The organism is Arthrobacter sp. STN4 (assembly GCF_024539665.1).
Taxonomy (GTDB): Bacteria; Actinomycetota; Actinomycetes; order Actinomycetales; family Micrococcaceae; genus Specibacter.
In genome coordinates this window covers 57672-112727 of record NZ_JAKZGX010000011.1, presented here as the reverse complement: position 1 = coordinate 112727, position 55056 = coordinate 57672, and the positions used below count along the sequence as shown (strand labels likewise).

At 67.4% G+C, this 55056-nt stretch carries 49 protein-coding genes (1 of these 49 cut by a window edge); 20 read left to right on the top strand and 29 right to left on the bottom strand.

Annotated elements, in window-relative coordinates; genetic code table 11:
- The first annotated feature begins 138 nt into the window (after positions 1 to 138).
- Both MMF96_RS10340 and MMF96_RS10335 read left to right on the top strand, forming a co-directional pair.
- A complete protein-coding gene (locus tag MMF96_RS10340) occupies positions 139 to 531 on the top strand; it encodes a DUF3054 domain-containing protein (protein WP_256883488.1) in 393 nt (130 codons plus the stop codon).
- 73 nt (positions 532 to 604) lie between these two features.
- Positions 605 to 886 (top strand): Lrp/AsnC ligand binding domain-containing protein, encoded by a 282-nt coding sequence (locus MMF96_RS10335; protein ID WP_176615937.1) that lies wholly within the window; start codon positions 605 to 607, stop codon positions 884 to 886.
- Between the two features lie 55 nt (positions 887 to 941).
- On the opposite strand, the gene trpD is transcribed toward MMF96_RS10335, so the two are convergent.
- A complete protein-coding gene (gene trpD / locus MMF96_RS10330) occupies positions 942 to 2006 on the bottom strand; it encodes an anthranilate phosphoribosyltransferase (protein WP_256883487.1) in 1065 nt (354 codons plus the stop codon).
- A gap of 186 nt (positions 2007 to 2192) precedes the next feature.
- Here trpD and MMF96_RS10325 point away from each other — a divergent pair, with 186 nt between their 5' ends.
- From MMF96_RS10325 to MMF96_RS10310, 4 genes are all read left to right on the top strand, one after another.
- The gene (locus MMF96_RS10325) at positions 2193 to 2831 is read left to right on the top strand and encodes a heme-copper oxidase subunit III (RefSeq protein WP_256883486.1); all 639 of its coding nucleotides are present in this window, start codon (positions 2193 to 2195) and stop codon (positions 2829 to 2831) included.
- A 90-nt stretch (positions 2832 to 2921) separates the two neighbouring features.
- Positions 2922 to 3710 (top strand): cytochrome c, encoded by a 789-nt coding sequence (locus MMF96_RS10320; protein WP_176615936.1) that lies wholly within the window; start codon positions 2922 to 2924, stop codon positions 3708 to 3710.
- A 96-nt stretch (positions 3711 to 3806) separates the two neighbouring features.
- Complete coding sequence (locus MMF96_RS10315) at positions 3807 to 4835, top strand: ubiquinol-cytochrome c reductase iron-sulfur subunit (protein ID WP_256883485.1); 1029 nt, start codon at positions 3807 to 3809, stop codon at positions 4833 to 4835.
- A 2-nt stretch (positions 4836 to 4837) separates the two neighbouring features.
- Positions 4838 to 6514 carry a cytochrome bc complex cytochrome b subunit gene (locus MMF96_RS10310; RefSeq protein ID WP_176615934.1) on the top strand — a complete coding sequence of 559 codons (1677 nt, stop codon included), beginning with the start codon at positions 4838 to 4840 and terminating at the stop codon, positions 6512 to 6514.
- Between the two features lie 147 nt (positions 6515 to 6661).
- Here the strand turns inward: MMF96_RS10310 and MMF96_RS10305 are convergent, their stop codons facing one another.
- Positions 6662 to 7441 carry a GntR family transcriptional regulator gene (locus MMF96_RS10305; RefSeq protein ID WP_176615933.1) on the bottom strand — a complete coding sequence of 260 codons (780 nt, stop codon included), beginning with the start codon at positions 7439 to 7441 and terminating at the stop codon, positions 6662 to 6664.
- A gap of 80 nt (positions 7442 to 7521) precedes the next feature.
- On the opposite strand from MMF96_RS10305, the gene MMF96_RS10300 reads away from it, so the two are divergent.
- Positions 7522 to 7824, top strand: a complete 303-nt coding sequence (locus MMF96_RS10300) for an HPr family phosphocarrier protein (RefSeq protein WP_176615932.1) — start codon at positions 7522 to 7524, stop codon at positions 7822 to 7824.
- Between the two features lie 177 nt (positions 7825 to 8001).
- On the opposite strand, the gene MMF96_RS10295 is transcribed toward MMF96_RS10300, so the two are convergent.
- From MMF96_RS10295 to MMF96_RS10275, 5 genes are all read right to left on the bottom strand, one after another.
- Positions 8002 to 8403 (bottom strand): cytochrome c oxidase subunit 4, encoded by a 402-nt coding sequence (locus tag MMF96_RS10295; RefSeq protein ID WP_176615931.1) that lies wholly within the window; start codon positions 8401 to 8403, stop codon positions 8002 to 8004.
- Positions 8400 to 10055, bottom strand: a complete 1656-nt coding sequence (ctaD, locus tag MMF96_RS10290; RefSeq protein WP_371130853.1) for a cytochrome c oxidase subunit I — start codon at positions 10053 to 10055, stop codon at positions 8400 to 8402. The genes MMF96_RS10295 and ctaD overlap by 4 nt, the downstream gene beginning before the upstream one ends.
- Positions 10056 to 10120: 65 nt before the next feature.
- The gene (gene coxB / locus MMF96_RS10285) at positions 10121 to 10990 is read right to left on the bottom strand and encodes a cytochrome c oxidase subunit II (protein WP_176615929.1); all 870 of its coding nucleotides are present in this window, start codon (positions 10988 to 10990) and stop codon (positions 10121 to 10123) included.
- 182 nt (positions 10991 to 11172) lie between these two features.
- Positions 11173 to 11556, bottom strand: coding sequence for an iron-sulfur cluster assembly accessory protein (locus MMF96_RS10280; RefSeq protein ID WP_176615928.1), 384 nt, complete (start codon positions 11554 to 11556; stop codon positions 11173 to 11175).
- 122 nt (positions 11557 to 11678) lie between these two features.
- On the bottom strand, positions 11679 to 13103 hold the full coding sequence (locus MMF96_RS10275) for a dipeptidase (protein ID WP_256883484.1): 1425 nt from the start codon (positions 13101 to 13103) through the stop codon (positions 11679 to 11681).
- Positions 13104 to 13175: 72 nt separating this feature from the next.
- Here MMF96_RS10275 and MMF96_RS10270 point away from each other — a divergent pair, with 72 nt between their 5' ends.
- Both MMF96_RS10270 and MMF96_RS10265 read left to right on the top strand, forming a co-directional pair.
- Positions 13176 to 13778 (top strand): DUF3043 domain-containing protein, encoded by a 603-nt coding sequence (locus MMF96_RS10270; RefSeq protein ID WP_256883483.1) that lies wholly within the window; start codon positions 13176 to 13178, stop codon positions 13776 to 13778.
- A gap of 140 nt (positions 13779 to 13918) precedes the next feature.
- Positions 13919 to 14923, top strand: a complete 1005-nt coding sequence (locus MMF96_RS10265; protein WP_256883482.1) for an aldo/keto reductase family protein — start codon at positions 13919 to 13921, stop codon at positions 14921 to 14923.
- Positions 14924 to 15005: 82 nt separating this feature from the next.
- On the opposite strand, the gene MMF96_RS10260 is transcribed toward MMF96_RS10265, so the two are convergent.
- Positions 15006 to 16073, bottom strand: a complete 1068-nt coding sequence (locus MMF96_RS10260) for a quinone-dependent dihydroorotate dehydrogenase (RefSeq protein ID WP_256883481.1) — start codon at positions 16071 to 16073, stop codon at positions 15006 to 15008.
- 86 nt (positions 16074 to 16159) lie between these two features.
- On the opposite strand from MMF96_RS10260, the gene MMF96_RS10255 reads away from it, so the two are divergent.
- Positions 16160 to 17833 carry an FAD-binding dehydrogenase gene (locus MMF96_RS10255; RefSeq protein WP_256883480.1) on the top strand — a complete coding sequence of 558 codons (1674 nt, stop codon included), beginning with the start codon at positions 16160 to 16162 and terminating at the stop codon, positions 17831 to 17833.
- Positions 17830 to 18846: an alpha/beta hydrolase gene (locus MMF96_RS10250; RefSeq protein ID WP_256883479.1), complete on the top strand. Its 1017-nt coding sequence runs from the start codon at positions 17830 to 17832 to the stop codon at positions 18844 to 18846. Before MMF96_RS10255 ends, MMF96_RS10250 begins: the two co-directional genes overlap by 4 nt.
- A 24-nt stretch (positions 18847 to 18870) precedes the next feature.
- Here MMF96_RS10250 and MMF96_RS10245 read toward each other — a convergent pair whose 3' ends face one another.
- The 3 genes from MMF96_RS10245 to leuA form a co-directional block, all read right to left on the bottom strand.
- The gene (locus MMF96_RS10245; protein ID WP_256883478.1) at positions 18871 to 19692 is read right to left on the bottom strand and encodes an isoprenyl transferase; all 822 of its coding nucleotides are present in this window, start codon (positions 19690 to 19692) and stop codon (positions 18871 to 18873) included.
- Positions 19693 to 20445 (bottom strand): DNA repair protein RecO, encoded by a 753-nt coding sequence (recO, locus tag MMF96_RS10240; protein ID WP_176615921.1) that lies wholly within the window; start codon positions 20443 to 20445, stop codon positions 19693 to 19695.
- Between the two features lie 84 nt (positions 20446 to 20529).
- Positions 20530 to 22269, bottom strand: coding sequence for a 2-isopropylmalate synthase (gene leuA, locus MMF96_RS10235; protein ID WP_176615920.1), 1740 nt, complete (start codon positions 22267 to 22269; stop codon positions 20530 to 20532).
- A gap of 279 nt (positions 22270 to 22548) precedes the next feature.
- On the opposite strand from leuA, the gene MMF96_RS10230 reads away from it, so the two are divergent.
- Positions 22549 to 24507, top strand: a complete 1959-nt coding sequence (locus MMF96_RS10230) for a M13-type metalloendopeptidase (RefSeq protein WP_309145228.1) — start codon at positions 22549 to 22551, stop codon at positions 24505 to 24507.
- 60 nt (positions 24508 to 24567) lie between these two features.
- Here the strand turns inward: MMF96_RS10230 and MMF96_RS10225 are convergent, their stop codons facing one another.
- The 5 genes from MMF96_RS10225 to MMF96_RS10205 form a co-directional block, all read right to left on the bottom strand.
- Positions 24568 to 26169 (bottom strand): LCP family protein, encoded by a 1602-nt coding sequence (locus tag MMF96_RS10225; protein WP_256883477.1) that lies wholly within the window; start codon positions 26167 to 26169, stop codon positions 24568 to 24570.
- Positions 26170 to 26276: 107 nt separating this feature from the next.
- Positions 26277 to 27242 carry a GTPase Era gene (era, locus tag MMF96_RS10220; protein ID WP_176615918.1) on the bottom strand — a complete coding sequence of 322 codons (966 nt, stop codon included), beginning with the start codon at positions 27240 to 27242 and terminating at the stop codon, positions 26277 to 26279.
- On the bottom strand, positions 27235 to 28608 hold the full coding sequence (locus tag MMF96_RS10215; RefSeq protein WP_256883476.1) for a hemolysin family protein: 1374 nt from the start codon (positions 28606 to 28608) through the stop codon (positions 27235 to 27237). The genes era and MMF96_RS10215 overlap by 8 nt, the downstream gene beginning before the upstream one ends.
- Positions 28605 to 29078: an rRNA maturation RNase YbeY gene (gene ybeY, locus MMF96_RS10210; protein ID WP_176615916.1), complete on the bottom strand. Its 474-nt coding sequence runs from the start codon at positions 29076 to 29078 to the stop codon at positions 28605 to 28607. Before ybeY ends, MMF96_RS10215 begins: the two co-directional genes overlap by 4 nt.
- Entirely contained in the window at positions 29075 to 30220 is a 1146-nt protein-coding gene (locus MMF96_RS10205; protein ID WP_256883475.1) for a PhoH family protein, read from the bottom strand. The genes ybeY and MMF96_RS10205 overlap by 4 nt, the downstream gene beginning before the upstream one ends.
- A gap of 365 nt (positions 30221 to 30585) precedes the next feature.
- On the opposite strand from MMF96_RS10205, the gene MMF96_RS10200 reads away from it, so the two are divergent.
- Positions 30586 to 31596, top strand: coding sequence for a GerMN domain-containing protein (locus tag MMF96_RS10200; RefSeq protein ID WP_256883474.1), 1011 nt, complete (start codon positions 30586 to 30588; stop codon positions 31594 to 31596).
- A 33-nt stretch (positions 31597 to 31629) separates the two neighbouring features.
- Here the strand turns inward: MMF96_RS10200 and MMF96_RS10195 are convergent, their stop codons facing one another.
- The 3 genes from MMF96_RS10195 to hrcA are packed head-to-tail and all read right to left on the bottom strand — an operon-like array spanning position 31630 to position 34600.
- Positions 31630 to 32400 (bottom strand): 16S rRNA (uracil(1498)-N(3))-methyltransferase, encoded by a 771-nt coding sequence (locus MMF96_RS10195; RefSeq protein WP_256883473.1) that lies wholly within the window; start codon positions 32398 to 32400, stop codon positions 31630 to 31632.
- Between the two features lie 6 nt (positions 32401 to 32406).
- Positions 32407 to 33534 carry a molecular chaperone DnaJ gene (gene dnaJ, locus MMF96_RS10190; protein WP_256883472.1) on the bottom strand — a complete coding sequence of 376 codons (1128 nt, stop codon included), beginning with the start codon at positions 33532 to 33534 and terminating at the stop codon, positions 32407 to 32409.
- A 52-nt stretch (positions 33535 to 33586) separates the two neighbouring features.
- Entirely contained in the window at positions 33587 to 34600 is a 1014-nt protein-coding gene (gene hrcA / locus MMF96_RS10185) for a heat-inducible transcriptional repressor HrcA (RefSeq protein ID WP_176615911.1), read from the bottom strand.
- A 182-nt stretch (positions 34601 to 34782) separates the two neighbouring features.
- On the opposite strand from hrcA, the gene MMF96_RS10180 reads away from it, so the two are divergent.
- Together MMF96_RS10180 and MMF96_RS10175 are read left to right on the top strand one after the other, a co-directional pair.
- Positions 34783 to 35634 (top strand): DUF3097 domain-containing protein, encoded by an 852-nt coding sequence (locus tag MMF96_RS10180; protein ID WP_256883498.1) that lies wholly within the window; start codon positions 34783 to 34785, stop codon positions 35632 to 35634.
- Positions 35635 to 35694: 60 nt separating this feature from the next.
- Positions 35695 to 36087 (top strand): DUF4870 domain-containing protein, encoded by a 393-nt coding sequence (locus MMF96_RS10175; protein WP_256883471.1) that lies wholly within the window; start codon positions 35695 to 35697, stop codon positions 36085 to 36087.
- Between the two features lie 33 nt (positions 36088 to 36120).
- Here the strand turns inward: MMF96_RS10175 and hemW are convergent, their stop codons facing one another.
- Entirely contained in the window at positions 36121 to 37350 is a 1230-nt protein-coding gene (gene hemW / locus MMF96_RS10170; RefSeq protein WP_256883470.1) for a radical SAM family heme chaperone HemW, read from the bottom strand.
- Positions 37347 to 39203 carry a translation elongation factor 4 gene (lepA, locus tag MMF96_RS10165; protein ID WP_176615909.1) on the bottom strand — a complete coding sequence of 619 codons (1857 nt, stop codon included), beginning with the start codon at positions 39201 to 39203 and terminating at the stop codon, positions 37347 to 37349. Before lepA ends, hemW begins: the two co-directional genes overlap by 4 nt.
- A gap of 208 nt (positions 39204 to 39411) precedes the next feature.
- Here lepA and MMF96_RS10160 point away from each other — a divergent pair, with 208 nt between their 5' ends.
- Both MMF96_RS10160 and rpsT read left to right on the top strand, forming a co-directional pair.
- Positions 39412 to 39978, top strand: a complete 567-nt coding sequence (locus MMF96_RS10160; RefSeq protein ID WP_256883469.1) for a type II toxin-antitoxin system PemK/MazF family toxin — start codon at positions 39412 to 39414, stop codon at positions 39976 to 39978.
- A 175-nt stretch (positions 39979 to 40153) separates the two neighbouring features.
- Entirely contained in the window at positions 40154 to 40414 is a 261-nt protein-coding gene (gene rpsT / locus MMF96_RS10155; RefSeq protein ID WP_176615907.1) for a 30S ribosomal protein S20, read from the top strand.
- Positions 40415 to 40528: 114 nt separating this feature from the next.
- Here rpsT and holA read toward each other — a convergent pair whose 3' ends face one another.
- The 8 genes from holA to MMF96_RS10115 all read right to left on the bottom strand — a co-directional run bounded on the left by holA (position 40529) and on the right by MMF96_RS10115 (position 52666).
- A complete protein-coding gene (gene holA / locus MMF96_RS10150; protein ID WP_176615906.1) occupies positions 40529 to 41524 on the bottom strand; it encodes a DNA polymerase III subunit delta in 996 nt (331 codons plus the stop codon).
- A gap of 70 nt (positions 41525 to 41594) precedes the next feature.
- The gene (locus MMF96_RS10145) at positions 41595 to 43670 is read right to left on the bottom strand and encodes a ComEC/Rec2 family competence protein (RefSeq protein ID WP_176615905.1); all 2076 of its coding nucleotides are present in this window, start codon (positions 43668 to 43670) and stop codon (positions 41595 to 41597) included.
- Positions 43667 to 44512 (bottom strand): ComEA family DNA-binding protein, encoded by an 846-nt coding sequence (locus MMF96_RS10140; RefSeq protein WP_256883468.1) that lies wholly within the window; start codon positions 44510 to 44512, stop codon positions 43667 to 43669. The genes MMF96_RS10145 and MMF96_RS10140 overlap by 4 nt, the downstream gene beginning before the upstream one ends.
- Before the next feature lie 60 nt (positions 44513 to 44572).
- On the bottom strand, positions 44573 to 45556 hold the full coding sequence (locus MMF96_RS10135; protein ID WP_256883467.1) for a DegV family protein: 984 nt from the start codon (positions 45554 to 45556) through the stop codon (positions 44573 to 44575).
- Positions 45557 to 45629: 73 nt separating this feature from the next.
- Complete coding sequence (gene leuS / locus MMF96_RS10130; RefSeq protein WP_371130852.1) at positions 45630 to 48134, bottom strand: leucine--tRNA ligase; 2505 nt, start codon at positions 48132 to 48134, stop codon at positions 45630 to 45632.
- 333 nt (positions 48135 to 48467) lie between these two features.
- On the bottom strand, positions 48468 to 49982 hold the full coding sequence (gene glpK / locus MMF96_RS10125; RefSeq protein ID WP_176615901.1) for a glycerol kinase GlpK: 1515 nt from the start codon (positions 49980 to 49982) through the stop codon (positions 48468 to 48470).
- A 94-nt stretch (positions 49983 to 50076) separates the two neighbouring features.
- Complete coding sequence (locus tag MMF96_RS10120; protein WP_176615900.1) at positions 50077 to 50817, bottom strand: MIP/aquaporin family protein; 741 nt, start codon at positions 50815 to 50817, stop codon at positions 50077 to 50079.
- Between the two features lie 85 nt (positions 50818 to 50902).
- Positions 50903 to 52666 (bottom strand): glycerol-3-phosphate dehydrogenase/oxidase, encoded by a 1764-nt coding sequence (locus MMF96_RS10115; protein ID WP_176615999.1) that lies wholly within the window; start codon positions 52664 to 52666, stop codon positions 50903 to 50905.
- 173 nt (positions 52667 to 52839) lie between these two features.
- On the opposite strand from MMF96_RS10115, the gene MMF96_RS10110 reads away from it, so the two are divergent.
- The 3 genes in view from MMF96_RS10110 to MMF96_RS10100 are tightly spaced (at most 57 nt apart) and all read left to right on the top strand, a layout consistent with a single transcriptional unit that may run on beyond the window.
- Positions 52840 to 53802: a sugar-binding transcriptional regulator gene (locus MMF96_RS10110; protein ID WP_306295826.1), complete on the top strand. Its 963-nt coding sequence runs from the start codon at positions 52840 to 52842 to the stop codon at positions 53800 to 53802.
- Between the two features lie 57 nt (positions 53803 to 53859).
- The gene (locus tag MMF96_RS10105; RefSeq protein WP_176615898.1) at positions 53860 to 54693 is read left to right on the top strand and encodes an aldo/keto reductase; all 834 of its coding nucleotides are present in this window, start codon (positions 53860 to 53862) and stop codon (positions 54691 to 54693) included.
- 52 nt (positions 54694 to 54745) lie between these two features.
- Positions 54746 to 55056 carry the start of an alpha/beta fold hydrolase gene (locus MMF96_RS10100; RefSeq protein WP_375141426.1) on the top strand. It continues 580 nt past the right edge of the window, so 311 of the gene's 891 nt are visible here — the first part of the coding sequence; its start codon is at positions 54746 to 54748; its stop codon lies off the right edge, out of view.

Here is a 55056-nt window from a genome sequence, read left to right as displayed (position 1 = left end):
GACGAGTCCACCGAAAGGCACGTTTAACGAATCAACGGCCAGATCAAGGCTGAGTCACATCCGGGTGGATTCGCACCATCCTGCCAGCCGGTGCCAGACCAGCCAAATCCAATTAGAGATCAAGGCTAAGCTGGCTGGGTGATACACGCTCCCACCCAACGCACCCCCAAGCTCCTTGCCTATTCAGCCGTCATGGACGTCCTGCTGGTCGTCGTCTTTGCCCTGTCCGGCCGCAGCTCCCACCATGAGTCGCTGTCCGTGGGCGGCGTCTTCACCACTGCCTGGCCGTTCCTGGCCGCACTGGTCCTCGGCTGGCTGCTGACCCGCAACTGGCAGCGTCCCGTCTCCCTGTGGCCGGCGGGCGTCTGCATCTGGCTGATTACGGTGGCCGGCGGCATGGCGCTGCGCATCCTCTCGGGTGCCACCGCCGAAACGCCCTTTGTCATCGTGGCCACGATCGTGCTGGGCGTGTTTCTCCTGGGCCAGCGGCTCCTGGCCCGGCTGGCACGAAGGTACGGCCCGAAGCGTTGAACCGGGCCCCAAGTGGGCTACCATCAAAGTCGAACACCCCGCCACCGTGCCCCTGACGCAAAGGACCCCTCCCGTGATCACCGCCTTCGTCCTGATCAAGACCAACGCCTCCCGCATCCCCGAGGCCGCCCAGGAAATTTCCGAACTTGCCGGCATCAGCGAGGTTTACTCGGTCACCGGCGAATGGGACCTGATCGCCATTGCCCGCGTGCAGAAGCACGAGGACCTGGCCGACGTCATCGCCGACAAACTCTCCAAGGTCGACTCCGTGATGTCCACGACAACACAGATCTCCTTCCGGGCCTATTCCCAGCATGACCTCGACGCGGCCTTCGCACTCGGCTTCGACGGCTAGCAGGCAGCCTGTGCCGGGAACGCCGCCGCGGCGGCGTTCCCGGCACTTTCTGCGTTTAAGCCTGTCCGGTGCTCAGTGCCACCCAGCGCTTGAGCACGCCGGCCGCCGCTCCCCCGTCAATCGACGCTTCGGCACGGGCCACGGCAAACCTGATCCGGTCCTCGAGCGTGCCCTTGGCGTCCTGGTCGTAGGCCACGAGGCCTGCGGCCGCATTAAGTACGACGGCGTCACGCACGGGACCGCGCTCCCCGTCCAGGACACGGCGCACCACCCCGGCGTTGTAGTCGGCGTTCTTGCCACGCAGGTCATCGATGGTGGCCCGCGGGATGCCGACGTCGAGGGGGTCAAACCCGGACTCCACCACGGCGCCGTCCCGGACCTCCCACACGCGGGAGGGTCCCGTCGTCGTCAGTTCATCCAGGCCGTCGCTGCCGCGGAACACCAGGGCACGCACGCCGCGGGCCGCCAGCACGCCAGCCACCAGCGGCGCCAGCCGCGTGTCCGCGACACCGATGGCCGAGGCAGCCACGTGGGCGGGGTTGGTGAGCGGGCCGAGCAGGTTGAAGGCGGTGGGCACGCCCAGCTGGGCCCGCGCCGGGGCCGCGTGGCGCATCGAGGGGTGGAAGAGGTTCGCGAAGCAGAACGTGATGCCCACCTCCACGGCGGCCCGTTCCACCAGTTCCACCGACTGGTCCAGGCGGACGCCGAGCGACTCCAGGACGTCCGCGGACCCTGCGGCCGAGGACGACGCGCGGTTGCCGTGCTTGACCACGGTGGCCCCGGCGCCGGCACAGACCATCGCCGCCATGGTCGAGATGTTGACGGTGTTGAGCCGGTCTCCCCCGGTGCCCACGATGTCCAGCGCCTCGCCGGTGATCGCCAGCGGCCTGGCATTGAACAGCATGGCCTCGACCAGGCCGTTCACTTCCTCGACGGTCTCCCCCTTGGCGTGCAACGCCACAAGGAAGCCGGCGATCTGCACGTCAGAGGCGTTTCCTGCCATGATGGTGTTCATGGCCCACTCCGTCTGCGCGGAGGAAAGATTGTTGCCCCTGATCAATGAGGCGATGAGATCCGGCCAGGTCGGGGCTGCGGCCAGGGGGCCATCTTGAGGGTTCACCCTCTCGATGTTAGACGAAACAGCGGCACTCCATGCGATTGTGACCATTGACACCACGGCCATGCTATGCATGGCCATCTGGATTAAGCCTGGGAATCAGCCGGAATTTCGCAGGTTTGTAGAAAAAGATCGCCGATTCGGCATTTCGCATTGGGAACTCAGGCGATTTACAGACATAATGTCTATGTGACAACCGCGACCCATGCCCCCAGTATCCCGGCGCATCCGACGCTGAACCGCCCCAACATGGTTTCTGTAGGAACCGTGGTTTGGCTGTCCAGCGAGTTGATGTTCTTCGCCGGCCTTTTTGCCATGTACTTCACGCTCCGCTCCACCACCGGTGGGCTGTGGGCGGAAGAAACGGCCAAGCTGGAAGTTCCCTTCGCCCTGGTCAACACCCTCGTCCTGGTCTCAAGCTCCTTTACTTGCCAGATGGGTGTGTTCGCCGCGGAGAACCTCCAGCCCCGCCGCATCGGCAGCCGCCTCCAGTTCACCCGTTGGGGAATGACTGAATGGTTCCTGCTGACCTTCATCCTCGGTGCCATCTTCGTGGCCGGCCAGTCAACCGAATACGCGACGCTGACCTCCGAGCACATCACCCTCAGTTCAAACGCCTATGGCTCCGCCTTCTACATCACCACCGGCTTCCACGGCCTGCACGTGATCGGCGGGCTCATCGCCTTCCTCCTTATCATTGGGCGCGCCTACGCCGCGAAGAAGTTTGGACACTTCGAGGCAACCAGCGCCATCGTTACCTCGTACTACTGGCACTTCGTCGACGTTGTGTGGATCGGCCTGTTCTTGGTCATCTACATCCTGAAGTAGGCTGGCAAACAGTTTTCTTCTACACGACGCAGAATTAGCATTTGCGGCTCTCACCAGAGGCTGCTGGATATAGATCAAAGGAACCACCAAGTGAAGGCACTTTCGCAGAAGCGACGTCATCCGCTGGCAGCAATAGCGCTGCTGGTGCTGGGGCTCATGCTTACCGGCGGGCTGTACGCCGTTGTCACAACAGTGAACCAGGCCAAGGCTGACACCACCACGTTTACCGCCGGCCAGGCCCACGAGGGCGAGAAGCTGTTTGTGGCCAACTGCGCCACCTGCCACGGCCTCGGTGCCAAGGGCACGGAAAACGGCCCCTCCCTGGCAGGCGTCGGCGCTGCGGCAGTCAGCTTCCAGGTCGGCACGGGCCGCATGCCCATGCAGATGCAGGGCCCGCAGGCCCTCCAGAAGCCGGCCCAGTTCAACGCCGACCAGACCAACGAACTCGCAGCCTACGTCGCCACCCTCGGCAACGGCCCGGGCATCCCCGAAGCGCAGTACCTTGACGGCAAGGGAGACGCCACCAAGGGTGGCGAGCTGTTCCGCGTCAACTGCGCCATGTGCCACAACGCTGCAGCTGCCGGCGGCGCCCTGACCCGCGGCAAGTTTGCACCGGCCCTGGCCGGCGTGTCCAACGACCACATTTACGAAGCGATGGTCACCGGTCCGCAGAACATGCCGGTCTTCAACGACGCAAACATCACCCCGGAAGGCAAGCGGGACATCATCACGTTCCTGAACACCATCGAGCACCAGGGCTCCCCCGGTGGAGCCGCTCTCGGCTCCCTTGGCCCGGTCTCCGAAGGCCTGTTCCTGTGGACGGCCGTCCTCGGCGTGGTCATCGGCTTCACGGTCTGGCTGACGTCCAGGACTTCCTGACCGGCCTCCACAAGATTTTGGCTGCCCCAGGCAGCCGCGCGAAACATACATTACGACCCCGGGAAAGTACCGGGATAAGAGAAGGATGAGGGGATTATGGGCAACCATAGTGACGGCACGCCGGCCAGTTCGGGCGCCGTAGCTAAGGCTGGTCACGAAGAGGTGGAGAAGTTCCAGGACCCGGGACTTCCGCCACATCGTTTGCGACTGGCTGACACGGACCCCAAGGCAGCAAAGCGGGCCGAGCGCCAGGTGGCAATCCTGTTTGGGATTTCCGTCATCGGCACCCTGCTCTTCTTCTTTGCCTACTTTGGCATTCGCCTGGACCAGACACTGACCACCCTGCACCTCCAGAACATGTTCCTGGGCCTGGGCGTCGGTTTCGCCATGCTGGGCATTGGAACGGGCATCGTGCATTGGGCCAGGGCCCTCATGCCCGACCATGAAGTTTCCGAGGAACGCCACGCCCTGCGCACCGAAGACGACCGCGTCGCGGCCGTGCAAATCGTTGACGACATCATTGAAGAAACCGGCATCAAGCGCCGTCCCCTGATCCGCAACACCCTGATCGGCGCCATGGCGCTGGCACCGCTGCCGGCCATCGCCATCCTTCGCGACCTCGGCCCGCTGCCCGGCAACGACCTGCACCACACCCTGTGGAAGGCCGGCGAACGCCTGGCCCGCGACCCTGACGGCACGCCGATCAAGGCTGCCGACGTGACCAACGGTTCCGTTTTCCACGTCATCCCCGAGTCGCTGAACAACCTGACTGAGGGCAAGCTGGAAGAGAAGGCCAAGGCTGCTGTGCTGCTGGTCCGCCTGGATCCCAGCGAACTGCACCCGTCTCCCGGCCGCGAGGACTGGTCCTACAACGGCATCGTTGCGCACTCCAAGATCTGCACGCACGTCGGTTGCCCCGTGGCCCTCTACGAGCAGCAGACACACCACCTGCTGTGCCCCTGCCACCAGTCGACGTTCGACCTGACGCAGGAGTGCAAGGTGATCTTCGGCCCGGCCGTCCGCCCCTTGCCCCAGCTGCCCATCACGGTGGACAGTGAAGGCTACCTGGTCGCACAGAGCGACTTCCACGAACCTGTCGGACCGAGCTTCTGGGAGCGTGGCTAATCATGAGTTCTGCAACGCAATCACCGTACAAGGCCAAGACCTCGACGGGCCGCATCACCGACTTTGTTGACCAGCGCGTGGGGGGCTCCGGCATCCTTCGCGAGTTTGGACGGAAGGTTTTCCCCGACCACTGGTCCTTCATGTTCGGCGAGGTGGCACTGTACACCTTCGTCATCCTGCTGCTCTCCGGCACCTTCCTGACGCTCTTCTTTGACCCGTCCATGGCGGAGACGCATTACAACGGCAGCTACGTCCCGCTCAAGGGGCTGCAGATGTCGGTGGCGTATGACTCCACCCTGAACATCTCCTTTGACGTCCGCGGCGGGCTGTTCATGCGCCAGGTGCACCACTGGTCGGCGCTGCTCTTCGTGGCCGCCGTCTCGGTGCACATGCTGCGCGTGTTCTTCACCGGCGCCTTCCGCAAGCCGCGCGAACTGAACTGGGTGGTCGGCGGCATCCTGCTGATCATGTCCATGGCTGAAGGCTTCACCGGCTACTCGCTTCCCGATGACCTGCTGTCCGGCAACGGCCTGCGCATCATCGACGGCGTGATCATGGCCATCCCGGTGGTCGGAACCTACATTTCCTTCTTCCTCTTTGGTGGCGAGTTCCCCGGAACCGTCATCATCAGCAGGCTCTACATGTTCCACATCATGCTGATCCCGGCCATCATCCTGTTGCTTGTGGCGGTGCACCTGTTCATGGTGGTTGTGCACAAGCACACCCAGTACCCCGGCCCGGGACGCAGCGACCGCAATGTGGTCGGCTACCCGCTCGGACCGGTATACGCCGCCAAGGCCGGTGGATTCTTCTTCATCATCTTCGGCATCATCGCCTTCGTCGCCGCCCTGTTCACGATCAACCCGATCTGGAACTACGGTCCATACGACCCGTCCCCCATCTCCGCCGGCACCCAGCCTGACTGGTACATCGGCTGGGTCGACGGTGCCCTGCGCCTCATGCCGGGCTGGTTGTTCAACATCCCGATGGAATGGAACATCCCACTCCCCTGGGGCGTCAACACGCTGAGCCTGAACATCCTACTGCCAGCCCTGGTGCCTGCCGGCATCGTGTTCATCCTCCTGTTCACTTACCCCTGGATCGAACGCTGGGTCACCCGCGACGACCGCGAGCACCACGTGCTGGACCGCCCGCGCAACGCGCCGACCCGTACGGCCATCGGCGTGTCAGGGTTCATCTTCTACTGCGTCATGTGGGCGGCTGCAAGCTCCGACCTGATCGCCACCCACTTCCAGGTCTCGCTGAACGACGTCACGTACTGGCTGCGTGCACTGTTCTTCGCCGGTCCCATCCTGGGCTTCATCGTGACCAAGCGTGTGGCCCTGGCGCTGCAGCGCAAGGATCGTGAGATTGCCCTGCATGGCCGCGAGACGGGCCGCATTGTGCGCCTGCCGCACGGCGAGTTCCAGGAGATGCACGCCCAGCTGGACGACTACAAGCGCTACCGGCTGGTCAGCTACGAGTCACCCGTTGCCGAGGAAGGCATCCCCAACGAAAACGGGATTGTGACCAAGACGGAAAAGCGGCGTGCAGCACTGAGCCGTTTCTTCTTCGAGGACCGGGTTGCCCCGGCAACCCCGGCGGAACTGGAAGCCGGACACGGCCACCACGAGGCCATCGAGTCCGCCGAAGAGCACAAGCCGGTGTCCCGCTACTAGGCACCAACGGCTTTCACTGCCTGACTGTCCGGAAGGGCGGCTCCCCCCGGGGAGCCGCCCTCTCGCGTTTAAGCATGGCCGGCCGCCATGGAAAACATGGCGCCGCAGGCCCGCAAGGGCCCCTGGAACGCCCCGCAGCCTCCCCCGCTAGTAGCCGCGGCGGATGCGCACCCCGGGGCGCTGCAGGGGCACCCGCAGCTTGTAGCGGTCGGCGCGGTAAAAGGAGATGGAATAATCCACGGACGACTGCGAAACGAAGGCATGGCGCTCCATGCGCAGGACCGGGGCCCCGACGTCGACCTTCAACAGCCGCGCGATGGAAGGGGTCGCGGCATTGGCCTCCACAATGTCCTCCCCCCACTCGATCACGAGCCCGTAGCGCTCACTCAAAAGGTTGTACAGCGAAGTGGGCGGGCCCTGCTCCAGGATTCCGGGAACGCGCCAGGCAGGGATGAAGTTCTCATCGACGCTCATGGGCTCCTCATCGGCCAGCAGGAGCCGCCGGAAGCGGATGACCGGCTGGCCTTCCTCCATTTGGAGCTCACGGGCCAGACGGGCCGTGGCCGGAATCTGCTCGAAGGACAACGTCCGCGCCGCCGGACGCATGCCGCGGCGCTGCATCTCCTCGGAGTAGGAGGTGAGCTTGACCTGGACATCGAGTTTTTCGTGGGAGACGAAGGTGCCCACCCCCACCACCCGGTCCAGCAGTTCCTCGTCCACCAATGCCTCGATGGCATGCCGGACAGTCATCCGCGCCACGCCGAAATGCTCGGCAAGATCCCGTTCGGAGGGCAGCTGGCTGCCCGCCTTCGCCAGGCCCGTCACATAGGCACGGAAGAGCTCCCGGAGCTGGATGTGCACGGAGACACCCGAGTCGCGTTCCAGGTGCCCTGGGACGCTTGCTGCCGGCGGTACTGGGTAACCCATGAAACTCCTTTGTTGGCCATTTCCAGCCTAAAACACGACTACTCTCAATATGTAAAGCAACTACCGCCAAGGAGCGAGCAATGTACACCCGGAAAGCCACCATAGCGGCCAGTGTGGGCCTCCACGCGCGGCCGGCTGCGGTCTTTGTCCGTGCCGTCAACGCAACGGGACTGCCAATCACCCTTGCCAGGGAGGGCCTGGAGCCCGTGGACGGCCGTTCGCTCCTGGAGGTCATGACGGCAGACTTCGCGTGCGGCACCGAAGTGGTGGTCTCCGTCGCCGCATCGGTGCAGGACGACGGCGCCACCCGGGCGGCCGTGGACGGACTCGCCGAGCTTCTGGCCACCGACCTCAAGGACCCCACCCTGAACCATCCGCGCTGAACAGGCCCTCCCGGGGTGCTTGGCCGCCGGCAGCATCCCGCGCCGGAACCGATCCCCGGTGTGGTTCGTGGATTAAAGCCAGGATTAAAGGCAAAGGGCCCGTCCCCCACTTGAAAGTGGGGGACGGGCCCTTTGTCGCTGTGCGGGTTCACACACCGCGGGACGTTGTTTCCCGGGCTAGTGTGCGTGGTCTCCGCGGCTGTATTCGTACACCCAGCCAACCAGTGCGATCACTGCCAGGCCGGCGCCGAAGAAGACGATCCACCAGCCCACTGCCAGGCCCATGAAACCGGACGCGGCAGCCAGCCCCAATACCAGCGGCCACCAGCTCCAGGGGCTGAAGTGGCCCTGTTCACCGGAGCCCTCGTGCACTTCAGCGTCCACCCTGTCCTCAGGACGGGGACCGACGCGGTTGCCGGTGTAGTACGAATACGCACCGATCATCAGGCACATGCCAGCCAGCAGGTAAAGCGCCAGGTAGCCGACGTGTTCGTGCCAGCCGACCATGAAGCCGTACACCGTTCCGACGGGGATGAAGAAAAGACCGATAAGGATAAAGAGCCAGGATTCTACCTTCACTGGGCATCTCCCTTCGATGACGCGGCCACGGGTGCCGGCTGGTAGTGCGGTGCCAGTTCCGGGTGGTGCAGGTCAAGTGCGGGACGCTCGGAACGGATGCGCGGCAGGGACGTGAAGTTGTGGCGCGGCGGCGGGCAGGACGTGGCCCACTCCAGCGAGGCACCAAAGCCCCAGGGGTCGTCAACTTCAACCTTCTTGGCACTGCGCCAGGTGATGTACACGTTCCAGAACCACGGGATCATGGACGCGCCAAGCACGAACGAGGAGATTGTGGAGAACTGGTTCATCCAGGTGAAGCCATCCTGCGGCATGTAGTCCGCGTAGCGGCGGGGCATGCCCAGCACGCCGAGCCAGTGCTGGATCAGGAACGTTCCGTGGAAGCCGAGGAACAGCATCCAGAAGTGGATCTTGCCCAGGCGCTCGTTGAGCATCTTGCCGGTCCACTTGGGCCACCAGAAGTAGAAGCCGGCGAACATGGCGAACACCACCGTGCCGAAGACCACGTAGTGGAAGTGCGCCACCACGAAGTAGGTGTCCGAAACGTGGAAGTCCAGCGGCGGGGAGGCCAGGATGATGCCGGTCAGGCCGCCGAAGAGGAACGTGACGATGAAGCCGAGGCTCCACAGCATGGGCGTCTCAAAGGTCAGCGAACCGCGCCACATGGTGCCGATCCAGTTGAAGAACTTCACGCCGGTTGGAACGGCGATCAGCATCGTCATGAAGGAGAAGAACGGCAGCATGACCTGGCCGGTGACGTACATGTGGTGGGCCCACACCGTCACGGACAGGGCCGCAATGGAAATGGTGGCGAAGACCAGGCCCTTGTAGCCGAAGACGGGTTTCCGGCTGAAGACCGGGAAAATTTCGGACACGATGCCGAAGAACGGCAGGGCAATGATGTATACCTCGGGGTGGCCGAAGAACCAGAACAGGTGCTGCCACAGCATGGCACCGCCATTTTCCGGATCAAAGATGTGCGCCCCGAAGCGGCGGTCGGCACCCAGGGCGAACAGGGCGGCGGCCAGCGGCGGGAACGCCATGAGGACCAGGATGGCCGTGATGAGCGTGTTCCATGTGAAGATGGGCATCCGCCACATGGTCATGCCGGGGGCACGCAGGGTGATGATCGTGGTGATGAAGTTGACCGAACCAAGAATCGTGCCAAAGCCCGACAGGGCCAGGCCAAACACCCACAAGTCGCCACCGACACCGGGGCTGAACGTCGTGTTGGACAGCGGTGCGTAGGCAAACCAGCCGAAGGCGGCAGCACCCTGCGGGGTGATGAAGCCGGAGACTGCAATGGTGCTGCCAAACAGGAAGAACCAGAAGGCCAGTGCGTTCAGGCGTGGGAATGCGACGTCAGGCGCACCGATTTGCAGCGGCATGATCACATTTGCGAAGCCGGCAAAGAGCGGGGTGGCAAACATGAGCAGCATGATGGTGCCGTGCATGGTGAACAGCTGGTTGTACTGATCCTTGGTCTGCAGGATCTGCATGCCGGGCTCAAACAGCTCCGCCCGGATGATGAGCGCCATGACGCCACCAAGACAGAAGAAGATAAATGAGGCGATCAGGTACATGTAACCGATCGTCTTGTGGTCGGTGGACGTAATCCAGTTGACGACAATGCGTCCCTTGGACACGGGGACCACCCTAGGAGCAGCTGAACTGACTTCAGCTGCCGAGTACTCGAGTGTAGACACTTTCCTCTTCCCCCCTACTTCTGGTTCTGGTTCGGATTGCGGTCATACTTGCCGCCAAGATGGCCAACCTGGCCTTTGGCCTGCAGGGAGGCCATGTGGGCTTCAAACTCAGCCTCCGTAACCACCTTGACGTTGAAGAGCATCTCCGAGTGGTACTCGCCACACAGCTCCGCGCACTTGCCGTCGTACTCGCCGAGGGCGGTGGGCGTCAGTGTCATGTAGTTGGTGACGCCGGGGAGGACGTCCTTCTTGTCCAGGAACGCCGGCACCCAGAAGGAGTGGATGACGTCACGGGAGTTGAGCTGCAGTTCAACGCTCTTGTTGATCGGCAGGTACAGGGTGGGAAGTGTCGACTTGTCGAACGTCTTGCCGTCCAACTGCGCCTGGACGCCTACGTCGTAAACGGGCTCGGCAACGTTGCTGCCCTGCAGGTAGTTGAAGTCCCAGGACCATTGCTTGGCCCGGACGTCTACGGTGAGGTCCGGATGGGATACCCGTGCATTGATGGACTGCTGCTGGACGTCGGTGAAGTGGAAGAACACGAGCACCATGAAAAGCGGCACCAGCACGTAGAACACCTCCAGGGGGAGGTTGTAGCTGGTTTGGCGGGGGAAGCCGGTGGCCCCCTTGCGGCGGCGGTAGGCGATGATGCACCAGATGATCAGGCCCCACGTAATAAGGCCAATGATCAAAACCGTGATCCAGGTGTTGACCCACAGGTCAATGATCCCTGCCGTGTGGTTGGTCGTTTCACGGGTGGATGGCAACCAGCCATTCTTATTCTCTGCCGTACATCCAGACAAAGCTAACGCTCCGGCAATGGCCAGCCCGGCTATGGGGATGACTTTTGCGCGTCGGCTGCCGGTTCGGTCCTGCGAACTCACAGACGGCCCTTCCTCTTGTTACTGCGCACCGGGCAGGCTTGGGACCTGCGGTGCGAAACGGGTTTTACTACTCGATGTAGAGCTTACCGCCATGGCGCGCCAAATGCGCACCAAACCCACCGTGCGTCGGCAGCAAAAACGAAAAACCGCCGGCGGGCCCCCCATCGGGTACGAGTGCTTGGTTAGTGGAACGAGTCGCCACAGGCACAGGAGCCTCCGGCGTTCGGGTTGTCAATGGTGAAGCCCTGTTTGGAAATGGTGTCTTCAAAGTCGATGCTGGCACCATCCAGGTAAGGCACGCTCATCTTGTCGATGACCACCTCGACGCCGTCAAACTCACGGACTGCGTCGCCATCCAGGAGGCGCTCGTCAAAGTAGAGCTGGTAGATCAGTCCGGAGCAACCGCCGGGCTGCACGGCAACACGCAGGCGCAGGTCGGTGCGGCCTTCCTGTTCAAGCAGGCTGCGCACCTTTCCGGCGGCAACGTCGCTGATCTGCACGCCGTGGCTGGGCAGTTCAGCCACATCAACGGCAGTGGTGGTGTCTTCGTGGGCATTTGCGGTCATGGCATTTCCTTACGTGGGGTACAAATACATGCTACGTCGGGCCCGGCACGGGCGCTAACCATTTCAACCAAGCGCCTGCCGGTTGTGTTCCCGCGCACTGTCACGGCGGGCGGGAACGGCGGCTATCCCGCAGCGGGCCTGTTCATGGCGGCCAGCAGGAGCGCCTCGGCGGTGATGGCCTTTTCAAAGTCACCCAGGTGGAGCGATTCGTTGGCGCTGTGCGCCCGGGAATCGGGGTCCTCCACACCTGTGACCAGAATCTGTGCCGACGGGAACACCTCGTTCAGGTCTGCAATGAAGGGGATGGAGCCGCCCATGCCGCTCTCCACGGCAGGGACGCCCCAGGACTCCCCCAGCGCCCACAAGGCGGTCCGCGCGGCCGGGGCCCTGGTGTCGGTGGCGAAGGGCTGGCCGGCCTCCCCCGGGGTGAAGGTGACACGGGCACCGAACGGTGCGTGCTTGTGGACATGTGCGGCCAGCGCTGCCATGGCGGCCTGCGGGTCCTGTCCCGGTGCCAGGCGCAGGCTGACCTTCGCGCGGGCCGCCGGCAGCAGCGTGTTCGAACTCATGGCCACGGACGGGATGTCCATGCCGATGATGGACAGGGCCGGCTTGTCCCAGAGGCGGGACGTGATGCTGCCGGTGCCGGCCAGGGTGGCGCCGTCCACGACGGCGGCGTCGGCCCGGAAGGCCGCCTCCGGGTAGTCCAGGACTGCGTGCTCCCCCGTGGCCAGGCCCTCGATGGCGACGGAACCGGCGTCGTCGTGGAAGGTGGCAATCAAGCGGGCCAGCAGCGTCGGCGCATCCAGGATGGGACCGCCAAACATGCCGGAGTGCACGGCGTGGTCCAGCACGCGGACCTCCACGGTGCCATCGGCCAGGCCGCGGAGGCTCGTGGTGAGGGCCGGAACGCCAACCTTCCAGTTGGCGGAGTCGGCGACGACTATGACATCGCCGGCCAGGAGCTCGCGGTGGGTCTGCAGGAAGGTGCGGAACGTTGGCGAACCCGCCTCCTCCTCGCCTTCAATGAACAGGGTGACGCCGAGCCCGAAGTCCGCGCCCAGCACCTCCTGGACCGCGCGCATGGCACCGATGTGGGCCATGATCCCGGCCTTGTCGTCCGCGGCACCGCGCCCGAAGAGGCGCCCGCCCTTCTCGACGGCCGCGAACGGCTCGGTCTCCCACAACGCCGGGTCGCCGGGTGGCTGGACGTCGTGGTGGGCGTAGAGGACCACGGTCGGGTGGCCGGGACGGGCCCGCTTGCGGGCGACGACGGCGGGCCCGCCGGGCGTACCGTCGTCCTTGTTGACGCGCAGGACCTGCACGTCCTCCAGGCCCAGTCCGCGGACCAGGTCCGCCACCGCCGCCGCGCTGCGGTCCAGCGCGGCGGGGTCAAAGGCGTCCCAGGCGATGCCCGGGATGGCGACAAGGTCCTTCAGCTCGGCGACGGTGGCGGCAAAGTTGCGGCCAACGCTGGCCCGCAGCCCGTCGACGGGGACCCCGGCGCCGGGACCGGCATGGGAAGGGGAAAGGGTTTGATCAGTCATGATGGCCAGCCTACCGCCGCGGACGCAGGCACTTCGTCAGGGAGCGGCCCGCTTCCGGGGTATCCTTTACGGGTGTTTGGACGTAAGAAAGATCAAGCCCCCGACCCGCAGGCCACGCCTGCCCCCTCCGCGCCGATTGACAGGTCCCGGGACCCGCAGTCGGCCAAGGGCGTACCCACGCCTTCGCGCAAGGAACGGGAGGCCGCCCGCAAGCGGCCCCTGGTCCCGAACGACCGTGCCGCAGCCAAGGAGGCTGCCCGCGACGCCCGCCGCGAAGAGCAGGCCCGCATGCGCCGCGCCCTCGACACCGGCGAGGAACGCTTCCTGCCGATCCGCGACAAGGGACCGCAAAAGCGCTTTGCCCGCGACTTTGTGGACGCCCGCTTCAGCCTCGGTGAATACGTCATGTTCCTGGCACTGGCGATCGTCATTCTCACGGTGGTCATTCCCTCCACGAACGGTTCGCAGGTCTACATCTTCCTGCTGTTCTGGGTCATGGTGGCCGGCGTGGCCATCGACGCCTGGTTCATGTCCCGCAAGCTCAAGCGCCAGCTCGTGGCAAAGTTCAAGACGGTCGACTCCGGCGTGGTCTGGTACGGCACGATGCGCTCGCTGCAGTTCCGCCGCCTGCGCCTGCCCAAGCCCATGGTCAAGCGCGGGGAATGGCCCAGCTGACCCCTGCCCCGCCTTCACCACTGCCAGCCAGGCACGCTACGCGCCGGACGCTTCCCCACGGAAGGGTCCGGCGTCGTGCTTTAAGCGCCGCCGGCGCCCGCTTCGCTTGGCGGGGCCCTTCGGCCGCTAGGCTGGGGTGCATGGAATACCGCTACCTGGGCCGTTCGGGCCTGAAAATCACTGAAATCACCTACGGCAACTGGCTGACCCACGGATCCCAGGTGGAGAACGACGTCGCCGCCTCCTGCGTGCGCGCGGCGCTCGACGCCGGCATCAGCACCTTCGACACGGCAGACGCCTACGCGAACGGCAAGGCCGAAGAGGTGCTTGGCGCAGCGCTGGCCAACGAACGCCGCGAGTCCCTGGAAATCTTCACCAAGGTGTACTGGCCGGTGGGGCCGAAGGGGCCCAACGACGCCGGGCTCTCCCGCAAGCACATCATGGAGGGCATCAACGGCTCGCTGCGCCGCCTGGGCATGGACTATGTGGACCTGTACCAGGCGCACCGCTTTGATCATGAGACGCCGTTGGAGGAGACCATTGCCGCCTTTGCCGACGTCGTGCGCCAGGGCAAGGCACTCTACATCGGCGTCAGCGAGTGGACGGCGGACCAGATGCGCCGCGGCCAGGCACTGGCCCGTGACGCAGGCTTTTCACTGGTGTCCAACCAGCCGCAGTACAACGCGCTGTGGCGCGTGATTGAGCCCGAGGTCATCCCCGCGGCCAGGGAACTGGGCATGTCCCAGGTGGTGTGGTCGCCGATGGCCCAGGGCATGCTCTCCGGCAAGTACCTCCCGGGGCAGCCCGCGCCCGCCGGTTCCCGCGCCACGGACGAGCACGGCGGCAAGTCCACGATCAGCCGTTACCTGGACGACACCATCCTGGAGAACGTGCAGAAACTGCGTCCGGTCGCCGAGGAACTGGGACTGTCAATGGCGCAGCTGGCCATCGCCTGGGTGCTGCAGAACGACAACGTGGCCACGGCGCTCGTGGGTGCCTCACGGCCCGAACAGGTGGCGGAGAACGTGAAGGCCTCCGGCGTGAAGATCCCGGCGGAGCTCATGGCCGCCATTGATGCGGCACTGGCCCCCAGCATCATCAACGACCCCGCCCAGACGGTCAGCCCGGCCTCGCGCCCGGCCTGACGCCAAGCCTGATGCCAAAAACGGCCCGGCCCCGGAGCTGGGAATCCCTCGCTCCGGGCCAGGCCTTCGCTTTTCGGCGGCGCTACCGCCGCAGCGCCGCGAGTTCCTTGTTGATGCGGGCCGCCCAGAACGGGCCCTCGTACAGGAATGCCGTGTAGCCCTGGACCAGCGTGGCACCGGCATCGAGGCGCTCCTGCACTTCGGTGCCGGTTTCCACCCCGCCCACCGAGACCAGGACCAGCCGGTCCCCCACGGCGGCCTTCAGCTGCCGGAGAACGTCCAGGGACCGCGCCTTCAGCGGCGCGCCGGACAGCCCGCCGGCGCCCTTTGCCTCCACCAGGGCCGCCGGGCTGGCCAGGCCATCGCGGCTGATGGTGGTGTTGGTGCAGATGATCCCGTCGAGGCCCAGGTCCAGTGCCAGCGCCGCAACGTCGGCCACGTCCGCATCGGAAAGGTCGGGGGCAATCTTGACCAGCAAGGGCACGTGCCGTCCCGCCGCGGAGTCCGCCGCCTCACGTACGCCGGACAACAACGGACGCAGCGTTTCGACGTTTTGCAGCAGGCGCAGCCCTGGCGTGTTTGGGGAACTGACATTGACCACCAGGTAGTCGGCGGACGGCGCCAGGGTGCGGGCACTGACGAGGTAGTCGGCCACCGCGTCGTCCAGCTCCACGGCCTTGGTCTTGCCAATGTTCACCCCCACCACGGGGCGCACGGCCGGATAGCTGCCGCCCAGCTCGGCCAGCGCCCTGGCGAGGCGCGGCGCCACGGCCGCGGCGCCGTCGTTGTTGAAGCCCATGCGGTTGATGACGGCCCGGTCCTCCACGAGCCGGAACAGGCGCGGCTGCGGGTTCCCGGGCTGCGGGCGGCCGGTGATGGTGCCGACCTCGATGTGGCCGAACCCGAGGTTGGCCAGGGCGTTGATGCCCTTGCCTTCCTTGTCGAAGCCGGCGGCCAGGCCGAACGGGGTGGGAAAGGTGAGCCCGAAAGCGGTGGTCTGCAGCGACGGGGACGGGGCGAACATGCGCCGCAGCACGGCGCCTGCGCCAACGCGGTGCGCGGCCTTGATCAGCGTGAAACCGATCTTGTGCGCCCGTTCGGCGTCCATCCAGGAAAAGCAGAGCCGAAAAAAAGTGGGGTATATGCGCATGCCACCAGTTTTCCGTCTCGCGGGCGCATCTGCAAAACGTCCGGCCCTGCGCGTCATGCCGGCGCGCCAGGCGCTAGCATGGCGGGATGGAAAGCAATGGCGTTGAGTCCACGTTCCACGCCGATGTTGTGGTGGTGGGTGCCGGGCTGTCCGGGCTGGTCTGCGCGGCCGAGGCCTACAACGCCGGACGCCGGGTGCTGGTGCTGGACCAGGAACCGGAAGCGTCCCTGGGCGGGCAGGCGCACTGGGCCCTGGGCGGGCTGTTCCTGGTGGACTCACCCGAGCAGCGCCGGCTGGGCGTGAAGGACACGGCGGAACTGGCCCTGTCCGACTGGCTGGGCTCCGCCGCCTTTGACCGCCCCGAGGACCATTGGGCCCGCCAGTGGGCGCAGGCCTACGTCAACTTTGCGGCCGGGGAAAAGCGTGCCTGGCTGCACTCGCTGGGCGTGCGCTTCTTTCCGCTCGTCCAATGGGCCGAGCGCGGCGGCTACGACGCCCAGGGCCACGGCAACTCCGTCCCCCGCTTCCACGTGGTCTGGGGCACCGGGCCGGGCATCCTGGAGCCCTTCCTGGCCAAGGTGGCCGAGGGGGTCGCCGCAGGCCGCGTCCAGCTGGCCTTCCGCCACCGGGCCGTGGCGCTGACGGTCGACGCCGGGCGCGTCACCGGGGTGCGCGGCGACGTCCTGGCGCCCTCCCCCGCCGGGCGGGGCGGGGCGAGCAGCCGGGAGGTGGCGGGATCCTTCACGGCCACCGCCGGGGCCGTCGTGGCCACCAGCGGGGGCATCGGCGGCAACCACGCCATGGTGCGCCGCCAATGGCCCGGCACGGCAAGTCCCCGCCACATGCTCTCCGGCGTCCCGGCCTCGGTGGACGGCCGGTTCCAGCAGGCCGTGGCCGCGGCAGGCGGCCGCCTGGTCAATACGGACCGGATGTGGCATTACCCTGAAGGCATCCACGACCCTGACCCGGTCTGGCCCAACCACGGCGTCCGCATCCTGTCCGGACCGTCGCCGCTGTGGCTCGACGCAACCGGCCGGAGGCTTCCCGTCCCCTTGTTTCCCGGCTTTGACACCCTGGGCACGCTCCGTCACCTGGGCACGACCGGTTGGGACCATTCCTGGTTTGTGCTGAACAAGACCATCCTCGGCAAGGAGTTTGCGCTGTCCGGTTCAGCGGACAACCCGGACCTGACCGGCCGGGACGTCAAACTGCTGGCCAAGCGGGCCCTCCCCGGTGCCGCCGGACCGGTGCAACGGTTCCTTGACGCAGGGATCGACTTCCTCCAGGCAACAACCGCCCAGGAGTTGGCGGCGGGGATGAACGGCCTCATCGGTGAGGACCTGGTTGACCCGCAGGGCCTTTACGAAACGCTGGCGGCACGGGACCGGCAGGTCACCAGCGGCCTGGGCAAGGACTCCCAGCTCAATGCCATCCGGGAGGCACGCCGCTTCGCCACGGACCGGCTCATGCGTGTGGTGCCGCCGCATCCGCTGCTGGCCCCCGAACACGGACCCTTGATTGCGGTGCGTCTTTCCACCCTGACCCGCAAAAGCCTGGGCGGGCTCCAGACGGACCTGGCTTCCCAGGTGCTGGACGACAACGGCCGGCCCATCGCCGGGCTCTTCGCCGCGGGCGAGGCGGCCGGGTTCGGCGGCGGCGGCCTCCACGGCTACCGGGCCCTGGAAGGGACCTTCCTGGGCGGCTGCCTGTTCTCGGGGCGGAGCGCCGGACGCGGCGCCGCGGCGGCCACGTCGTCGTGAGCGCCACTGCAGACGGCTGGGTGCCGGACATCCTGGGGCCGGACTACGCCGCCCAGCCGCTGGACGTGCCACGACCCGACGGCACGCCGCGCCAGGCCACCCTGGTGCGGCACCGCCCCGTGGTACCGGCGGGAACGGCAGCCCGGACCGCGACGCGCACTCCCCGCCCTTCCGTCCTGTACATCCACGGCTGGAGCGACTACTTTTACAACACCGGCCTGGCGGAATTCTTCACCACCCGCGGCTATGACTTCTACGCCCTGGACCTGCACAACCACGGCCGCAGCCTGGTCAGCCACGACCTGGGCGGCTACGTTGACGACCTGGCGGACTATGACGACGAGATCACGCTTGCGCACAGCACCATCCGGTCCGCAGCCGGGGTTGCCGGCGGTGCCTTCCCACTCCTGCTCATGGGCCATTCCACCGGCGGACTGGTCGCGGCCCTGTGGGCGCAGAAGTTTCCAGCGAACGTCGGGCAGCTGGTCCTGAACAGCCCGTGGCTGGAAATCCAGGGCGGGGCGGCCATCCGGCGCGCCGCCACCCCCCTGGTGCGGCCGGTGGCGGACCTGCGCCCGCTGACCCGCATGCGCGTGCCGGAACGGACGTTTTACTGGCGCGGCATCAGCGACGAAGCGTACGGCGACTGGCCCGTGGACAGGACGCTGCGCCCGCCCCAGGCCTTCCCCGTCCGGGCCGGCTGGATGCGGGCCATCCTCGCTGCCCAGCGGAGGGTTGCCGCCGGGTTGGGCCTGCCCATGCCCGTGCTGGTGATGCTCTCCTCGCGCAGCATGCTCGGTCCGGTGTGGAACGGGGCCATGCTGCGTGCCGACGTGGTGCTGGATGTCCGTGCGCTCGCCCTGCGCGCCGTATCGCTTGGCACCAGCGTCAGCGTCGAACGGGTCGACGGCGCGCTGCATGAAGTGTTTCTCTCCGGCGGGGAGGTGCGCCGGGACGCCTACCACCGGCTGGACCGCTGGCTGCGCGGCTACGGGCCGCCTGGACACGCATAGCACAAGCGTGCCATAACCGCCGTGCTAGGCCTTCGCCGCGGCATCCACGGCGCCGCCGTACCGCCGGTCGCGCCGGGCATACTCGTCCACTGCGGCCCAGAGGGTGCGTCGGTCGACGTCCGGCCACAAGGTGTCCATGAAGACAAATTCGGCATAGGCGCTCTGCCACAGCAGGAAGTTGGAGAGCCTCTGCTCGCCGCTGGAACGCAGGAAAAGGTCCACGTCCGGCATGTCCGGCACGTAGAGGTACTTGTGGATGCTGCGTTCCGTGATGGACTTCGGGCTGACCTTTCCGGCGGCGACATCCGCGGCAAGGGCAGCCACCGCGTCGGCGATCTCCGCGCGCCCGCCGTAATTAACACACATGGTCAACGTAATGGTGCTGTTGTGCCTGGTACGTTCCTCGGCCACCTGCAGTTCCTTGATGACCGAGCCCCAGAGCCGGGGCTTGCGGCCGGCCCAGCGGATCCGCACGCCCCATTCGTCCAGCTGGTCCCGCTGGCGCCTTAATACGTCCTTGTTAAAACCCATCAGGAAGCGGACCTCCTCCGGGGACCGTTTCCAGTTTTCCGTCGAGAAGGCGTACACGCTGACGTATTTGATGCCCATTTCAATGGCCCCGGCCATGACGTCCAGCAGTGCAGGTTCGCCGGCCTTGTGCCCTTCGATTCTCGGCAGCCCGCGCAGGTTGGCCCAGCGGCCGTTGCCGTCCATGACAATGGCCACATGGCGGGGAATGAGCGCTGCCGGGATGTCCGGCATGACGGCGCCGGAGGGGTGCGGCCAGGGTGCCTTCACGGCAGGGCGTCCGTTGCCGTTCCTGCCGGGTTGTCCTGCCTTGGGCATCTACACACGCTCCACAAGTTTAAGGGAGCGCACGGTGCGCTCCAGGTGCCACTGGACATAGGCGGCGACCAGGCCGGCTGCCTCGCGGCGGTGAATGATTGCTGAGGCGTCCGCCCCGGCCCAGTCGCCGCTGAGCAGGCTCGCGAGCAGCGACATGGTCTGCGGTGCCGGCGCCGGTGAGCCCGGCGGCCGGCAATCGGGGCACACGGCCCCGCCCAGCGACGCGTTGAATGAACCGTGGGGGCCGGGCTCCCCGCACCGGGCGCAGTCACCGAAGCTCGGCGCCCAGCCGGCAATCGACACGGCCCGCAGCAGGTAGGAATCCAGGATCAGTTCCGGTGCATGGGCGCCACGGCTCAGTGCGGCCAGGGCCCCCACCAACAGCAGGTAGTGTGCGCTGGAGGTTTCACCGTCGACGTCGGTGAGCCGCTCCGCCGTTTCCGCCATGGCGGCGGCCACCACATAGCGGTCATAGTTGGCTGCGATGGCGTCCCCGTAGCTGGCCTTCGCCACGGCCTGGGTGACGATGTCCAAAGTGCGGCCCTTGACCAGCTGGAGGTCGGCCACCATGAACGGTTCCAGCCGCGCCCCGAACTTGCTGCTGGTGCGGCGCACCCCGCGTGCCACGGCGCGCAGCTGGCCGTGCCGGTGGGTCAGCAGGGTGATGATCCTGTCTGCCTCGCCCAGTTTGTGGGTGCGCAGGATCACGGCGTCATCCCGGTAGGTGCGCGTGGCGAACGATTGATTGGACACCCCTACATTCTTCCACCTGCCGGGGCGCCTGCCGCCCTCCCACGCCCGGCGCCTGCACAAGGCGCCGGGCGTCGTCAGCCGTCCCTACGCGTTGGCGTCGCGCACGGCCCGGTTGACGGCGGAGATGACGGCCTTCAGGGACGAGGTGGAGGTGTTGGCGTCAACGCCGACACCCCACAGCACGCGCTCCCCCACGGCACATTCGACAAATGCCGCCGCGCGGGCGTCGCCGCCCTCGCTGAGGGCGTGCTCCGAGTAGTCCAGGACGCGCACGTCCACGCCGTCCTCCCCGAGGATGGCCAGCAGGGCGGCGATGGGACCGTTGCCGGTGCCGGTGCGCTGGCTCTTCGTCCCGTCGATCATCATGTTGGCAACCAGCGTCATTTCGCCGTCGTCGTCGGTGGAAGTGGTGAAGGGCCCGATGCGGTACCGGCCCCAGGCGTCATCGGAGACCTCTGCGGGCAGGTACTCGTCGGTGAAGATGCTCCACAGCTCGCTGCCGCTGACCTCGCCGCCCACCGTGTCGGTGCGCTTTTGGATGACACCGGAGAATTCGATTTGGGCGCGCCGCGGCAGGTCGAGGTTGTGTTCGTTTTTCAGCAGGTACGCCACGCCGCCCTTGCCGGACTGCGAGTTGACCCGGATCACGGCCTCGTAGCTGCGGCCCAGGTCCTTGGGGTCCACCGGCAGGTAGGGCACGGCCCAGGTGTGGTCGGAGACGGGACTGCCGGCCGCGGCGGCGTCCGCCTCGAGTGCCTCCAGGCCCTTCTTGATCGCGTCCTGGTGCGAACCGGAGAAGGCCGTGAACACCAGGTCGCCGCCGTAAGGGGTCCGTTCGGCCACCGGCAGCTGGTTGCAGTATTCAACCGTCCGCCGGACCTCGTCAATGTTGGAGAAGTCGATCATGGGGTCGATTCCCTGGGTGAACATGTTCAGCCCCAGGGTGACCAGGTCCACGTTGCCGGTGCGCTCACCGTTGCCGAACAGGCAGCCCTCGATCCGGTCCGCGCCGGCCATGTAGCCCAGCTCCGCGGCGGCAACGCCGGTGCCACGGTCGTTGTGGGGGTGCAGGGAAAGGATGATGCCCTCCCGCGGGTGCAGGTTCCGGCTCATCCACTCGATGGTGTCTGCATAGACGTTGGGGGTGGCCATTTCCACGGTGGCGGGCAGGTTGATGATCACCTGGCGGTCTTCGGAGGCCTCAAAGATGTCGGCGATCGCGTTGCACACCCGCAGTGCGTACTCCGGTTCCGTGCCGGTGAAGGACTCCGGGGAATATTCGTAGGTGATGTGGGTGTCCGCCAGGGATTCCTCGTACTTTTTGCACAGCCGGGCGCCCTGCAGCGCGATGTCCAAGATGCCGTCCTCGTCCTGGTTGAAGACCACCCGGCGCTGGAGCACCGAGGTGGAATTGTAGAGGTGCACAATGGCCTGCCTGGCGCCGGCCAGCGCCGCGTAGGTCCGCTCGATCAGGTGTTCGCGCGCCTGTGTCAGGACCTGGATGGTGACGTCATCAGGGATGTGGCCGCCTTCAATGAGCTGGCGCACAAAGTCGTAGTCGGTCTGGGAGGCCGAGGGGAAGCCAACCTCAATTTCCTTGTAGCCCATTTTGACGAGCAACTGGAACATCTTCATTTTCCGGCCCGGGCTCATGGGGTCGATGAGTGCCTGGTTGCCGTCCCGCAGGTCCACGGCGCACCAACGCGGGGCCTTCGTGATGACCTTGTCCGGCCAGGTGCGGTCCGGCAGGCTCACCGAAATCTGGTCCTGGAACGGCACGTAGCGGTGGACAGGCATGCCGGAGGTTTTTTGTGCGTTTCGCATGGGAGGTGACCTTAATCTTGTTCAACTTTTGGAGGCTGGGCCGGGCACCACAAACACCGCAGCGAGGGCGGCCACTGCCAAGTTGATCAGGTCAACGTGGTTTGGGCCTCGCCGCGGCAGCTAAGAAGGAGCATTCCAGTGCGCACATTTTTAGGTTAGCACGCCAGTAGGATGATGGTGAAAGGGCCCACCAATTGTGCATTTGGGGCCCGTAACGTGCCATCCGCGCGGCCCGCCCGGGCGGGAATCGCACCCACCATTCCAAGGGGAGAGATTACTGTGACACATTCCGGCGTCAACCAGGACGACATGGACCTCGGCATCCGGCCGCAGGACGACCTGTATGCCCATGTCAACGGCAAGTGGCTGGCTGCCGAGGTCATTCCGGCGGACCGCGCCCTCAGCGGCACCTTCAACGCCCTGCACGACGAGTCCGAGGCCGCTGTCCGGGCCATCATTGAACGGGCCGCCGCGGCGCAGCCGGGCGCCACGGCCGGGGGCAACGAGGCCAGGATCGGCGACCTCTACTCGGACTTCATGGACGAGGAGGCCGTGGAGGCGGCGGGGGCCGCACCGCTCGCCCCCAGGCTCAAGGCGGTGGACGGCGCAGATTCGATTGCCGCCGTCGTGACCTTGATGGGTGAGCTGGACCGCCGGGGCGGGGACGGCCTGTTCGGCGCCTACGTCAACAACGACGCCGGCAATCCCGAGCGCTCGCTGCTCCACCTGTTCCAGTCGGGGCTGGGCCTGCCGGACGAGTCCTATTACCGCGACGAAAAGTTTGCCGACGTCCGCACCGCCTACGTGGCGCACGTCCAGGCCATGCTGGCCCTTGCCGGAATCGCCGAGCCCGCAGCCAAGGCCACACGGGTCATGGCGCTGGAGACCGAGATTGCCGCCACGCACTGGGACAAGGTGACGCTGCGGGACCCCCAGAAAACATATAACCTCATGGACAAGCGCGACGCCCTGGAGTTGCTGCCGGCCCTGGAACTGTGGCTCGAGGCCCTCGGCGTCACGGCCGCCCAAAGCGCCGAACTCGTCGTTGCCACGCCGGACTTTTTCCGCGGCCAGGCCCCGCTCCTGGTCGAGGATCGGCTCGAGGACTGGAAGGCCTGGCTGGCGATGCGCACGATCGCCGGGGCAGCCCCTTATTTGTCGAAGGCCTTTGTGGATGAAAACTTTGCCTTCCACGGCACCACCCTGACCGGGACGCCCGCCATCCGGGACCGTTGGAAGCGCGGGGTGGCCCTGGTCGAGGGGGCCCTGGGCGAGGCGGTGGGCCAGCTGTATGTGGCCGAACACTTCCCCGAAGCCCACAAGGCGCGCATGGAGGTGCTGGTGGCAAACCTCATCGAGGCCTACCGCCAAAGCATCTCCGCACTGGGCTGGATGAGCCGGGAGACAATCGAAAAGGCACTTGCGAAGTTGGACGCGTTCGTGCCCAAGATCGGCTACCCGTCCAAGTGGCGCGACTACTCCACCCTGAAGATTGTGCCGGGAGACCTGATCGGCAACATCGAGCGGAGCAATGCCTTTGAGCTGGCCCGCCAGCTGGCCAAGATCGGGGCGCCGGTTGACCGCGAGGAGTGGTTCATGACGCCCCAGACCGTGAACGCCTACTACAACCCCACCATGAACGAGGTGGTGTTCCCGGCCGCCATCCTGCAGCCGCCGTTCTTTGACGCGGACGCCGACGATGCCGCCAACTACGGCGGCATCGGTGCGGTGATCGGGCACGAGATCGGCCACGGCTTCGACGACCAGGGTTCCCGGTTCGACGGCACCGGCGCCTTGCGGAACTGGTGGACCGACACGGACCGCAGCGCCTTCGAGGCACTGACGGCGAAACTCGTCAAGCAGTACAACGCGCTCTCGCCGTCGGCCGCCCCGGACCGTCACGTCAACGGCGAGCTGACCCTCGGCGAGAACATCGGCGACCTGGGCGGGCTCGCCATCGGCTACAAGGCCTACCACCTCAGCCTTGACGGGGCGGTGCCGCCCGGCATTGACGGGCTCAGCGCCGCCCAACGGTTCTTCTTCTCCTGGGCCGGGTGCTGGCGCACGAAGATCCGCCCCGAGGAGGCGGTGCGCCGCCTCGCCGTCGACCCCCACTCCCCCGCCGAGTGGCGGTGCAACGCCGTGGTGCGCAACCTCGACGCCTTCCACGAAGCCTTCGCCACGTCCGCCGGCGACGGACTGTGGCTGGAGCCCGAAGAGCGCGTCAGCATCTGGTAGCAGCCGCCGGCGGTGGCGGCAATCCCTGCCACACCGAACGCCACCGCCAGGGCGCCTGCGCTACTTGGTGTAGTAGAGCGGGTTGACCGTCAGGCAGCCGCCGCTTTGATCTGCGGTGCTGGCGACAATGTCCTTCGGGACCACGATCCTGCCAAAGTCCGTCCCACTGGTCCAGTCGGTTCCGATGACCAGCTGCACGCCGGAAATGGAGGGGACGGACTGCACTGCGGTGGCAGGAATGTGGAACAGCTTGGCAACATCGGCGGCCACGTCGGACATGTCGGGTCCGTAGAGGACCTTGGTCTCGTTCTCGGGCGCGACGTCCCCCGCGGACCAGGAATTCGTGAATCCGCTGGAAGCAAGGCTGGCCAGCACTTCCGTGGCCCGTCCGACGATCGCTGAGGCGTTGGCCACGCTGATGGGCTGCAACGCCTTGTCGTAGGCCGCCTTCGTGGGCGTCTGCGTGGTAGTGGTGGGCGCAGCACCGGCCGTCCCCGCCGCGGCCGGCGTCGACGGTTTGGCGGAGGGGGCGGCGGAACTCGGGGTGGCCTTCGCCGGCGCCCGGGTCAGTGCGGTGTCATGCCGCAGGGCGGCGAAGAACTGCCCGGCGGCGGGCTCCTTGAGCTGCACCCGGTTGGGGTCCGAGACGTAAGGCTCGTTGGGCACGGTGACGAACGACACGTTGGCGAGATTGATCTTGGAGAGCCTCGTGGCGATCCCCACCATGGCAGGGATGTTGGCCAGTCCCTCGTCGATGGTCAGGTTCTTGGTGACGACGTCTGCCAGCTGGTACAGCTTGGGCAGGTTGGTCAGGGTGCCTTCCTCCTTGACCTTGCGCACCATGGAACCGAGGAAGTACTGCTGGGCCTTGATCCGGGCCAGGTCGCTGGAGTCGCCGAAGGCGTGGCGCGTGCGCAGGAAGGCCAGGGCCTGTTCGCCCTTGACCAGGCTCTTGCCGGCCGGCAGCTTCAGGAAGGAGCCGTTGACGTCGTACATGGCGTGGTTGACACAGACCTCAACGCCGCCCAGCGCGTTGGAGAGCTCCTTGACGGCCGTGAAGTCGGCGAGCATGAAGTGGTCAATGGTCAACCCGGTCAGCTGATTGATGGCTGCCACGGTGCAGCCGGGGCCTTCGGCCAGGGCCGCGTTCAGCTGGCCCATCGCCTGGCCCGGCACGATCTGGCCGGTTGTGGGCGACTTGCAGTCCGGAATGGGGACCATGAGGTCGCGGGGGAAGCTGGTGACCGACACCTGGGAATTGTCCGCGGAAATGTTCATCAGGAGCATGACGTCGGAGTGGCCCGGGCCGCTGGAGTCCGCGGCGGTGCCGTATTCGCTGTTCTTCCCGGCACGGGTGTCGGTGCCCAGGATCAACACCTGCAGCGAGCCGGAATCCTCCGCGGGCTTCTTGCCGCCGTTTTCCAGCCCGGCATTGAGCGGGGAGGTGGTGACGTTTTGCTGCAGCTTCATGACCAGCACGCCGGCCGTGCCCAGCACCAGCACCAGCACGCCCGAAACGCACACGGCAGCAATCTTCAGCCACAGCGGGGCCTTGTGCCGCGGCGTGAAGTGCCGGCCGATGGGTGATCCGTCGGCCACGGCCCCCCGGGGGGTCGCGCCGGCAGCCTTGGCTGCCGGTGAATTGGCGCGGCGTCTCGCCATTGATGAACCTTTCACTGCGGATGGGGAACTCGATCGAGTTTACCGGGCAAGACTGGGAACAATCGCAAAGAAGTCCCGGTGCCCTCCCGGGCCCGCGCCCGCGGCGGCTAAAAACCGAGCTTGACCAGCTGCTTCGGGTCCCGCTGCCAGTCCTTGGCGACCTTGACGTGCAGGTCAAGGTAGATCCTGGTGCCGAGCAGCGCCTCGATCCCGTGCCGCGCCGTGGTCCCCACCTCGCGCAGGCGGGCACCGCCCTTGCCGATGATGATGGCCTTTTGCGAGGGCCGTTCCACATACAGGTTCACCCGGACGTCCAGCAGCTCGTGGCCCTCGGTGCGGCCTTCACGGGGGACAATCTCCTCCACCACCACGGCCAGCGAGTGCGGGAGCTCGTCGCGCACCCCTTCCAGGGCTGCCTCGCGGACCAGCTCGGCGACCATGACGGCCTCGGGCTCATCCGTCAGCTCTCCGTCGGGGTAGAGGGCCGGGGATTCCGGCATGTAGCCGGCGAGGACCCCGGCGAGGGTTTCCACCTGGAAGTCCTCCACGGCGGAGACGGGCACGACGTCGGCGAAACCGTCCGGTCCCATGACCTCCCGTCCCAGCGCCTCGACGGCGATGAGCTGGTCGGTGACCGCCTGCCGGTCCACGGTGTCGGTCTTGGTGACGATTGCGATGACGGGCTTGCGGCCCACCTGTCCGAGCTGCTGGGCGATGTAACGGTCGCCGGGGCCGATCTTTTCATTCGCGGGCAGGCAGAAGCCGATGGCGTCGACCTCTGAGAGGGTTTCGGCCACCAGTTCGTTCAGGCGCTTGCCCAGCAGTGTGCGGGGGCGGTGCAGCCCTGGCGTGTCCACGAGCACCAGCTGGTAGGTGTCGCGGTGGACGATCCCACGAATGGTGTGGCGGGTGGTCTGTGGCTTGGCGGAGGTGATGGCAACTTTCTGGCCCACCAGCGCATTCGTCAGCGTCGATTTACCAGCGTTCGGCCGGCCGGCGAGGACCGCAAATCCGGCACGGAAGCCCTCGTTCTTGGGCGAGGGCATGGCCAGCGATCCCTTTTTCTTACTCATGGTTGCTCCTGTGGTGTTGATCGCCCGTCGTGCCATGCCCCGGGATGCCGGGGTCGTGGGCAAGTGGCGTAGGGGGTTCGTGTCCGGCACTGCCGGTGGTGCCATTCCCGGACCCGGGGGCCAGGCTGGCAATGACGTGGCTGACGCGGTTGCGGCCCGGCTCCATGCGGTCGGCCACCAGGCGGATGCCGGAGACCACAACACTGCTGCCCGGTGCGGGAATCCGACCGAGGTGCTTGGCCAGCAGCCCGCCCACGGTGTCCACCTCGTCGTCGTCCAGTTCCTTGCCGAAGAGTTCGCCAAAATCCTCCACGCCCATGCGGGCGCGGATGCGGTAGCGGCCGTGGCCCAGCCCCTGCACGTCCGGGGACACGGAATCATATTCGTCCGAGATTTCCCCGACGATTTCCTCGATCAGGTCCTCCAGGGTCACCAGCCCGGCTGTGCCGCCGTATTCGTCCACCACAATGGCCACATGGGTGGATTCTCCCTGCAGTTCCTTCAGCAGGTCATCGACCGGCTTGGACTCGGGCACATACCGGACGTTGCGGGCCAGGCTTTCAACGGCCGGGCGGGGGTCGCCCTCGGCGAGCCGGTGCATGGTGGCCACCAGGTCCTTCAGGTACAGGATGCCCAGGATGTGGTCGGTGTCGTCCCCGATGACGGGCACCCGGGAAAAGCCGGAGGCCAGGAACACGTCCATGGCGCCTTCCAGCGTGGCGCCCTGTTCAATGCTGCGGATGTCGGTGCGCGGGACCATGACGGCCCGGACCATGGTTTCGCCGAGGTCGAACACGCTTTGGATGAGTTCGGCCTCGTTGTCCTCAATCATGTCCGAATCGCTGGCCCGGTCCACGAATTCGCGGAATTCCTCTTCCGTCACGAAGGCCTCCTCGGTGCCGGAGACGTCCTTGGTGACGGCGCCGCCGAGCTTGAGAAACCATCCGGGCATGGGGCCGAGGATGCGGTACAGCAAACGCACCAGCCACGCCGTGCGCCCCACCAGCGCAGCGGAGTACATCCGGCCCAGGCGCCGGGGGGAGGTGCCCACCAATATGAAGCTGACCCCGGCCATGATGACCGTGGCAATCAGCCCGGCAACCCATTCGTTGCGCAGCAGGTCCACCAGCAGAAGCGAAACGGCCACGGCGGCGGCCATTTCAAACCAGACACGCCAAAACCGCAACGCGTTCAGGTGCGCCATGGGGTCCTCAAGGATGCGCAGCAGCGCGGTGCCGCGGCTGTGGGCGGCCACGGCCTCGGCATCGTGCCGGGGAAAAAAGTTCAGCGCCGACTCGACAGCGGTCAGCAGGGCCGCGATGGCGGTGAAGACCACCAGCATGGCCGGCAGGGCGACCAGGGTCACTGCATTGTCTCCCGGGGGGCCTCCCGGCCCAGGTAGCTGGCGAGCAGTTCGCGTTGCAGGCCAAACATCTCTTCCTTCTCCTCCGGCTCGGCATGGTCATAGCCCAGGAGGTGGAGGACGCCGTGGGTGGTCAACAGCAGCAGCTCCTCCTCCATGGAGTGTCCTGCCGCCACAGCCTGTTCCTGCGCCACGACCGGGCACAGCACAATGTCCCCGAGCAGGCCGGCCGGCGTCGGCTGCTCCGGCGTGCCGGGGCGCAGCTCGTCCATGGGGAATGACAGGACGTCCGTGGGACCGGGCTCGTCCATCCATTCAATGTGGAGCTTTTCCATGTTCTCCACGTCCGCCATGATGATGGACACTTCCGTTTCGGGGTGGACGTGCATCCGGGTCAGGATGTGCCGGACCAGCTTGACCAGTTCCTCTTCGCGGACGACGACGCCGGACTCGTTGTTGATTTCAATGCTCATCGCTTGTGTTGGTCCTTGGAATTGGTGTGTGCCCGGGTCCCGTGGCCGGCGGTGGCCCTGCGGGTCCCGGCGTCTTCGGTGGCGGGTTGCGGGCTGACGAGCGTGTGGTGCTCCTCGTCCCATTCGTTGTAGGCACGCACGATGGCCCCCACCAGCCGGTGGCGGACCACGTCGGTGGCATCGAGGATGGAGAAGTTGATGTCCTCGACGTCGTGCAGGATCTCTTCCACGACGCGCAGGCCGGACCGCGTGCCGGTGGGCAGGTCCACCTGGGTGATGTCGCCGGTGACGACAATCTTCGAGCCAAAGCCCAGGCGGGTGAGGAACATCTTCATTTGTTCGGGGGTGGTGTTCTGGGCCTCGTCCAGGATGATGAAGGCGTCGTTGAGCGTCCGTCCGCGCATGTAGGCCAGCGGTGCCACCTCAATCGTGCCCGCCGCCATGAGGCGCGGAATGGTTTCCGGGTCCATCATGTCGTGCAGCGCGTCGTAGAGCGGGCGCAGGTACGGGTCGATCTTGTCGTTAAGGGTGCCGGGCAGGAAGCCCAGCCGCTCCCCCGCCTCGACGGCGGGCCGGGTGAGGATGATGCGGCTGACATCCTTGCGCTGGAGGGCCTGGACCGCCTTGGCCATGGCCAGGTAGGTCTTGCCCGTGCCCGCGGGGCCGATCCCGAACACGATGGTGTTGCGGTCGATTGCATCCACGTACGTTTTCTGGTTCAGCGTCTTGGGGCGGATGGTGCGCCCGCGCGAGGACAGGATGTCCTGGGTGAGGATGTCCACGACGGAGGACTCCGGCCGGGCCTTGAGCAAGGTGGCCAGCTGCTCCCAGACGCCGGCGTTCATGGTGGTGTGCCGGGCCACCATGCCGCGTGCTTCCTCCATGAGGTGCATGATGCGCGGAACCACGGCCTCGGGCCCCGAGATCGAGAGCACGTTGCCGCGGGCGAGGAAGCTGACCGCCGGGTAGAGTCCCTCGACAATCCTGAGACCCTCGTCCTCCGCACCGAGGGTGGCAACCATTTGTTCGGTGGAGGAAAACTGGACCACTTCAGTGCGTGTGCCGTCCACGGAGTGCGGGAATTGCCGCCCGGATCCAAGGTCCGGAAACTGTTCGTGTCGGCTGGCTGTTGTCTCTGGCATAAGTTCGGCCCTGCGGGCCTGTAATCTCTCCTTGGTGGAACCGGGCTGCCCCGGTTGTTTTCCCTTGCTGATAAACGTTTCTGCTCAACTTCAATCCTAGTGCACGCAGGCCCTGCGGTGTGGGGATTGCCTGCAGCGGCGCAACCGGCCGCAGGGCCGGTTTGGGCACCGGATTGATATACATGGGGTCACTTTAGTGTTTCGATACGGTTTCAGTTCGCGGATTTGCCCCCAGATCCGGGCGGGCTCCGGGTTCCGTGTGCCAAGCTATTGAAGGTTCGAAGTCTGTGGGGGCACTTGGAGCACCGCATCGGCCGCATGGCGGCCTGCCACCAACCAGCCTGAAAAGCGAGCTAAGCATCGGCATGCCTGTACATCCGCGCACCCCCCGTCCGCACGCACCCGTGCCGGACCGGCCGGTGCGCCGGGTCCCGGCCGGGGCAGGCAGGCGGGCCGGGCTGGCCGCCGCCGTCGTGGCCGCGACCCTGATGGCAAGCGGCTGCGCTGCCGGAGTGCGGAACGCCAATGACACCGTGATGCCGACGACGGCCGGAACCCGGTCCACCAGCCAGGTCACCAGCGCCCCGCTGGAAACCCCTGCCGCCACCCAGACGATTCCCGTGTACTGGCTGGGGCACAGCAACAATTCCGTCTACCTGTACCGTGAATTCCTGCCCTCACCCACCACCGATGAACCGATCGTCGCCGCCCTGCAGGCGATGATGACCCGTTCCCCGAAGGACCCGGATTATTTTTCGGTCTGGAAGAAGCCGTCGCGCCTGGCCGCGTCCATCTCGGCCAAGAATGTCATTACGGTTGATGTCTCTGCCGACGCCTTTGGGCAGGCGGTGGACGCCGGCATTGCCAGGCGGTCGGTGTCCCAGCTGGTGTACACCGCCACCGCCTCCGCCGCCATGGCCGGGCTGATCAACCCCGATGCCGCCGTCCAGGTGTCCATATTGGTAGACGGGCACACCGGCTTCAACGCCTTTGGCCACGTCGTCCTCGACAAGCCGCAAACGCGCGACCCCGCCCTGGTGGCCCCGGTGTGGATCATTGACCCCGGCAACGGCGCCACCAGCCACGGGCTGCCGCTGAAGGTGGACGGGCAGGGCATTTCGCCCAGCGGTTCGCTGTCCTGGAGCCTGTCCGCGGTGACCGGCGGCAAGGCCGGGGGCGTCTACCAGTCCGGGACGGTCAGGATTCCCAAGGGGCCGGGCCAGCTCGGCGCCTTCAGCTTCACCGTGGTGCCCCCGCTGGGCACCTACCAGGTTTCGGTTTTCATCGCCGACCCGAGCGTCCCCGGGGGGCAGGTCGGCGTGGACAGCAAGGTCGTCACGCTGTCTGGGCCCACCGCCAGCCCGGCAGCAAAATAAGCCTGCCGCAGCCGGTGGTGCGGCTGCCTGCCGCTACCAGCGGCCCAGTTCTTCGCTGAGAAGCACGACGGCGGCCGGCCCGGCCGTGGACGAGCGCAGCACGTGCCGTCCCAACCTGGCGGTGCGCGCCCCTGCCGCCAGGAAGGCATCCACCTCCCGGGAGCTCATCCCGCCTTCGGGCCCCACCACCATCACGATGCTGGCACCCGTGTCCTGCCCCGCGGGCGAACCGCGCCAGGAGCGCACCACGGCGGGCAGGGTGTCCACGGCGTCCTCGTGCAGGACCAGGGCCAGTCCGGCGCCCCGGATCAGGTCCACCAGGCCCGCGGTGCCAACGAGTTCGCCGACGCCGGGGATGCGGGCCCGGCGGGCCTGCTTGGCGGCGGCCGCCACTGCCCCCTGCCACTTCGCCCGGCCCTTGGCGGCCTTGTCCGCCTTCCAGCGGACGATGGAGCGCTCGGCCTGCCACGGCACCACCGTATCCACGCCAAGCTCCGTGGCTGTTTCAATCGCCAGTTCGTCACGGTCGCCCTTGGCGAGGGCCTGGACCAGCACCAGCCCAAAGGCGGCCGCATCCTCGGCGGCCACCTGGTCGACCCGGACGTCCAGGACCCCGGCCGACGCTGCGGTGACGGTGCACACCAGGCGCAACCCGCCGCCGTCGCACACGTCCACGGGTTCGCCCGGCGTGAGCCTTTTAACCGTGGCCGCATGGCGTCCCTCGGCCCCGTCGAGGCGGAAGGCGTCACCGGGTTTCAAGGGCGCCAGCTGTTGGGGCGTGGCGTAAAAGACGGGGTTGCTCACGGCACCCTAGAGGTTGCCGAGCTTGTCGCGGAGCCTGGCAAACATGCCGCCGCTGCTGACCAGCTTCCCCTCGCTGAAGGTTTCCCCGCGCAGGGCGGCGAGCTGCTTGAGCAGTTCCTCCTGGGCGGCATCGGGCTTGGTGGGGGTTTCGACGTGGACGTGGACCTTGAGGTCGCCGCGGCCATAGCCGCGCAGGTGCGTCACGCCAAGGCTGCGCAGGTTGATGACCTCACCGGCCTGGGTGCCGGGCTTGATGGTGATGGGCTGCTCGCCGTCGAACGTCTCCAGGGCCAGTTCGGTGCCGAGCGCGGCCGCCGTCATGGGCACGCTCAGGGTGGCGTGCAGGTCGTCGCCCTCACGCAGGAAGGCGGGGTCGTTGTTGACCTTCATTTCCACGTACAGGTCCCCGGACGGTCCGCCCGCGGGGCCGGCCTCGCCCTGGGCGGCCAGCTGGATGCGGGTGCCGGTGTTCACGCCGGCCGGGACCTTGATGGTCAGGGTGCGGCGGTCGCGGATGCGGCCCTCGCCCATGCACTCGTTGCAGGGGTCCTCGATGCGGGTCCCGTAGCCCTGGCACGAGTTGCAGGTGGCCAGGGTCATGACGTTGCCCAGGATGGAGCGCATGGGGCGCTGGATCTGGCCGCTGCCGTGGCAGACGTCGCAGGTGACCGGGTGCGTGCCGGGACGGCAGCAGCTGCCCTCACATGTGGGGCAGGTGATGGCGGTGTCGATTTCAAGCTTCTTGTTGACGCCAAAAACGGCTTCGCGCAGGTCGATGCGGACGGTGATGAGGGCGTCCTGGCCGCGGCGCATGCGCGGTTCCGGGCCCCGGCCCTGTCCGCCACCCCCACCAAAGAATGTCTCGAAGATGTCCTGGAAGGCGAAGCCCTGGCCGTCGAAGTTGCCGCCGCCGGCGCTGCTGCCGTTTTCGTTGCCGGTGGTGTCGTAGACGCGGCGTTTTTGCGGGTCGGAAAGGATCTCGTAGGCGTGCGTGACGGCCTTGAACCGCTCCTGGGCGTCCGGGGCGTCGTTGACGTCCGGGTGAAGTTTCCGCGCGAGCTTGCGGTACGCCTTCTTGATTTCCTCCGCGGTCGCGTCGCGGGAGACACCCAATGCGTCGTAGTGGTTGCTCAAAATTCTTACTCTCTCCAGTGGAACGTGTTCGTAGGGTTGCCGTGCCGGCCGGTCAGCCGGCCAAAATTCGTGACAGGTACCGGGCCACGGCCCGGACGCTGGACATGGTGTTGGGGTAATCCATCCGGGTGGGGCCCACCACCCCCAGTTTGGCGCTGGCATCGGGCCCGTAGCCGGTTGCCACCACCGACGCCTCCGACAGGGAGTCGTGCGGGTTTTCGCGGCCGATGCTCACGGCCATGCCCAGCGAGTCCTGGGCCATCTGCTCCAGGAGGCGCAGCAGCACCACCTGCTCCTCCAGCGCATCCAGGACCGGGCCAATGCTCAGCGGGAAGTCATTGTTGGACCGGGCCAGGTTGGCCGTGCCGGCCAGCACGATGCGGTCCTCCCGCGCGGCCCGGGCGAGCTGCTCCAGGCCGTGGGCCAGCTTGCGGGCCGTCTCCTGCTCGGACGCCGGAAGGGCTGTGGGCAGCAGTTCCAGTGCTGCGGGCAGGTTGGCGACCGTGCAGCCGTGCAGGATGGACAGGAACTCCTGGCGCAGCGCAGCCAGCCGGACGTCGTCCAGGGGGATGCCGACGTCGATCACCGACTGCTCCACCTTGCCCGAGGCCAGGATGAGCACCACCAACACCTGCATGGGGCCCAGGGACACAAATTCGATGTGCCGCACAGTGGCCTTGGCCGAGCGCGGATACTGCACCACGGCAACCTGGTTCGTCAGTTGCGCCAGCGCACGCACCGTGCGCTCAAGCACGTCGTCCAGGTCGGTCGACCCGTCCAGCAGGATCGCAATGGCGCGCCGTTCCGCGGCCGAGAGCGGCTTGACGGAGGAGATCTGGTCCACGAAGAGCCGGTAGCCCTTGTCTGTGGGAATGCGCCCCGAGCTGGTGTGGGGCGCAGTGATCAGCCCCTCCTCCTCCAACGCCGCCATGTCATTGCGGATGGTGGCGCTCGAGACGCCCAGGCGGTGCCGTTCCACAAGCGCCTTGGAGCCGACCGGTTCGCGGGAATGGACATAGTCTTCGACGATGGCCCGGAGGACTTCCAGCTTCCGTGGTTCACTCATGCCTTGCACCTCCTTGATTAGCACTCTACCTATTCAAGTGCCAAGTCTAATACTTTCCCGGCACGGGTTTTCGGCACGCCGCCCGGCAGGTCCCCGCACGCGGCACCGGAAGGGGCGCTAGCATGGAATTTTCCGCCACGGCCGTGCAGGCCGGGCCCGAACAGGCAAGGGGCAACCGTACAGTGCAGGCCAACAACTGGGGCTACCAGGACATCAGCGCACCGAAGGCACGCACCCTCCGCCAGGTCCCTGCCGCCCGCGGACTCGTGGTCGAGGACGTCCAGAGCGGATGGGTCGGCGCCGTGGTCCGGATCGAAAAGTCCGGCGGCATGCACATCATGGAACTGGCCGACCGGCGCGAGAAGGTCCGGGCCTTTCCCCTGGGATTCGGCTTCCTCGTTGACGGCGAACCCGTTGAGATAGTGGCCCCCGTGGCCGCCGCGGCGCCCCAAAAGGCCACCAGGACCGCCTCCGGATCGGTCAGGGTGGAAGGGCTGCGGGCGCAGGTCGCCAAGGCCAGCCGCATCTGGGTGGAAGGCAAGCACGACGCCGAACTGGTGGAAAAGGTGTGGGGCGACGACCTGCGGGTGGAGGGGATCGTCGTCGAACCCCTCCGCGGCGTTGACGACCTCACGGCGGCCGTCAAGGCGTTCGGTCCCGGGCCGGACCGCCGGCTGGGCGTGCTGGTGGACCACCTGGTGCCGCACTCCAAGGAATCGCGCATTGTGGCGGATCTCATGAAATCGCCGGCAGCGAAAAAGAACGTCCTGGTGGTGGGGCATCCGTACGTGGATGTGTGGCAGGCCATCAAGCCCGCCACGCTGGGCATCCCGGCCTGGCCCGTGATTCCGCGCACCGTGGAGTGGAAGCTGGGCATCCTGCAGGCCTTCGGCTGGCCCCACAGCACCGCCGAGGACATCGGGCTGGGCTGGCAGCGGCTGCTCTCACGCGTCAACAGCTATTCCGACCTCGAGCCTTCACTGCTGGGACGCGTGGAGGAAGTCATCGACTTCCTCACAGCACCCGTATCCTAGTAGGACGACCTGCGCAGCATCGGCCAGGCGGCGACCACATTGTTGAGAGGCAAGTTACACGTGAGCAATCCGTCGAACCCCATGACGAATCCGGCGAAACCCCCACTCACGCCCGCAGAGGACAAGCAGTGGGCGTTCCTGGCCCATTGCGGCGGCGTCCTGGGCTGCATCCCGTCCGCCCTCATCTACAAGTTCATGGCCGGCCGCGGCCCGTTCACGGAGCAGGAATCCCTGGAGGCACTGAACTTCACGCTGCCGCCCACCATCCTGGCGCTGGCGCTGAACATCATCGCCCTGGTGGTGGGGATCTTCAGCCCCTCCGTGGGGACCGTCTTCTCGATGCTCGCCCTCATCGTCTGGGTGTTCCTGACCGTCTGCTCCGTCATCGCCGCCATCCAGGTCAGCCGTGGCAACCCCTACCGCTACCCCTGGAACCTGCGCCGCATCCACTAGCTCTCCGCCGGCCCCGCCGCCCGTTTCCGGGGGTCAGTCCAGGAGGGCCCGGGTGACGGCGTCGCCGAGGAGGCGGCCCTTCAGGGTCAGCACCAGGGTGCCGTGGAAGGCCTTGACCGGATCGATCAGGCCGCCGGCGATGAGGCCGGCCACGGCGTGCCGGCCGGACGGGTTGAGCGTGTCAATCGCCAGCCCGTCGGACAGCCGGGAGGTCAGCATGATTCGCTCCAGTTCCCGGGTGTCCGCGTCCAGGGTTTCCCGCCCGGCCGCCGGGGACTGGCCCGCCTCAAGGCGGTTGGCGTAGGCGGTGGGGTGCTTGACGTTCCACCAGCGCACGCCGCCCATGTGCGAGTGCGCGCCCGGGCCGACGCCCCACCAGTCGTCCCCGCGCCAGTACGCCAGGTTGTGCCGGCAGGCGTCCTCCGGCGTGCGGGACCAGTTGCTGACCTCGTACCAGGACAGGCCGGCTTCCCCGAACAGGGCGTCGGCGAGCTCGTACTTCAAGGCGTGGTCGTCGTCGTCAATGCCGGGCACCTGGCCGCGGCGGATCTGGGCGGCGAGCTTGGTGCCTTCCTCGACGATGAGCGAGTAGGCGGAGATGTGGTCCGGCCCGTAGCCCAGCGCGGTGCGCACCGAGGTTTCCCAGTCGGCCAGCGACTCCCCCGGTGTGCCGTAGATCAGGTCGAGGCTGACGTTCAGCCCGGCCTCGCGCGCCCACGCGACCGCCTGCGGCACCCGCTCCGGGCTGTGCGTGCGGTCCAGGACCTTCAAAACGTGCGGGACGGCGGACTGCATGCCAAAGGACACCCGGGTGAAACCGCCGTGGGCCAGTTCCTGCAGGGAGTCCCGCGTGACCGAATCCGGGTTGGCCTCCGTGGTGACCTCGGCGCCGTCTTCCAGCCCCCACTGCCCGACGGCGGCACCCAGGATGCGGGTCAGCTCGCCTGCCGGCAGCAGCGTGGGGGTGCCCCCGCCAAAGAATACGGTGTTGAGCTTGCGCGGCGGCAGGCCGGAGGCCTCCATGGCCCCGGCCGCGAACCCCACCTCGCGCACGGCCGTGGCGGCGTAGGCGTCCTGGGACGCTCCCCCGCCCAATTCCGTGGCCGTGTAGGTGTTGAAGTCGCAGTAGCCGCAGCGCACGGCGCAAAAGGGGATGTGCGCGTACAGGCTGAACTTCCGCTCCGCCGCGCCAAGGGCGGCCTGGGCGGGCAGGACGCCGTCGGCCGGGGCCGGATCGCCGAGGGGAAGTGCGCTGGGGGTCACTTCTTGGACTTGTCCTTGGGGGATTCCCCTGTGGTCAGGGCGGCGATGAACGCTTCCTGCGGGACCTCGACCCTGCCCACCATCTTCATGCGCTTCTTGCCTTCCTTTTGTTTTTCGAGCAGCTTGCGCTTGCGGGAGATGTCGCCGCCGTAGCACTTGGCCAAAACGTCCTTGCGGATGGCGCGGATGCTTTCACGGGCGATGATCCGGGCGCCGATGGCTGCCTGGATGGGAACCTCAAACTGCTGGCGCGGAATCAGTTCCCGCAGCTTGCCCGTCATCATGACCCCGTAGGCGTACGCCTTGTCGCGGTGGGTGATGGCGCTGAACGCGTCAACCTGCTCGCCCTGGAGCAGGATGTCGACCTTGACCAGGTCGGCGACCTGGTCGCCGTCTGCCTTCCAGTCCAGTGAACCGTAGCCGCGGGTCTTGGACTTGAGGATGTCGAAGAAGTCAAAGACGATTTCCGCCAGCGGCAGGCGGTAGCGGATTTCGACCCGGTCCTCGGAGAGGTAGTCCATTCCGCCGAGGATGCCGCGGCGGGTTTGGCACAGTTCCATGATGGCGCCGACAAATTCGGTGGGGGCCAGGATGGTGGCGGCCACCATGGGCTCGCGGACTTCGGCGATCTTCCCGGAGGGGTATTCGCTGGGGTTGGTCACCTTGATGACCCGCTTGTCCTCAAGGGTGACTTGATACTCCACGTTCGGGGCGGTGGAGATCAGGTCCAGGTTGTGCTCGCGCTCGAGGCGCTCACGGGTGATTTCCAGGTGCAGCAGGCCCAGGAAGCCCACGCGGAACCCGAAGCCCAGGGCGGCGGAGGTTTCCGGTTCATAAATGAGTGCCGCGTCATTGAGCATGAGCTTCTCGAGCGCATCGCGCAGCACCGGATAGTCCGTGCCGTCCATCGGGTACAGGCCGGAGAAGACCATGGGCTTGGCGTCGTGGTAGCCGGGCAAGGCCTCGGCGGCGGGCTTGACGAAGGTGGTGACGGTGTCCCCCACCTTGGACTGGCGCACGTCCTTCACGCCCGTGATCAGGTAGCCCACCTCGCCCACGCCCAGCCCCTTGGACGGCTGCGGCTCTGGCGAGCTGACGCCGATTTCCAGCAGTTCGTGCGTGGCGCGCGTGGACATCATCTGGATTTTCTCGCGCGGCGTCAGCTTGCCGTCGATGACCCGGACGTACGTCACCACGCCGCGGTAGGTGTCGTAGACGGAGTCGAAGATCATGGCGCGGGCCGGGGCCTGGGGGTCGCCCACCGGTGCCGGCAGTTCCCGGACGATCTGGTCCAGCAGCGCCTCGACGCCCATGCCGGTCTTGCCCGAGACCTGCAGCACGTCCTCGGGCCTGCCGCCAATGAGGTTGGCCAGCTCGGCGGCGTACTTTTCCGGCTGGGCGGCCGGCAGGTCGATCTTGTTCAGCACCGGGATGATGGTCAGGTTGTTTTCCATGGCCAGGTACAGGTTGGCCAGGGTCTGGGCCTCGATGCCCTGGGCGGCATCGACCAGGAGAATGGCGCCCTCACAGGCGGCGAGGGACCGTGAGACTTCATAGGTGAAGTCCACGTGCCCGGGGGTGTCAATCATGTTCAGGCAGTAGGAGGTGCCGTCCAGCTCCCAGGGGATGCGGACCGCCTGGGACTTGATCGTGATGCCGCGTTCGCGCTCAATGTCCATGCGGTCAAGGTACTGGGCCTTCATGTCACGCTGTTGGACCACTCCGGTGAGCTGGAGCATCCTGTCCGCCAGGGTCGACTTCCCGTGGTCGATGTGGGCGATGATGCAGAAGTTCCTGATGATCGCCGGATCGGTGGCGGCGGGCACCGGGGCAGTGCGGGCCATGGGTGACACTGGGGTTCCTTACTGTTGCGTGGGCACTCTTGCAAGCCGGCACGGCTGCCGGCTGGGGCGCCGGAGCGTGCTGGGCGTGTCCGCACGGCAGGCGCCGGACACTCATTAGGGTCAAGTCTCCCACGTTTGGGCCGGGGTTAGGGAACGGGCCCGCCGCCTGCCGCCCGGGTCCGTCGGGCCCGGGTTCGGGTTCGATAAGGTGGGGGCCATGCCATCAAATACCGACCGCATCCTTGGCCTCCTGCGCAGCCTAGCCGGCTCGTTCCTCAAGTCAGCCGGCACGAAGGCGCCGCCCGCACGCAGGCCCGGCGCACGGGGCACGGCCCGCCCGGACGGACGTCCGGCGTCGTCCGGGACCGCGCAGGGCCTTGCCCGCCCCTACCCGGGGGATTTCCGCGGCACGTCCCGCACCCTGTACTCCCCCAAACCCGACGGCGCCCCGGACCCAGGGGAGATCGTGTGGACCTGGGTGCCGTTCGAGGAGGACTTCAGCCAGGGCAAGGACCGGCCCGTGCTGGTGGTGGGGCGCGCCGGCAGGCACCTGCTGGCCGTCATGCTCACCAGCAAGGACCATGCCGGCGACCACCGCGGCGACAACGACTACGTTGACCTGGGCCCCGGTGCCTGGGACCGGCAGGGGCGCCCGAGCGAGGCCAAGCTGGACCGGATCCTGCAGATCAGCGAGGCGGACATCCGCCGCGAGGGAGCCGTGCTCGACGCCAGGCGCTTTGGCCAGGTGGCCGAGGGCCTGCGGACCCGGCACGGCTGGACTTAGGCGGCAGGGCACGCCGCCTTTCTGCTAGAATTTCATGCGTGTGTGTCCGTGCAGGTCGGCGGACACAACAGCCTGGCCAGACGTTCACCATAATTCGAGCATCCCCACGCCGCTGTCGACGGCCAGGCTACGCCCTCTACGACCGTATTTTCGTATCAAAAGAGAGTTATAAAACGTGGCTAATATCAAGTCCCAGAAGAAGCGCATCCTCACCAACGAGAAGGCGCGCCAGCGCAACCTCTCGGTGAAGTCCGAGCTGAAGACCGCGATCCGTGCAGTAAACACGGCCGTTGCCAAGGCTGACAAGGATGCAGCTGCGGCTGCTTTGGTGAACGCAGGCCGCAAGCTGGACAAGGCTGTCAGCAAGGGCGTCATCCACGCCAACAACGCTGCCAACCGCAAGTCGGCCATCTCCAAGAAGGTCAACGCCCTCTAGGGAAGCCGACCCGCTTCGCGACTCAGGCAAAAGGCCCCCGCCATTGTGGCGGGGGCCTTTTGTTGTCCGCGTCCACCCCCGGGCCGGCCCCGGGTTGGTCCTTGGGCCGGCGGGCTAGCGCCGCGCGCTGGTGGCAATGAGCGTCACGGCGCGTTCGACGGCGTACACCGGGTCGCGTGCCGCACCCTTCACCTGGGCGTCGGCCTCGGCCAGCGCCTGGACGGCGGCCGCCAGCCCACCGGCATTCCAGTGGCCGGCGTCGCGGCGGGCCGTGTCCACCTGCCAGGGTGCCATGCCCAGGTCACGGGCCAGCTGGGCGGAGCTGCCCCGGAGCGAATACACCTTGGCGACCTGGCGGACCTTCATGGCCAGGGCTGCCACCAGCGGCACGGGATCAACCCCGGTGGCCAGGGCGTGGCGCAGGTTGGCCAGGGCTGCCGGCGCGTTTCCGGCCAGGGCGGCGTCGGCCACCCGGAAGGCCGTTGCCTCGACACGGCCGCCGTAGTACTTGTCCACCGCATCGGAGTCCACCATTCCGGTGGTGTCGGAGACGAGCTGCTGGCAGGCGGCGGCCAGTTCGGCGAGATTCGCCCCCACCGCCGCCACCAGGGCACGGACGGCCTGCGCGTCGATGCGCCGCTTGGCCAGCTGGAATTCGGAGGTGACGAATGCGGCCTTTTCCTGGTCCTTTTTCAAGGCCAGGCATTCAACGCGCGGCATGCCTGCCGCCTTGAGTGCGTCCAGCAGCTTCTTGCCGCGGGTGCCGCCGCCGTGCACCAGCATGAGCGTCACGTCCGGCGCCGGATCCTTGAGGTAGGCGAGGGCGTCGGCCAGGAAGTCGTCACTCATGGAGGCGAGCCCTGAGGCTTCAATGAGCTTGGGTTCGCTGAAGAGCGAGGGGCTGGCGACCATGGCCAGGGTGCCCGCCGTGTACGCGGCTGCGTCGAGGGTGGTGAGCTCCAGGTCCGGGTCCTGGGCGCGCAGTTTGCTGCGCAGCCCGTCCCGCGCGCGGCTGGCGATGAAGTCCTCCGGCCCGTAAATCAACACCACCGGGGCCAGCGGGACGTCCCGCCAGTCGGCGCCTGCCGACGGCCGTGCTGCGGGGCTCATGGCGCTGTTCCTATCAGTGGTGTGTGCACTGCATCCACTCTGCCACCAAGTCCTGCGTTTCCCAAGCCGCTCACGCGCCCAGCACCGCCATGGTCCAGAGCCCGGCAGCCACGGCGGCCGACACCGACAGGGTGCTGAATCCGAGCAGGAAACGCCACTGCTCCGGCAGCCCCGCGCGCAGCGCGGCGAGCCTGCCGGCCAGCTGCTGCCGTTCGACCAGCGCCGCCAAGGCGCCCAGTACCGCCGCGTCCATCAGTGCCATCAGCACCACGCCCCGGACACCCCCGGGCCAGGGCAGGCCCGCCGCGGGCAACGCGGCCATCCACCGGGCCACGGCGGCAACCCACCAGGCTCCCCAGCCCGACACCCACGCACAGAGGTCCGCGGCCAGGGGAACCAGCGGGGCTGCCACCAGGCCCAGCGTGCCCACCGTGGTCACCAGTGCCACGACCGGCGCCGCGGCCATGTTCGCCGGCACCGTGTAGATCGCCAGCCTGGGCTGCAACAATACAATCGCCGGGGCGCAGAACAACTGGGCGGCCAACGGAATGGCCACGGCCTGCGCCGCCCACGCCGGCAGCCAGGTACCCAGCCACCGGGCACAGCGCCGGCCCATCAGGTGCAGGCCGAGGGTCGCCAGCACGGACAGGATGAAGGCAAAGTCACGGGCGAGCCAGGGATCGGCCACGAGAAGCACCACAATGCTGGCCGAGAGCAGCGCACCCACCCGTCGCGGCCGGCCGCTGAGCATGGCAGCACAGCCGATTCCCCCCATCACCGCCGCCCGCAGCACGCTGGGGTCCGGCCCGACCACGGCAACGAATCCGGCCAGTCCCAGCACCGCCGCCGCCCCGGCCGCCCACCGGGGCGCATGCAACGAACGCAACCCAGCCATCAGGGCCGAGAGCACCAACGTGCAATTGGCGCCGCTGACCGCCGTCAGGTGGGTCAGGCCGACAGCCTTCATCGCCCCGGCCAGGCCGGGCGGACTGGCACTGCGGTCACCCATGACCATGCCCGGCAGCAGGCCGGCGACGTCCGGGGCCGTCCCGGCCCAGACCCGCCGGGCCGCCCGGAGCCATCCCGACCGGAACGCCAGAGCCGGGCTGCCCGCCTGCTGCGTCCGGACCTCAAGGGGTGCCGTGGAAGGGTGCAGGATGCCGGCGTCCCGTTCGGCAAGTCCGGCGGGTGGGACGGTGCCGGCCGTGCCCACGGTGGCGCCCTCCGGAACGTCCAGCCAGTCCATACCCGCCACGACGCGGATGGGCAAGGGCCCGTCCAGCCGCCGGCCATGTGCCGTGGCCTGACGGACCACGGCGGCGAACGTGACCTGCGGCGGCCCCGGCCCGGCGGCCAGCGGCCGCGGGCTTTCCATCACTTCCAGCGTGAGGGACAGCTGCCAGCCGGAGGCAACGGCAGCAGCCAGCGGGGTGTTCTGCCGGTCCTGTTGGCGCAGGGCCACAGCCAGGAGCACCACGCCGAGGCACAGCGCCGCCACTGCGACCGTGGCCGCCACACCTGGCAGGACGCTCCCCCGGGTCCGTGTACGCGACGGCCCACGGGCGTCCGTCCTTGCCGCCTCGCCCCGGGACGGCAGGCCACCGCGAACCGCCTCATCACGGCCGGGCCGGCCGGAACCGTCACGGGCGGGCCGGCCGGAACCGTCGCGGCCAGGGCCGCCGTCCTTGACACTGTCAGGGCCCGGGGCGGGCCCAGGGTTGGCGGGAAGGCCACGCAACGCCACCGCGGCCGCGGCGGCGCACAGGACCGGGCAGCAGGCGGCCGCGACGGCGGAAGACCCCCACGGTTGTCCAATGGCCACCGCGGCCCCGGCCCAGGTGGCGGCAACGGCGGGCAGGAGGCGGACGTCGGGACGCGGCCGCAGGCCCGGATCCGTGGCGGTGCCGCGCTCCGTGGCCAGGGCGTGGAGGCGGGTCTGTAGGCGGACCCGGATCGCGGCCATGCTGGCTGCGCCGCCGCGGCCAGCCCTGCTGCAGGCCCTGCTGCGGCCACTCGCGCTGGCCGGTGCCTGTGCTGATGCTGCGTCGTCGACCATGGCCCCGTCGGCGCGGGCTGGGGAAGCGCTGCGCGGGCCATCGACGGCGGCCCGCGCATAGTGCCGCCAGCGTGCGTCCGGCCGCCTCATCGTGCTGTCACCAGCGGACGGATGTTCGCCAGCAGCTTGGCGCCGATCCCGGACACCGCATCCAGCGCGTCCACCGAGGTGAAGGGGCCGTGGTCGGTGCGCCAGGCCACGATGCGCCCGGCCAGCACCGGCCCGACCCCCGGCAAGGCGTCCAATTGCGCGGCCGTGGCCGTGTTCAGGTCCACCAGGCCGCCGTGCGGCCCGCCGGAGCCGGTTCCGTACGAACCGGTGCCGGGGCCACCGGCAGTTCCGGCATCGCTGCCTCCCGGTGCGCCGCCCACTCCCCCGCCAACTGCTCCCACGCCGCCGGCCGGGCCGGCTTCGACCTGGGTGGGAACCCGGACCTGCGTGCCGTCGACGGCGGGGGCGGCCAGGTTAAGCGCGTCCAGCACGGCCCCGGGCAACGCCCCGCCGGCCGCCTGCACTGCCTGCAGGATCCGGCTGCCGGCTGGAAGCGCGTACACGCCGGGGTGCTGGACGGCGCCGGCCACGTGCACGATGACGGCGCCTTTCCCCGGCGGTTCCGGCGGCATCGGTGTGGGGACGGATTGTTGCGCTGCGGGCGGGGAAGCCCCCGCCGCCGGGGCAGTTGCGGGAGCGGCTTCCCGGCCCAGCGGCGGAACCGCCACCCCGGCGGTGCCTGCCGTCGCCTGCCTGCCGGCCGCCGCCGATGTCCCGGCCTGTTCCAGCCAGAGCACGCCCGTGACCGCCACGGCCATCGCCAGGAGCACGACGAGTGCACGCAGGGACGTGATCCAGCGCGGACCCCTGCCTTCCGGGGTGCCGCGGCCGGTGCCGCCCGTCCCGGGCGTCCATGCAGCCTGATGGCGCTCGCCTTCCATGTCCCTACGGTAGGCACGGCAGGGGGACGGCGCACGGGCCGCCAGCCCCAATGTGGGCCCTCAGGCAGCCGGCTCCCCTTGTGGAGGAGCCACCGCGTCCGAGATGACCACCACCAGCACGCCCAGGCCCGCATGGGCGGCCAGTACGGACGGGAGGCGGGTGAGCCCCGCCGCTGCCAGTCCCGGGCAGTCTGCCCTCAGCGACTCGCCCAGTGCCAGGGCCTGTTCGGAGTTCCCAAAGTGGTGCACGCTGATGCGGGCGCTGCCGGGCGGCCGGGCAGCAACCTCATCGGCCGCGAGCCGCTCCAGCCGTGCGATGGCCTTGCCAGCCGTGCGCACCTTTTCCAGGGGCACCACGGCACCGTCGACAATGCCCAGCAACGGCTTGATGTCCAGCACCGCGCCCAGCCACGAGGAGGCCAGGCTGATCCGTCCGCCCCGGCGCAGCTGTTCCAGGCTCGGGACGTAGAAAAAGACCGTGGCGTGTTCGGCGGCGGTCCGTGCTGCAGCCAGGACCTCCCCGGCCTCCGCGCCGGAAGCGGCGGCCCGCACGGCGGCCTGGACGGCCGCACCCTGGGCCATGCCGACGGTGCCGGAGTCCAGCACGTGCACGGGGATCCCGGCCTCTCCGGCTGCCAGGGCTGCCGAGTCGAATGTGCCGGAGAGCTTGGCGGAAATGTGGAGGGAGACCACTGCGTCATAGCCCGCCCCGGCGGCAGCCTGGTAGGCGCGTTGGAACTGCCCGGGCGAGGGGCGCGAGGTGCGCACCTGCCGGCCCGAGGCGAGGGCCAGGGACATCTGGGCCTCGAGTCCGGCGTCGTCGTCGGAGAAGACCTCCCCGCCGATGATGACCGGCATCGGCACCACGGTCAGGCGTCCCCCGGCCGACTGTTCCCGCACCCACTCCGGCGGCAGGGCTGCCGCCGAGTCGGTGACGACGGCGATCCGCGGCAGCGCCCCGGCTGTTTCGCCGGCGGCCGGCGGGCGGAGCCGCAGCCGGGCGGCCTGGTGGCGCAGCCAGTCGCGTGCTCCGGGTTTGTCCATCCGACCGCCCCTTTCCCCTGCCGTCCCTACCTTGCCGCCGGGTGCGGCGCCCTGCCGCGGTGCACCGTCCGTGTCAGGCGGGGACGATGTTCACGAGCTTGGGCGCACGGACGATGACGGTGCGGATGCCGGCCCCGTCCAGGGCCTTGGTGACGGCCTCCGAGGCGAGGGCAAGTTCGCGCAGTTCGTCCTCGGAGATGTCCGGGGACACCTCCAGCCGGTCACGGACCTTGCCCTTGACCTGCACGACGGCCGTGACGCTTTGCCGGACGAGCAGGGCCTCCTCGACGGCGGGGAAGCCGGCGTTCGCCACGGAGGCGGGGTGGCCCAGGGCATTCCACATGTCCTCGGCCGTGTACGGGGCGAAAAGGCTCAGCAGGATTGCCACGGCCTCGGCGGCCTCGCGCACTGCGGGGTCCGCTGCGCCGGCACCCGAATCGATGACCTTGCGGGTGGCGTTGACCAGTTCCATCAGCTTCGCCACCACCACGTTGAACTTGTGGCCTTCCAGCAGGGCCTTGGCCTCGTGGATGGTGCGGTGCGTGATGGAGCGCAGTGCGGCGTCGCCGGCGGCCGGGTCCGTGCCGGGTGCGGCGGCAACATCGTTGCCCAGCCGCCAGGCGCGGGCCAGGAACTTGGCCGAGCCCGACGGCGAAACATCCGCCCAGTCGACGTCGTCCTCCGGCGGGCCGGCGAAGACCATGGTGAGGCGGACGGCGTCGACCCCGTAGCGGTCCAGCTGCTGGCCCAGGTCCACGCCGTTGCCCAGCGACTTGCTCATGGCCTTGCCGCCGTTGAGCACCTGGCCCTGGTTGAGCAGGCGGCTGAAGGGCTCGGTGGCGTCCAGCATGCCCATGTCGTGGATGACCTTGGTGAAGAAGCGCGCGTAGAGCAGGTGCAGGATGGCGTGTTCCACGCCGCCCACGTACTGGCCCACGGGCATCCAGTCGTTGACCTTGGCCGGGTCGAAGGGGCCCTCGGTGAACTGCGGTGAGGTGAAGCGCAGGAAGTACCAGGAGGAGTCGACGAAGGTGTCCATCGTGTCGGTGTCGCGCTTGGCGGCGCCGCCGCACTGCGGGCAGCTGACGTTGACCCAGTCGCTCGCGGCGGCCAGCGGGGAGGTGCCCTTCGGGGCAAGGGCCTCGCCGCGCAGGTTGTCCGGCAGGCGCACGGGCAGCTGGTCGTCCGGCACCGGGACTTCGCCGCAGTCTGCGCAGTGGATGATCGGGATGGGTGCGCCCCAGAAGCGCTGGCGGGACAGCAGCCAGTCGCGCAGGCGGAAGTTGACGAACTTCTCCCCCGTGCCCAGCTTCTCCAGGATGGCGATGGCGGCCGGGATGGCGTCGGCCTTGGAGAGCCCGTTGAGGTCGCCGGAGTTGATCAGGGTGCCTTCACCGGTGGTGGCACGGCCGGTGACGGCCGGGTCTTCCGCGCCGGTGTCCAGGACGGCGCGCACGGGCAGCCCGAAGGCCTTGGCGAAGTCCAGGTCGCGCTGGTCGTGGGCCGGGACGGCCATGATGGCGCCCGTGCCGTAGTCCGCCAGGACGTAGTCGGCCGCCCAGACGGGCAGCTTCTCGCCGGTGAGGGGGTTGACGGCGTAGCGGCCGGTGAACACGCCGGTCTTGGTGCGATCGGTGGCCTGGCGCTCAATGTCGCTGAGGGCCTTGACCTGGTCGCGGTAGTCGCTGAGCGCCTCGGCGTGCTCGGCGGTCACCAGTTCCAGGGCCAGGGGTGCGTCGGCGGCCACCACAAAGAACGTGGCCCCGTAGAGGGTGTCCGGGCGGGTGGTGAAGACGGTCAGGTCCTGCTGCGGCTTGCCGGCGCCGGCCTCCTCGATGACGAAGGTGACGTGGGCGCCTTCCGAGCGGCCGATCCAGTTGCGCTGCATGGCCAGCACGCGGTCCGGCCAGTTGCCCTGCAGCGCCTCCATGTCGTCCAGCAGGCGGTCGGCGTAGTCGGTGATCTTGAAGTACCACTGGTTCAGCGACTTCTTCGTGACAATGGTGCCGCAGCGTTCGCAGGCGCCGTTGACGACCTGTTCGTTGGCCAGCACCGTCTGGTCCTTGGGGCACCAGTTGACGGGGGAATCCTTGCGGTAGGCCAGGCCGCGCTCGTAAAAGCGCTTGAACAGCCACTGGGTCCACCGGTAGTACTCGGGGTCGGAGGTCTGCAGGCGGCGTGACCAGTCCACGGAGATGGCGTAGCGCTTGAACGACTCCGCCTGCGTGTCGATGTTGGCGTACGTCCACTCGCTGGGGTGGGCGTTGCGCTTGATGGCGGCGTTTTCCGCCGGCAGGCCGAAGGAGTCCCAGCCGATCGGGTGCAGCACGTCGAAGCCCAGCTGGCGCCAGTAGCGCGCAACGACGTCGCCCATGGCAAAGGCCTCGGCGTGGCCCATGTGGAGGTCGCCGGAGGGGTAGGGGAACATGTCCAGGACGTAGCGGCGTTCCTTCGAGCCGTCGTCAAGGGGCGTAAAGACCTTCAGTTCCTCCCAGACGGCCGGCCACTTGGCCTCCATCGCGGCGAAACTGTAGACGCCTTCTTCGCTGTTCTCTTCAGTCTGGGACTGCACGCTCACATACCCTGCCTCTATTGGTTCATTCATGTCTTCGTTGCACCCCTGCCCCCACACACACAAAAGCCCCTCGACAGACGCAAGGGGCGCACCGCAATGGACATTGCGGCTATATAAGGAGGAGGACTGTATGCACCTTATTACTTTAGCGCACACATAAAAATAAATACCAAGGCCGTTGCGGCGCGGCATTCTGCGCGGCCGGAGCCGAGAAGGGGCCAGGGTGTGGTCGGGCACCGCGGTGGACCCCTGGATGCGAGGGCCCCGACCCGAGCTTGCGAGGGTTGGGAGCATCCAGGGACGGGCGGGGCCCCTTCTCGACGCAGGCTGCGGGCGCTACTTCACGTCGGCGTCAACCCAGTCCATGGACTTGGTGACGGCCTTCTTCCACAGGCGCATCTGGCGGTCGCGCTCGGCGGCGTCCATCTGCGGTTCCCAGCGCTTGTCCTCGGACCAGTTGCTGGACAGTTCGCCCAGGTCCTTCCAGAAGCCGACGGCCAGCCCGGCCGCGTAGGCCGCGCCGAGGGCCGTGGTTTCAACGACCTTCGGGCGGATGACCGGGACGCCGAGGATGTCTGCCTGGAACTGCATGAGCGCGTCGTTGGCGACCATGCCGCCGTCGACCTTCAGTTCGCTCAGGTCGACACCGGAGTCGGCGTTGACCGCGTCAAGCACCTCGCGGGTCTGGAAGGCGGTGGCCTCCAGGGCTGCCCGGGCAATGTGGTTCTTGTTCACAAAGCGGGTCAGCCCCACGATGGCGCCGCGTGCGTCGGAGCGCCAGTACGGGGCAAACAGGCCGGAGAACGCCGGGACGATGTACACGCCGCCGTTGTCCTCCACCGCCGCGGCCAGCTCCTCCACCTCGGGTGCCGTCTTGATCATCCCGATGTTGTCGCGCAGCCACTGGATCAGGGAACCGGTGACGGCGATGGAGCCTTCCAGGGCGTAGTGCGGCTTGGCGTCGCCGAGCTTGTAGCCCACGGTGGTCAACAGCCCGTTCTTCGAGTGGACGATTTCCTCGCCCGTGTTGAAGATCAGGAAGCAGCCGGTGCCGTAGGTGTTCTTGGCCTCGCCGGTGGCGAACGCGGCCTGGCCGAACGTGGCCGCCTGCTGGTCGCCGAGGATGCCGGCCACCGGGACCTCGCGCAGCAGCTGGCTGCCGTGCACGGTGCCGTACACCTCGGAGGAGGACTTGATCTCGGGCATCATGGACTTCGGCACACCGAAGGCGGCCAGGATCCCCTCATCCCACGAGAGGGTTTCCAGGTCCATGAACATGGTGCGGGAGGCGTTGGTGACGTCGGTGATGTGCACGCCGCCGTCGGTGCCGCCGGTCAGGTTCCAGGTCACCCAGGAATCGGTGTTGCCGAACAGCAGGTCCCCGGCCTCCGCCTTTTCACGGGCGCCCTCGACGTTGTCCAGTATCCACTTGATCTTGGTGCCGGAGAAGTAGGTGGCCAGCGGCAGCCCCACCTTCGCCTTGAACCGTTCGACGCCGCCGTCAGCGGCCAGTTCATCAACGATGGGCTGGGTGCGGGTGTCCTGCCAGACGATGGCGTTGTACACCGGGACGCCGGTCGTCTTGTCCCAGACGACGGCGGTCTCGCGCTGGTTGGTGATGCCGACGCCGACGATGTCGTGCCGGGTGAGGTTGGCCTGTGCCAGGGCGGTGCCGATGACCTCGCGGGTGTTGTTCCAAATTTCCGCCGCATCGTGCTCCACCCAGCCGGCCTTGGGGAAGATCTGCTCGTGTTCAAGCTGCCCCGTGGAAACGATGTTGCCGTCGTGGTCAAACACGATGGCACGGCTGCTGGTGGTTCCCTGGTCAATGGCAATTACGTACTGGGACATCATTGTTTCCTTTGTTTGTGCAGCCTGCCAGCAAGCTGCGGCCCACTCTTCAAGTACTACATGGTCTACTTCATCAGGCAGTTAACAACAAGATTTACTTCACGACGAGCGGCAGCCACTGGGACATCAGCCCGCCCAGGGCGCCGCCGATGAGCGGTCCCACGACCGGTACCCACGAGTAGCTCCAGTCACTGGAGCCCTTGCCCTTGATGGGCAGAAGCGCATGGGCAATGCGCGGTCCCAGGTCGCGGGCGGGGTTGATGGCGTAACCGGTGGGTCCACCGAGGGACGCGCCAATGGCCACCACGAGCAGGGCCACCGGCAGCGGGCCCAGGCCCGTCACGCCGCCGCCGAAGTGCAGGATGACAAACACCAGCACAAAGGTGCCAATGATTTCCGTGACGACGTTCCAGCCGTAGCTGCGCTTCGCCGGGCCGGTGGAGAACACGCCCAGCTTGGTTGCCCCGTCGGGCTCGCCGTCGAAGTGCTGCTTGTACGCCAGCCAGCACACCACCGCGCCGATGAAGGCGCCGAGCATTTCCCCGCCAAAGTACGTCAGGGTCGAGCCGAAGCTGACCGGCACGTTGGGTGCGTAATCGGTGGCACCGCTGGAAAGGATGCCCACCGTGACGGCCGGGTTCAGGTGCGCACCGGACTTGGCGGCCACGAACACACCGGACATGACGGCCAGGCCCCAGCCCCAGTTGACCATCAGGAAGCCGCCGGCGTTGCCTTTGGTCCCCCTCAGGGCCACGTTGGCCACGACGCCGCAACCCAGCAGGGTGAGCATCATTGTTCCCATCACCTCAGACAGGAACACTATTCCAAGAGACATCTTTGACTCCTTCTATCTATTCATTTATTGGCTGACTGCGGCCGTCCTGTGACCGCAGTTCTTGAGCCCCCCTGCCCCAGGGCGGTTAGGCGATCAAGCTTTGGACCTGCACGCCGTGGAAGCGTGCGAGGATGTCTTGGGCGTGGCGGATCTCATCCTGCACGCGGTGGTGCGGCCAGCCCAGCGGCCCCGCGAGTGCCGCCGCCGTCTCGGCCAGCAGCTCGGCCGTGACCAGGCCGCGGAAGGCCAGGGAGGTCCGGCGGACCAGCACGTCGATCAGGTGCCCGATCTGTTCGTGCTCCACCATGAATTCAATTTCGCGGCGGCTGAGCTCGCGGGTGGATTCAAAGGCCTCATCCGCGCCGGCGGCCAGATAGTCCAGCACCTGCCCGGCGCGGGTTCCGTAGCGGGTGAGCAGGACGGCGGCCCGGGCCGCGTCGATGCCCCCGCCCGTGTGGGCCGCGATCCATGCCTCCACCGCGGCGTCGGTGGCAGGGAAGCCCGCGCCGCCGCCGATGGCGAGCTTCGCCGTCGAGGTTTTCCGTTCGGCGCCCAAGGCAGCGAGGACGTCGTTGGCAAGGTGTTCGGACAGTGCACGGAAGGTGGTCCATTTGCCGCCCACCAGGCTCAGCACCGGGACTGTGGCGCCGGCGATGCTGCGGTCCGCACGCTCAATGCGGTAGTCGCGGGAGACGAAGCCGGGGGCCGTCTCGTCGTGGCGCGGCAAAGGGCGGACACCGGAGAAGCTGTAGACGATCTCCCCGCGGGAGACCGTGATGGCCGGGAAGACGTGGCCGATCAGTTCGAAGAAGTAGTCAACCTCTTCCTCGGTGCACACGGCGTCCTGCTTCATGTCCGCATCGATGTCGGTGGTGCCGACCAGGACACGGTCGCCCATGGGGTAGATCAGCACGATCCGGCCGTCGGTGTGTTCGAAGAAGATTTCGCGGCCGTTGCAGGCGGCGAGCAGCTCCGGGTGGTCAAGCACAATGTGGGAGCCCTTGGTGCCGCCCATGAAGCGTGTGGCAGCACCCATGGCCTCGTTCGTGGCATCGACCCATGCGCCGGTGGTGTTGACAATGACGTCCGCGGTGAACGTGAATTCCTCGCCGGTGAGCTGGTCCGTGAGCTGGACGCCCTCGCCGGTGACGGCGGTGGCGGCCACGTAGTTGGTGGCCCGCGCCCGGTGCGGGCCGCCCGCCGGGGTGCCGGCCTTCTCGCCGTCCTGCAGCACGTCCAGGGTGAGCCGCTCCGGGTTGTGCACGGAGGCGTCGTAGTAGGTGGCCGTGTACTTGATGCCCGGGTGCAGGGCGGGCAGTTCTGCCAGCGCCTTGGTCCGGCCCTTGAACTGGTGCCGCGGGACGCTGCCGCCGTCGCGGGAGAAGGAGTCGTACATGGTCAGGCCGGCCTTGATCAGGAAGGCGCCGCGTTCCTGCGGCCTGCCCTGCTTGTGCGTGAGGAAGCGCATCGGGGCGGCCAGGATGCCGGAGAAGGTGCTGAAGATCGGGATGGTGGTCCGCAGCGGCTTGACGTAATGGGGGGCGATCTTCAGCAGGCGGTTGCGTTCCACCACGGATTCGCGCACCAGCCGGAACTCGCCATTTTCCAGGTAGCGGATGCCGCCGTGGATCATGTGCGAGGAGGCACCGGAAGCCCCCTGGCAGTAGTCCCCGCGCTCCACGAGGGCCACGTCGATGCCCTGCAGGGCCAGGTCCCGGAAGGTGCCGACTCCGTTGATTCCGCCGCCGATGATTAGGACCTGGGCGTGGGGGCGGTTCCGCAGGGCGTCCACATGGGGACGGCGGGCAGCCCCCGCGTCGGAGTCGTTCTTGGCGGCATTGCCGGGGATTCGCACGGTGGCCTCATTCGCATCCTGGATCTTTGCGCACAGGGCGCCTGTTCCCACTATTCTTGGATGAGGTGAAAAATATAATCAACCCGTTTGCACGTATGTGCAGAAAGGCCGTGGGAACCGTGACGAGCAAACGTGCAAAGCAGTCGGACACCCTCCGCGCTGCACAAATGTACTATTTGCAGGACCAGACCATGGATGCCATCGCCCGGGAGCTGCGGACGTCCCGTTCCACGGTCTCCCGGCTCCTGTCCACGGCACGGGACACGGGCCTGGTGCAGATCCAGGTCAAGACGCCCGCAGACAGGGCCCCCGAGCTGGAGCGGGCCATCCGCCAGCGCTACCAGGTGGACGTCCACGTGGTTCCGGTCTCCGACACGCTCGACGACCTGGAGGTGCTGGACCGGGTGAGCATGCAGGCGGCACGCACCATCACCACGCTGGTGGACTCCAACGCCGTCATCGGCGTGGCCTGGGGCTCCACCCTCAGCGCGGTCAGCCGGCACCTGACCCGCAAGACCACCCACGGCACCACCATCGTCCAGCTCAACGGGGCCGGGAACACCCAGACCACCGGCATCACCTACGCCTCCGAGATCATCCGCCGCTTTGGCAGCGCGTACGGGGCCAAGGTGGAGCAGTTCCCCGTCCCTGCGTTCTTCGACAATGCCCGGACCAAGAACATGATGTGGCAGGAGCGCAGCGTCCGGCGCATCCTGGAACTGCAGGAACGCATGACCACGGCCATCTTCGGCGTGGGCTCCATGAACGCCGACGTCCCCAGCCACGTCTATGCCGGCGGCTACCTGGATTCAACGGACCTGGACGAGCTGGAGGCCAGCGGCGTGGCCGGCGACGTGGCCACGGTCTTCTTCCGCGACGACGGCAGCGACGCGGGAATCGTGCTCAACGACCGCTCCAGCGGGCCCTCCCTGGACAGCCTGCGCAAGGTCCGGCGCCGGATCTGCGTGGTTTCCGGGGCGAGGAAGATCAAGGGCCTGCGGGGCGCGCTCGCCGCCGGCCTGGCCACCGACCTGATCGTGGACGAGGGCACCGCACGGGAGCTCGTCGAGGCGGACGCGCACTCCAGCGACCCGATCTTCGGTTTCCTCAACAGCCTGGACGGGCTATAGCGCCTGCCCGGCCGTGCCACACCCGTCCGGCACGGATTCCTCGGTAGAGTCGTAGTCATGCACCTGGCACCCAAAGTACCGCTCAACAACGGCGTCACCATCGACGCGCTCGGCTACGGCGTCTACAAGGTCCCGGCGGCCGACTGCGCCGACCTGGTGTCCACCGCCCTGGACATCGGCTACCGCACCGTGGACACCGCGGCCCTCTACGGCAATGAGGAGGGCGTGGGGCAGGCGGTCAAGGGCGCGGTCGCTGCGGGGACCCCGCGCGAAGACCTCTTCGTGACCTCCAAGGTGTGGAACGACCGCCACGGCTACGACTCCACCCTGGCCGCCTTTGACGAGTCCATGGGCCGCCTGGGCCTGGACTACCTGGACATGTTCCTGATCCACTGGCCCTGCCCGGAGCAGGGGAAGTACATTCCGACGTACCGGGCGTTGGAAACCCTGTACCGGGAGGGCCGCGTGCGGGCCATCGGCGTGAGCAACTTTGAACCGGAGCACCTGCACCGCCTGCTTGACACGGCCGAGGTGGTCCCGGCCGTCAACCAGGTGGAACTGCACCCGTGGCTGCAGCAGCGCGAATTGCGCGCCCTCCACGCACAGCTGGGCATTGCCACGCAGGCCTGGAGCCCGCTGGCCCGCGGGCAGCTCCTGGACGACCCGGTCCTGGCCGGCCTGGCGGCGGCGCATGGCCGGTCCACGGCACAGGTGGTGCTGCGCTGGCACGTGCAGTCCGGCCACCTGGTGATCCCCAAGGCCTCGAGCCGGGAGCGGATGTCCGCCAACCTCGATGTCTTTGGCTTCGCGCTGACGGACGCCGACATGGCCGCTGTGGCCGCCATGGACAGCGGACGCCGCTCCGGTTCCAACCCCAACAACGTCAACTAGCCGGCCGGTGAGGGAGAACGTGAAGGAAAGTACGACGCCGGGCCCCGCGCCCATCGCTGTTGACCTGTCCGCCCGTTCCGGCACCCACACGGTGGAGGTGGCCGGGACCGCGGTGCGGTACTGGGACTACGCCCCCGTCGAGTGGACGCCCGCCACCCGCACCATCGTCATGGTGCACGGCTTCCGGGGCGACCACCACGGCCTGGAACGGGTGGTGGAGCTGCTGCCGGACCACCGGGTCATCATGCCTGACCTGCCCGGCTTTGGCGCCTCACCCGCCTTCGAACACACCGAGCACAGCGTGGACGGCTACGGGGAGTTCCTGGCCGGGTTCCTGGACGCGCTGGCACTGGGCGGGAACAC

Excerpts from the sequence above, each read along its gene's own strand:
- MMF96_RS10135 (WP_256883467.1), bottom strand. The coding sequence starts at position 45,556 with ATGGACAAACCCGGAGCACGCGACTGGCTGCGCCACCAGGCCGCCCGG.
- holA (WP_176615906.1), bottom strand. The coding sequence starts at position 41,524 with ATGAGCCCCGCAGCACGGCCGTCGGCAGGCGCCGACTGGCGGGACGTC.
- era (WP_176615918.1), bottom strand. The coding sequence starts at position 27,242 with ATGAGTAAGAAAAAGGGATCGCTGGCCATGCCCTCGCCCAAGAACGAG.
- MMF96_RS10160 (WP_256883469.1), top strand. The coding sequence starts at position 39,412 with ATGCCATCAAATACCGACCGCATCCTTGGCCTCCTGCGCAGCCTAGCC.
- MMF96_RS10310 (WP_176615934.1), top strand. The coding sequence starts at position 4,838 with ATGAGTTCTGCAACGCAATCACCGTACAAGGCCAAGACCTCGACGGGC.
- MMF96_RS10205 (WP_256883475.1), bottom strand. The coding sequence starts at position 30,220 with ATGCCAGAGACAACAGCCAGCCGACACGAACAGTTTCCGGACCTTGGA.
- MMF96_RS10260 (WP_256883481.1), bottom strand. The coding sequence starts at position 16,073 with ATGCGCATATACCCCACTTTTTTTCGGCTCTGCTTTTCCTGGATGGAC.
- MMF96_RS10140 (WP_256883468.1), bottom strand. The coding sequence starts at position 44,512 with ATGGAAGGCGAGCGCCATCAGGCTGCATGGACGCCCGGGACGGGCGGC.
- MMF96_RS10105 (WP_176615898.1), top strand. The coding sequence starts at position 53,860 with ATGCACCTGGCACCCAAAGTACCGCTCAACAACGGCGTCACCATCGAC.
- MMF96_RS10300 (WP_176615932.1), top strand. The coding sequence starts at position 7,522 with ATGTACACCCGGAAAGCCACCATAGCGGCCAGTGTGGGCCTCCACGCG.
- MMF96_RS10245 (WP_256883478.1), bottom strand. The coding sequence starts at position 19,692 with ATGCCCAAGGCAGGACAACCCGGCAGGAACGGCAACGGACGCCCTGCC.
- MMF96_RS10225 (WP_256883477.1), bottom strand. The coding sequence starts at position 26,169 with ATGGCGAGACGCCGCGCCAATTCACCGGCAGCCAAGGCTGCCGGCGCG.
- leuA (WP_176615920.1), bottom strand. The coding sequence starts at position 22,269 with ATGCGAAACGCACAAAAAACCTCCGGCATGCCTGTCCACCGCTACGTG.
- MMF96_RS10110 (WP_306295826.1), top strand. The coding sequence starts at position 52,840 with ATGTACTATTTGCAGGACCAGACCATGGATGCCATCGCCCGGGAGCTG.
- hrcA (WP_176615911.1), bottom strand. The coding sequence starts at position 34,600 with ATGAGTGAACCACGGAAGCTGGAAGTCCTCCGGGCCATCGTCGAAGAC.
- MMF96_RS10255 (WP_256883480.1), top strand. The coding sequence starts at position 16,160 with ATGGAAAGCAATGGCGTTGAGTCCACGTTCCACGCCGATGTTGTGGTG.
- glpK (WP_176615901.1), bottom strand. The coding sequence starts at position 49,982 with ATGTCCCAGTACGTAATTGCCATTGACCAGGGAACCACCAGCAGCCGT.
- MMF96_RS10265 (WP_256883482.1), top strand. The coding sequence starts at position 13,919 with ATGGAATACCGCTACCTGGGCCGTTCGGGCCTGAAAATCACTGAAATC.
- ybeY (WP_176615916.1), bottom strand. The coding sequence starts at position 29,078 with ATGAGCATTGAAATCAACAACGAGTCCGGCGTCGTCGTCCGCGAAGAG.
- MMF96_RS10145 (WP_176615905.1), bottom strand. The coding sequence starts at position 43,670 with ATGAGGCGGCCGGACGCACGCTGGCGGCACTATGCGCGGGCCGCCGTC.
- MMF96_RS10120 (WP_176615900.1), bottom strand. The coding sequence starts at position 50,817 with ATGTCTCTTGGAATAGTGTTCCTGTCTGAGGTGATGGGAACAATGATG.
- MMF96_RS10305 (WP_176615933.1), bottom strand. The coding sequence starts at position 7,441 with ATGGGTTACCCAGTACCGCCGGCAGCAAGCGTCCCAGGGCACCTGGAA.
- MMF96_RS10315 (WP_256883485.1), top strand. The coding sequence starts at position 3,807 with ATGGGCAACCATAGTGACGGCACGCCGGCCAGTTCGGGCGCCGTAGCT.
- MMF96_RS10275 (WP_256883484.1), bottom strand. The coding sequence starts at position 13,103 with ATGACTGATCAAACCCTTTCCCCTTCCCATGCCGGTCCCGGCGCCGGG.
- MMF96_RS10280 (WP_176615928.1), bottom strand. The coding sequence starts at position 11,556 with ATGACCGCAAATGCCCACGAAGACACCACCACTGCCGTTGATGTGGCT.
- MMF96_RS10200 (WP_256883474.1), top strand. The coding sequence starts at position 30,586 with ATGCCTGTACATCCGCGCACCCCCCGTCCGCACGCACCCGTGCCGGAC.